This is a genomic window from Streptomyces lanatus (genome assembly GCF_014655715.1).
Lineage (GTDB): Bacteria > Actinomycetota > Actinomycetes > Streptomycetales > Streptomycetaceae > Streptomyces > Streptomyces lanatus.
Genome location: NZ_BNBM01000017.1, coordinates 56,339 through 112,977 on the forward strand (window position 1 = coordinate 56,339; position 56,639 = coordinate 112,977).

Below are 56,639 nucleotides of genomic sequence, written 5' to 3' on the forward strand. Positions count from 1 at the left end.
CCGGTGAGGGAGCCGGTGTTCTGGCCGACCAGGCGTACCCACACGGTGCTGTAGCCCTCGATGGCGATCGTCACCGTGCCACCGAGCGGGGCTGTGATGGTGGCGACATGCGTGGTCAGGTCTGGCGTGAACTCCGCGGTCGTGCCGACGTGGACTTGGACGAGGGAGAAGTCCGTGGGGGTGGTGTAGGCGTCATCCCATAGCCCGTCCCAGCCGACGAGGAGGCCGGCGAGTACGGCCTCGACAGTCGGGGCGGTCGGCGTCGGGGGCGGGGTGGTGTTAACCGGGACCAGAGCGACACCGCCATCGGGCTGCACGCCGACGCTGCCCTTGAGGACGCCCTCGTCGTCGTAGATGTCGAGGGAGCCGCCCTCGATGCTCGTGTAACTGGCCTGGGTGGTCCGCTCCAGCGCCTTTAGGCGCCGGTCGTAGTCATCGAGCAACTGCGCCAGGCGCTTCGCATCGGTCTGATCGTCGAGGAAGTTCGCCATGGCCGCGGATGGTGAACGGCGGCCATGACTAACGTCGCGTGCTCAGTAGTGGAAGGAGTCCGAGCGCCTCAAGGTGAGGGTGCAGCGGCCGTCCGCGCTGATCTCGTCGCCGATGATGCGGTGCCACACGTCGACGTCGCCGACCCATGGGACGTGCACCTGGACGCGGATGTCGTCGCCCAGGGACCACGAGCCGAAGCGGGCGTTCGGGTGGTTCCAAATCTGGATGGCGGGGATCTGCAGGTTCGCGGTCCGGCCGGCGAGCTCCTTCTCCCCGCGGGTGCGCAGCGATTTGTCGGACGCCAGGGTCTTGTCGGTGACCGTGGCTACCCGGCGCAGGCGCCCGTCCGTCCTCGGGCGGTAGACCTGCGCCCGCTTCATCTTCTTGCCCTCGCCCTTGCCCAGGACGATGGCTTCGTTGGCGTAGTCGTCGCCCATCCCCTCGGGCTTGGCGATGGCGGCGATGTTCTCGCCGTCCATGAACCGCAAGTCGGTGCGCTTGCGGCCGAGGCGGGGCTTCCCCAGCCGGATGCGGTGGGTGATGGTGTTGCTCGTCGAGTTCGCCCACTCGTGGGTCTCGATCCAGTCGAACGGGGTCTGCGCAGTCAGGTTGTCGAGGACCTGGCCACAGTCGGGGTTGTCCCACCAGGCGAGTTCCCACGGGTCTTCGCCGTCAGAGGTGCCGAGCAGCTCGCCGAGGTCGTGGCTGTCGATGACGAGGCCGATGTCGCCGCCGGGTTTGCTCTGGACGTGGTTCCAGACGTGCCGGAAGCCGTCGAACATGTCGATCCGGGGCCCGCCGTACGGCTTTGGCGGGGGTGGGACCTTCTTCTTGCCCTTCTGCCCGTCGACCCAGCCGTCGTGATTCTTGTCCTTGCCTGCGTACGGATCCTTGGGGGTGATCTTCTTCCCCGAGATGATGTAGCTCTCGTACGGGATGCCGTGTGGGTAGCTGCTGAATCCCTCGCAGGCCACGGTGAATTGGGGCCCGTCGAACGACGTTTTCGTGACGATGCCACCCCATCGGATGTGCCCGTCGATCTCCAGATAGAGCTTGGTGCCCCACTCCTGCAGGATCGGCAGCCCGTCCGAGCCGATCATGCGTGAATACTCGGGGGTGATGGTCCCCGTCATGGCGCCCGGCCCGGAAAGATCCCGCTTGGGATTCGACGTCAGGGCAAACGGAACCTCCCAGTCGACGATGTCCTCGCTGAGGGCACGCTGAGCGATGAACCGCCACCCCTCCATCAGATCGCGTCCTCCGTCGGGTCCTCGACGAACTCGATGTCCGCGAAGACCGAGGCGCCGCCGTCTGCCTCAAGTACGCCGGTGCCAAGGCTGGTGTCCTGAGCGCCGCAGCCCTGGAGCACAAGGTCGTACACGTTGCCGCGCATGGAGGACGGGATGCTGATGTCGCCTCCGCCGATGAACGTGAACCGCTGGGCGCTGCCGACCCAGTCACAGTTGAAGTTCGTGATGGCCGTGGCTTGGGACCCCAGAACGGCCCGGAGGTGGCCGTACGAGTCCTTGGCGTTGCGCTGGTCGAGTCCTGCCCAGGTCGCAATGATCGTCGCCCTGGTGGCCCACTCGGGCACCTCGATGTCCCAGCGGGCGCCGTTGGGGAACTCCTCCCAGCTCGGGTACCTGGTGTTGCCCACTTCGTCGGGGGTTTCCCAGGTGCCTCGGAGTGCGCGAACAACCCGCCGCCGGCGGGGGTTCGCCATCTCCCGGAGGTCCTTGATCATGCTCTGGGTGATCGTGGACGTGTTCGCGGGAATGTCGATCCGGGCCAGGGTGATCGCCGAGTCCCCAGGGCGGACCTGCTTGACCCGCTTGGTGGTGTTCGGGACGCCGGAGACGATCCGAGTGAAGACGTACGGCCCGACCGCCGGGTCTGCCGGCTGATTCCACGTCTCGCCGAAGCTGTAGGGGTTCTCGATGCGAGCGATGACCAGGTCACTGCGCCCGCTGGCCCCGGTGGCGGCGACGTTCACCGTGTCGGCGCTGGGGAGCCGCGCGGCGTAAGCCTGATACGCGGCGCCCGCGGCCCGGTTGAGGATGGCGCAGGCCCCGGTTGTGACCTGGACAGAGGAGCCCGGGGTACTCAGGGCCCTCACCTGCAGATCAGAGTTGCCGATGATGCCCTCGGCACCGGCGAACGCGGCGTACGCCAGGAGCCGGGCCACCTCGGAGCTGTGCTCGGCGCCGCCTTCGGTGAACCAGGGCACGGAATCCCACGGCATGACTGTCTTCCCTCCGCTGCTGTTACTGGGGTGCGGAGGCTGGATCCAGGCAGGGCTTAACGTCGCGTCCTGCCGGGGCCCCGGTCACAAGTAGGGGTAGGCGTCGCGCCAGGCCACCGTCATGTAGGACAGGCCGGTTGTGTCCGTGCCGCGTAGGACGAAGTCATGTCGGCCGACCGGCAGGAGCATGTCCGCCAGCCGCGGTGACGACCTGGTTAGGGTCCCCGCCGCGGAGGCGCCGCTGTTGCGGAGCACAGTTCGCACCCACGGCCGAGGGTCGATGGTCACGTACTGCCCCGCGGCGAGCGTCAGGTCGGTGAACGCGGCCTTCCAGCTCCCGACCACCTCGCATGCCGGATTGCTGATCGGCCCATAGATCCGGATCACGGGCCAGGTGGGTCGCTGGCCTCCGATGACGACCTCTCCGGGGATCTTGGTTGCTCCCGCGCCGGTCATCGTCAGAGGCGTCGTCAATGGTCCTACGAGCCCGCGGTGCGGGGGCGGGTTGAGGTGGACAGGGATGGTCTGCTCGGTGTCGTCGTACGCCGTGGAGTCGACGCAGGCGAAGGTGCACGCGACGGGTGTGTAGCCCTGCCTGGTGAGCTTGGACGAGGCAGGCGCGAACTTGCGGGGGCGCCCGTAGAAGCGGCGCGGCCGGCCACCCTGCGTGGTCCGCAGCACCGCGGGCGTCGCCATCCTCTTGCGGACCGCCTTGCCGTCCCATGCCTGGCCCATCACGGAAACGGCGTCGAGGTTGGCGTCATGGCGGCCGAGCAGCGTTGGGGCATCGTCCACCGTGTCGACGCCGACCTCGAACGTGATCGTGGCCTGGCCGCGGAAGTCCTCACCGAACCGAGCCCCATCCTCGTGGGGCATGGGAGTGTCCCCGGCGTCGACGTCGGCATAGGTGATCTCGTACGGCTCCAGCAGGTAGTAGCCGGACGCGACCGTGCCGAAGGTGAAGTTCGCGCCCGGGTGAACCCCGTTGGCGCTGTAGGAGAGGTTCCATTCGCCCTCACGGAGTGGCATGCGCGCCTCCTCGTCGGATACGGCGCAGTTCGAACAGGGCGTCGTTCAGGGCGTCGCCCGGCGACATTGGCGCACCGGTCATGGTCAGGTTCAGGTCTCCGCCGACGAGCGCGCCGGCCGCGGCCGGCGCGATGCTCGACCTGGTGCGGGCAGTGGCTTGGGTCGAGGTGCGGACGGCACCGGACGCGTACTGGCGGAGGGCGCCCTGGGCGAAGTACACGACCTGGCCACCGAACATCTCCGCGACCTTCTCGAGGATTGCCTTGCTGCGCTTGCGCTTGCTGGGCGCCAAAGGGAGGTAAGCCTCCCCTTGAGTCTCCGGCTCATTCCATATGCGTATTTCACCCGGCTTTCCGATCTGTGCGATGTGCCGTTCGGCACCGGCCGTGAACGCCTTGATCCGGTTGGTGGCCGCGCGGATGCCGCCGTTGGCGTAGTGGACGATCCCGCCGTCGGCATGTGTGCGGACCACGGACGGCTTTCCGGATTCGCTGTACTGGACGGTGACATGAACGGTCCGCCCAGTGAGACCGTTGATCTTGTCCTGGATCCGCTGGACTTGGGCGAGCGGCGTGGCGTTCGGCGCGGTGATCTTTACCGTCTTGCCGCCCTTGTCGACGTTCTCGATCTTGTATCCGAGATCCTTCAACGCCTGCTGGGCGGTCTTCGTCGGGGCCTTGACGTCGATGGACTTGCCCTTGGGTAGACCCGCGACCTTGTCCTGCACGCTCTTGAGGTCGCCGGCTGCCTTCTGGATGATCGCCTGGACGGTGACCTTCTTCTTGTCCGGCGCGTTGGCGATGTCCTCGGCCAGGGCGGCGATGTTCACCCGCGCGCCGCCGGTCGGAGCGGTGACCGTGACCTTCTTGCTCCCGGGGACGCGCTGCACGGTGAAGCCGAGGGCCTCGAGCTGCTGACGGGCCGCCGTGGTAGGAGCCGTGATCGTGATCGACTTGCCCGGCTTGATGCTCTCGAGTTTGCTGCGCAGGCTGAGGATCTCGGCCGTCGCCTCTGGGATGCCCTGGGCGGTGACGAGGGTGGTGATGGTGTCCGGGACGAACCCCATCTGATCGGCGAGAGCCTTGGCCTCCGCCTTCGGAATGCCCATGTCCGTAGCGAGTTGGATGGCCTTCGCGCGGGCCTTCTCCATCGCTTCCTGGCCCTGGTCCATCGCGTCGGACATGGGCATCAGACCCTGTTCCCCGGCTTCCTTCGCTCGGGTGGCCACGGCCAGCATGCCGTCGCGCAGTTCCGTGAGCTGGGTGTTGAGGGTCTGGCCGTTCCTCGTCGAGGTCTTGACCAGGTGGTCGTTTCCGACGAGGGCCTTGCCCCAGCCATCGGCCCGCTGGATGTTCCCCTTCATCGTGTCGTCGATCTGGAGCATCACCGCGTTGAGTTGGGCTTCTGCGTCGTGGAACGACTGCGTGTTCCCGTTGAGGGCGTCCAGTGCCCGCTTGAGGGCGTCGACCCGCTCGTCCGCGGACTTCGTCTTGTCGCCGAACGTCTGCACGGCGGCGCCGAGACGGTCGTACGCGGAGTTACCGGTGGTGCCGGAGTTGTTGATGGCGTTGGCGAGTTCCTTGTGCTTCTTCGCCGCGTCGTCGAGCTCGCCCTTCACGGTGCCGAGGGCGTCCTTCGCGCGGATCGCTGCGAGGCCCTCGTCGTCCCATCCCTTTGCCGCGCCCTGCGCAGTGGTGATCCACTTCTCGTGATCGTCGGCGGTCTGCTGGAGCTGCTTCTGCAGCTCCCCGAGGGTGGTGCCCTGCCCGAGGTAGGCGTTCGTCAGATCCCCGAGGCTGACTCCCGCCTTGCGCATCATGTCGACCAACTTGCCCTTGCCGTCGGCGAGCTCCGTGTCCTGCAGGAGCTGCGCGGCCTGAGCCCGGACGTTGGCATCGATCGCACCGCCGGAGGCGACCAGGGCGTCCGTCAGGGACTGCACCCGATCCTTGTGAGCCTGGGTGGCGCGGGCCGCCTCCTCCTGCCGGGAGGCGAGCAGGCCGAGACCGATGGTGACGCCAGCAAGCGCAATACCGAGAGGGCCGCCCAAGGCCGAGGTGATACCGCCGATCGCGCGGGAGGCGACCCGGTTGGCCGCGCCAATCCCGCGCATGGCGCCGGTGAAGCGGTTCCCTTGTGCCGCAGCACCCGAGTAGGCGAGTCCCATCCGCTGCCACATGGTGATCTGCGGGCCGATGACGCCGGGACCAAGACTGCCGCGCATCGTGGTTCCGAGCCCGCGCACGGAGGTCCCCGCGGCCGAGACGGAGGTACCGAAGCCCCGCAGCATTCCAGCGACGCCGCTGATCACCTTGAGGGCGAGCATCGTGCCCAGGAACGTGGCCAGAACGGTGTTCGCACCCGGGATGATGCCCATCAGCGTGTTGAAGACCTCCAGGAGACCGGAGAAGGCCACCAGCAGTACACCGAGCCCACTACCGGCCGCGGCCAAGTTCCCGATCGCCGTGGCGATGTTCGAGATGACGCTGATGATCGCTGGACCGACGGTCTGGCCGAGGGCATTGAAGAACGTTCCCAGCGCGGGCATCAGTTCGGTGCGGATCTGCCGTACGAGGTCGGTGATCCCGCCGTCCTTCATGGACCTGCCCAGTCCGCGCATCAGGTCGCCGAACAGCAGGTTGACCTCGTGGAAGGCGGGAGCAGCGTCTGAGAAAAACTGCTTCATCGCCTTCTGGCCGGCGCCGGAGTTGGTCCAGCGCTGGAACCGGAGCATGCTGCCCTCGAGGCCGTCGAGCAGCGCGTTGCCGGTGTCCATCGCGGCCTTGCCGACACCGCCGAGGCCCTTGATCAGGCTGACGGTGGTTCGGCCGAGCTGCGAGGCCTTGTCCCCTGCATGGTCGAGGAACTTGGCGAGGCTGCCGGTCTCCCGGCCAGCCTTCACGCTCGCGCGGAACCACTGGGTCATCCGCTCGCCGCCCTGGGCGACGCGCTCGACGAACGGGCCGCTGGCCACGAGGAAGTCCTTGGTGGCCGAACCCATGTTGGCCAGGCCGTCCGTCAGGTGCCCGATGACGGTGCGGTTCGTGGCCGCGATCGTCTTGAAGTCCTTGCGGAACGGGCCGGTCTGCATGGCCTTGGCGCCGCGCTGCGCCAGGTCGCCCATCTGCTCGGCGGAGTCGCCGAGGGCGTCCTCCAGGAGCGGGAAGACCGTTTTTGCCAGGGGCTTGATGTCGTCGGCGACCTTGGAGAAAAGCCGGTCGCTGACCGACATGCGGACCTTGCTCCACGCCCCTTGCAGGGAGCCGACGGCCTTGACCGCGTCGCGGGCCGACGGCGAGAGCTTGTCCAGTGCCGCCTTGAGCTTCTTCTGCTGCGCCTCGGTGACCTTGCCGTCCGCGGCGAGCATCTTCTGGGCGGCGCTCTGCTGCTTGAGCGCCTCCCCGAACCCGGAGAACGCGATCTTCGTACCGATCGCGGCAGTGCCCGCCGCGGCGATCAGGCCCGGGATCGCACCGAGGACACCGACGGCGGGCGCGGCCGCGGAGACGAGCGCGGTCAGACCGGCGCCGTACTGGCCGATGAGTGCGACCGCGGGCTGGAGTAGGGAGACGATGGCGCCGATGCCGAGCATCCGCAGCCTGCGGCCGCCGCCCGGCATCCGCATGTTGACGGGGACGTTGACCGGGTTGCGGTCAGCCTCGCCCTGGGCGCCGGCGATGAGTCCGCGGAGACGGGCGAGGAGACCGCCGCCGCGGCCGCTGTCGCCGTCCCCGTCTGGGCGGACGGGGATGTTCAGGTCGGTGTCGTCGATGCGGCGCCGGATGCCGTCGAGGGTGGTGCGGAACCGCTCCTCGTCGATCTCGATGCGGATCTTCGCGGTGACGCCCTTGGACGCCTCCTTGACCGCTTCCTTGAGCCGTCGTTTCAGGCCCTTGGAGTCGACCTCGACCTTGATCTTGGCGGCCAGCCCTTCGGCGGCCGTCTCGACGGCCGTGCGCAGCCGTTCAGCGAACCCCGAAAGGTCGGCGACGACCGGCACGTCGAGGCGGCCGGCCTGCAGGCCCTCAGCCACGTCGGACCATTCCTCTCTGCGTGGCGGCGGCGAGCATCTGGCGGTGGCCGCTCATGCGGGGTGCCTGCGGTTCCGGGACGGAGTGCTGCGGCCGGGGCGGTGTGCCGGGGCTGCTGCGCGTCGTGGTGCCGGAGCGCGGCGGGCGAACGATGGTGGTCGGCTCCTCACGCCGCTTGTCTGCGGCCAGGAGCCCGATCTCCTCGACAGCGAGCGCCAGGAGCTCGAGGACCTTGGTCCAGCCACCGAGTGGGGCTGAACGGACCCGGGAGTCGTCTGGCAGACCGTCGACGAGGGAGATCAGCCGGCGGAGTCCGAGGAATCCGGGTTGTCCGGGACGAAGCCAGACGCGTCGGGCGTCGATTCCGTGGTAGCGGGAGAGGTCGGCTTCGAGGTCTGAGAATCGCTCTCGGAGGAGTCGGCCGACCGAAAGAGCTTTCCCAACTCGACCCCGTAGACGCGGGCCAGGCCGGTCGTCAGCCGGACGTAGTCGGGTACGGACGGCTTCGCGTTGAGGAACTCCTGGTGCTGGTCCTCGAGGAGGATCGCGTACGTCTCACGGATCGCCTCGAGGAACTTCCGCGGCAGGCTCGGGCGGCGGAACAGGGCGTTGACGACTTCCTTGATCCCAGCGTCGCCGTCGCTGGAGTTGATGACGTCGGCCAGGAGCCCGACCAGGTCCAGCTCGTCGGACAGGATCGGGTCGAGCGCCGCCGCGGGCAACTCGGCGGGGAACACGACCTCGTGGTGGTCGGTGAGCTTGACCGGAATCCCGTGAGGGAACTGAACCTCGCGCCGTTCGGCGGTCAGGTCGATGACGTGCGACGACATGTGCGTGACCTCTTCGTGAGTGCGTAGCTGGGTGCCGGTTTCGGCAGCGCGCGGACAGTGGCAGCGCTGCGCGGCTTGTGTCGCGGCGTGCGGCCCCCCTGCCTCGTGAGGGCGGAGAGGGGCGGCCGCAGGCCTGGGTCACGCGTAGGTGAAGCCGCCGGTCTTGGTGATGCTGCCGCCCGCGGTCGTGACGACGACGTCCTTGGCTCCGCTGGTGCTGGCCGGGGTGGTGACGGTCAGCTCGGTGTCGCTCTCCACCGTCAGCTCGGTGCCGTTGGTACCGCCGAAGGACACGGTGGTCGCACTGTCGAGGTCGGTACCGACGATCGTGACGACGGTGCCTCCAGCGATCGGGCCGGTGCTCGGCGTCACGGTGCTGATGGTGGGCGCCGGGGGCTGGAACGCCGGGTCGTCCGTCAGCACGTACCAGGGATCCGTGTCGTCGCCGCCTTGGACGGCTAGGCGCAGCGGCAGCACCGATTCCTTGGTCTTGGCGAGGTCCTTGGAGACGCCTTCCATCTGCATCGTGCGGGGGATGATGTACCGGTAGTGCTTGCCGCCGTCGATGACCTCGATGCACCCGGCGATTTCAGTACGGCCCCCGATGCGGGGCGGGGCGAACTTGAAATGCTTCGGACCGCCCCCGGAAGGCGTCACGGCCGTGATTCGGCCGCCGCCGTACACCGCCCGGAAGTTCCGGCCGGACCACTGCTGCAGGTCCACCTCGACGGTCGCCGCGTCGGTCGTTTGGAAAGTTCGGGTGGGGTACGAGGACTGGGCGGAACGGACCTGTTCGAAGTTCGGCTCAGAGTTGAACTTCAGGCTGTCCTCGGTGAACAGGCCGACCGTGTACCACCCTGCGGGCATGGCCACCGTGGCGTCGGCCGGGGCGACGGTCCCGACCGGGGCCAGCCACAGGCGGCTGAGCTGAGGGATGAGAATCTCGTTGTTGTTCGTGGTCTCGCCAGCCATGGCGGGCTTCTCCTTGGTGTCCGGTACTAGGGCGCGGACACCTTGGAGAGCCGGGGTGGTTAACGTCGCGTCGTCACGGATGCAGGGTGACGGAGAGGTTCATGACCCACCTGGGTTGGCCGTCGACGAGCGGTGACCACACGAGCAGCCCGGACGGCTTGATGCCGCTGATGACCGGTCGGCCGGGAACGTGGGGTGCCTCCACGAGCTCCTGGGCGGCCGTGGCGCAGCGGAGCAGGATCCGCCGTAGTTCGGCCTTGCCCGGCCATCCGCCCGGGTCGCCGTACGCCTCGAGCGTCACCTCCGGGGCGATGGCCCAGTTCAGGTCCCGCAGGTCCCCGCCGGGGCCGTGGTCGATGCGCAGGTGCGGCCAGGGCGCCTCTTGGATTCCGGACACACGGCCCGGGCCGCCGAGCGCGTCGGCGACCTCGGGGTGTGCCTGTAGCCAGGCGAGGATCGCGGAGACCGGATCCGCGTCCGCCAGGGTGAGCTCGCTCATCAGACCTGGTTGGCGTAGCCCTGGCCGCGAAGCCGGTGGGCGTAGTCCGGGGAGACGAGGAGCTTGGCGCCCGGCGGGTAGTCGGTGCCGTCGATGGTGTGGTGGTGCGCCAGAGTGACGGCGACCGGGTCGACGCCGGCGGGCAGTGCGGGGCCGACGACGTCCGGATCCGGGGCTGCCGCCTTGCGGGTGGGGCGGGCCGGGGCGGTCTCGGTGACGGCCTCGGTGGTTTCCTCCGCCGCGGTGTCCGCAGCGGGCTTCTTGGTGGTGGAGTTCGTAGCCATGGCGCGCACTGTGCGGGCGTGGGCCGCTTGTGTCGCGCCCTCAGCGGCGAGCGGCGACGATGGCGGCCGCGCGGGACATGAAGTGTGTGCCGTCGGCGCGCAGGTTGCCCGGGTAGACGGTGCCCACCTCGGCCTCGACGACCATGGGGGCCTGGACCGAGACGGTGACCGTGACCCGCTTCCCGGCGACCACCGGCTGACCGGTGTTGATGTGCCGGGCGATGCCCTCCGGGTCCTTGTGCGCGCGGCAGCGGCAGTTTTTGAGGTTGGCGACGGCCCGGGAGCTCTCGTCGAGCGGCTCGAGCATGTACGTCGTGGGGCCTACGCCGCGGTGTTCCATATCCCACTGCATGGAGTCGATCGCGAAGCGCAGATTCCCGGGGACTTCCTGCCCGTTGGCGGCGACGTGGGTGGGGCGGACCTTGTGGTCGCCCATGGTCACCCATCGCTTGGTGGGCGGGGCCAAGAGCTTCGCCTCGATCTCGACCTGGCGGGCGATGCGCTGCACCGCGGGGGCCAGCATGCGGGCGAGCTGCGCCTCCAGGCCCTGCGCTGGGGTGAACTTCGCACTGGCCATCACGGCACCTCGGGCGGGTTGAGCGTGGCGGTGGCCTGGACGTAGTCGACATCCGGGACGCCGGGGACCGCATGCTCGCGAGTGCTCGACAACGTCCAGGACCGGCCGGTCTCGTCGGAGATGGTGTCGCCCTCCTTGACCGGCCAGGCCTGCGGATCGAGCCGTACCGACCACGAGCCGTCGGGCTGCTCGAGGACCGACCCGGGCCAGGTGCCGCGCGGGGCTGGCTTCTGGTTCGGGTTCGGCGGAACGGGCACGCCGTTAGCGTCGCGCGCCCACGGGTGGGCGAGCGCGTACACCGTGAGCATGGCGTTCGGCAGCACAACGGCCATCGTCGGCAGCTCCCTTCGTCAGCGGCGGCCGCGGGTGGAGGAGTACGGCCACGGCGGGCGTGCGGGCCGGTTGAGGGGCTGGAACAGGCGGCGCTTCCACCGCGAGAGGCTGCTGAGCTCGGGCAGGGCGCCGGCCTGGCCGGTGGTCGGTGCCGACTCGTAGGAGATCGACTGTCCCTCCGCGCTGACGGAGGACACGCGGCGGCCCTGGGAGCCGACGCCGCCGGGGCGGAGCCGCTCGGACTCCGCGGCGTGCGTGGTCACGTACCGGACGACCGGGTCGTTGGCGGCGCCGTCGAATCCGACGAGGAAGTCGACGTCGTAGGTGCCATCTCCGCGGTCGCGGTAGGCGGAGACCTGGACCAGGTCGTCGGCCTCGAACGGCCACGAGTCGGGGTCCTCGAGGTCCTCGTGGTGGCGCCAGTACGGGGTGAGGGCGGTACGGGTGACGAGCTGGGGGATGACGGGCTGGCCGAGGTAGGAGACGACGTCGGCCTGTGCCTTGCGGATGGCGGTGAGCAGGTCGTCGCGCTGCTCGGCATTGAGCGGGAGGGCAACGCCGAGTTCCTTGGCGACTGCTTCGGGGGAACTGACGAGGCCCAGCCCGAGAGGCAAGTCCAGGCGTACGGACTCGTCCTTGACGGGCTGGGCTCCCTCGCTCGGGGTGAAGGAGACGGTGGCCCAGTAGCGGCCGGGAGGCACGTCCGGCAACGTGAACCGGTAGACGCCGGCACGCAGCCGGGTGGCCGGTCCAGCGCCCGAAACGAAGGTGGTGCGATCCGGACCGTCGTAGAGGGACACGCTGGTGACCTGCCCTCCGGCCGGTTCGGGGTCGTATTGCGCCCCGCCGTACATGGGCCTGTAGTCGAACACCCCGAGCTCCTTACTTCTCGGACTGGCTGGCGAGCCGCGCGGCCTGGTCCTGCAGGCGCTCCTTGATGCGCGCGGCGACGCCCTCGGAGAGGCGGGCGCCCGCGGGCTGCAGCAGGCGGTGGACAGGGTTGCGGTGCGGCCCGAGGAACGTCTTCTCGACCAGGCGCACGGTGCACACGAGGGTGGAGCCGTATGGGGTGAGAGGGACGAACACGGAGTCCACGTCGGCCGGAGGCTCCTTTGTGGCGTCGTCGACGATGACCTCGGCGAGGTTCTCCTCGTCGGGGATGACCTCGGTCGGGGTGGCGTACACGGGCGCGGCGGGGGCCGCCGGGGGCTCCTGGACGGCCGGGGGCTCGAGCGGCGCAGCCTCGGGCGCCTTCGGAGTGCTGTCGGTGGCTGCGGCCGGATCCTCGACGACGGGGGCCGTCTCCTCGGCGGCCACCGTGGTGTTGGTGTCTCCAGCGGTCGCGGGCTCGTCCGCCGCCGCGGTGCTGGCTGTGGAATCCGCGGCCTCGGTGGTGGCGTCGGTGGCCTCCGCGGGCTTCGCAGCCGCGGTCTTACGGGTACGGGTGGTGGCTGCCATGGGTGGCTCCCTCTCGGGGGTTCTTGTCCGGACGGCGCGCACCCTGCACACCGGACGCTGCTTGTGTCGCGCCCTGCCTCGAGCGGGTGGGAGCGAAGTGACCCGGGCGGCCCCTGGTTGGTGCGGAGGGGCGCCCGGGGCAGGTGGATCAGGCGTAGGTGAAGCCGCCGGTCTTGGTGACGTTGCCGGCGTCGTCGACCAGGACGACGTCCTTCGCCCCGGCAGTACCGGCCGGAGAGGTCACGGTCAGCTTCGTGGCGGAAACGATGGTCAGGGCCGTGCCTGCCGTGCCGCCGAACGTGACCGACGACACCCCGTCCAGGTTGGTGCCGGTGATGGTGACGGCCGTGCCGCCCGCCGTCGGCCCCGTGGCCGGGCTCACCGTGGCGATGGTCGCGGCCGGGAACAGCTTGTCGATCTCGGACTGACGCAGTACGGCACCCGCCTTGTAGGCGAGGGTTTTGATCGATCCCTCGGGCTGCTTGTCGCCGTTCTCGGTGTACGGGCGGGTGTTGTAGATGTCCTGAGTGACGACCTTCTCGGGATCGGTGACGGCGTTCGCCGGGAACGCGGCCTTAGTGACCCGGGTGCCGTCTGCCTTGTAGAGGCCCATGGTTGCGGTTGTCCTTCCTAGGGATAACGGTCGACGCAGGATGAGGAACAGAGAGGCCTTGGGTCGCGCGCTGCCGGGAGAAGGGGGCACTTGCCCAATTGGGCAAGAATGATCTTGGTTCTCCCTCGTGGCGGCTACGGCCGTCCGCTCCGGAACTGCTTGCCGGGACCGCGGCGACGCTCATCCTGGGCGCGCTGCAGCTCGCTGAACCGCTTGTCGCCCTGCTTCTTCTGGAGGTGCTTGATGTTGTTCGCTGGGATGCCGACCTTCTGTGGGCCCAGTACCGACACCAGGCACCCCTCCTCGGCGCGGGATGCGTATCCGGCCTCGGCGAGGGACTCCGCGTCGGGGAAGATGTCGACGTGCCGCTCGATCGTCACGTTGACCAGGTGGTCCTCGCGGCCGCCGAGTGAGTACACCCACTTGAAGTTCTCCGGCGGATCCGGTTCCACAACCTCACGGAACAGGGACACGCTCTTGGTGTACGCGTAGAAGCGGACGCCCGGCGAGGCTCGCATGATGCGCAGCCAGGCCTCGGTGTACTCCCGGGAGAAGAAGTCGCCGGCGTCGTGGCACCGGATCCAGCGACCTTGGTACCGCTTGTGCTGGAGCTCGGCGGTCATCTGCGCTTCCCAGCCGGGCAGGTCGTCCAGAATCATCATCAGGTTCGCCTCGTGGCGGGCCTTGACGTTCGGGAACCGGTAGCTGCCCTGGCGCGCGTAACACAAGGGGGCGCAGACCCCAGCCGAGGGACAGGTGTTGTATTTCCGGCCGTCGGGCAGAGTCCCGGCCCACGCCGGGATTGACCAGTTGTAGATGCCTTGCCTGCGGAGATCGCTGTTCTGGGTGAGTAGCCACCGTGGTTTGTCAGTCATGCCCGGACCGTGGAGTTCCGGGCTGGCTTGCGTCGCGCTCAGCCCCTCCTTCCAGGCGCGGCACTGGCTCCGCTCATCGAGTGATGCCATCGCGCGGGATGCCGCCCTGCGGTAGCCCCCGCCTCGCATGCGCCAAGATCCTCACGCGAAGGGCAGGACGGAGGAGGGCATCATGCTGAGCAAACACGCCTGGATCACAGGCAGGCCCCGAAGGCGTCTGGGCGACGCCATAGGGCGAGCGTATGTCCAGGGAGTCCCCATCCGGACTCTGGCGGACATCTCCGGACGCAGCTTCGGCTCGGTCCGCCAACTACTCATCGAGGCCGACGTAGTCTTGTCGCCACGCGGCGGTCGGACAGGTCGGGCAGGCCAGTCTCCTCAGCAGATCGTCGCTGCCCGCCACTTCGAACGGGAACTCGCTAACCTCTGCCAAGAGTCCTGGGAACTCGGGATCCTCTGCCAAGAATCCAACGACGTATTCAGAGGATCCGCAGGTCGTCCCAGCCGTCCGGGTCGACGGTGAACACGAGCAGGCCGGAGGACGAGACCTCGCCCGAGCGGACGGCATACCAGTCGCTGCCGTTGTCCAGGGTCGGGGCCTGGATCCAGAGCCTGCCGTTGCCCATCTGCTGGGCGCGGAAGTGATGGAAGTGGCCCGTGATGAGGATGTCGGCGTCGGCAACGGGCTGACGGCCGAAGGTCTGCCCGCGCCACCAGTCACTCGCCTTGTCCGGGCGCGGGTACTGGTGGCCATGGCCCAGGCCCACGACCTTCCCGGCGACGTCGAGCGACACAGTGTCCCGCCACCGTTCCGGCAGGACGAACGAGACGTGCCCATACGCGTCCGCGTTGCGGGCGTAGGCGTCGGCGACCTGGGACATGACCTCGATGCCCCAGTCGTCGATGGGCGGGCCCACAGCGTCCTTTCCGCGGCGCACGCGGCCGTGGTTGCTGCCGCAGGTCGCGGCAACGACGCGGCCAAACTTCCCGGCGAGGCGGTCCAGGCCCTCAAAGGTGATGCGCCGGTGGACGCGGACCATCTCAGTCAGGGTCAGGTCGTTGGTGAACGCCTGCTGCGTGGTGTTCTCAAAGCCCTCGACGCAGTCTCCGGCGTCGGCCCAGTAGGCGACGGACGGGGCCCGCCCGACGGCCTTGAGGTCGCGGATGTGGTCGTCGAGCCGGTCGAACCGGTCGGCGACCCGGGCGATGAGCTCCGGTGTGCCTCCGTCGCGGCCCACCTTCCCGGCCTGGGCATCGGCGTAGACCACGACCAGGGCGCGCTCCACAGTATCGACGGCCGTGCGGGGCTTGCGGCGGCGGCGCATCGCGTCGCGGACGAGGGCGTCGACGTCGCCGGCGGACAGCCACTCGGGGGCGGCCGGCTCGATGACGTACCGACAGCGCCACACCGCGCGGGTGACGGCGTCGTCACCCTGGGCGTGGCGGTGCCATGCCGCCGGGTCGTGCTTTGCCTCGACGAGCCGGACGCGGAAGCCCTCCGGGATAGCGAGGCCCATCTCCTCAACGCGCTCACGCCAGTCGGCCTCTCCCGCGGGCGGCTTGTCGGCGGGCGGGGCGGTGACGACCATCGTGCCGCCGGGCTCGTAGCGCACGCCGGACTCCCAACCGCGCGGCGCGGCCGGGTAGACGCGCTGCGCCTGGGTGGGGCTGCTCTGGTCGTGGGAGGCAGGCTCGAGGAGGGCCTGCAGGTCGTTGTTCAGGGTCATCGCTCGCACCGGCATCCGTTGGGCTTCCCGCGCCGCCGGTGCCGATTGACGGTGTAGGCCGTAACGGCGTCGCCGTATCGACTGAGGGTCTCGGCGATGGCTGTGGCGGAGACGCTGGTCGTGTCCAGCACCGTGCGGAGGGATGCGGCTACGTCAGCATCGGCGGCTTCCAGGAGGGCACCGACGCTGCAGCGGGGGCCCCGGTGAGCGGCGGGGGCGCCCGTGAGGGCGTCCAACTCCTGGGCGAGGCCTATGGGTTGTTTCTCGATCACCAGCGTCCTCCGTCGTCTTGATGGTGGTACGTGGGAGGGGGCGCACCCGTGGCCCGGGTGCACCCCCTCACTCCGGCCCGGATCAGGCGGTCGGCTGGGTCCAGGTGCCGATGACGAAGGACTCCGGCCGCGGGACCTCGAGCGCCAGGCGCTCGTCGGCACGGAAGGTGATCAGGCCCTTCTCGTAGTTGTCCGCGTTCTCCGAGGAGACGGTGACGGAGACGTTCTCGCGGTCGTGGAGCTGCGCGCCGAGACCGAACGCACCGATGAGGAAGTCGCTGTCGGCCATCGCGGTCGTCTCGACCACGTTCAGGCGCCACACCTTCTTCTCGGCGCCGATGGCGACGGCGATGGCGACGCGGAAGGCGCCGTTCTTGTCCTCCTCGACCTCGACGTGCTCCCACATCGTGGGCGACAGGACGATGCCGGTCGGGTCGTACTCGGCGAGCAGGGCCTTCGTGATGCTGCGCCGAATCTGGACGCTGTACTGGTCGGTCTCGAGACCGGTGTACTGCTGGACGCCTGGCGTGTTGTAGATGCCGGTCAGGGACTGGCCGTCGCCGACGCTGTGCAGGAGGTCCCAGTCCTCCGCGTACTTGACGCCCTCCACCATGCGCGTGTTGATGAAGGTCTTGAGCCGCGGCTCGTCGCTGAGAATGTTCTTGTGCGCGTCGAGCAGGTGCGCGACCTCAGCCACCGGGTACATCACCGGGGTCAGCGTCAGCTTCGACCGCGGGGCCCGGCCCCAGGTGTCGGTGTCCGCGCCGGTCGCCGGGGAGACGCCGTCGGCGGCGTACCGCTCCTTGACCTGGCGAGCGGCGTTCGTCCAGCCGGTCTCACGCGCGCCGTACAGGACGGCGTTCTTGGTGGTCGACTTCGGGAACAGGTCCCGGATGTGGAACTTCCGGAACGGCCTCTCCGCGATGCCCAGGTTCTGCGCGGAGCCGAGGACCTGGTGGGTCACCGTGCCGGCCGAGAGGGAAAAGATGCTCTTGCCCTCGATGTCGGCGCGGATGTACGGCTTGTCACGGAACTGCTGAGCGGTGGCGCTCTGGAAGGAACCGGACTCGACGAACAGGTCGCCGAGCGACTTCTCCTCGATGCCCATGGGGCGCTGGCCGTAGTGGCTGGCCGCGGCCGGCGTCGACTCCGGAGCCTCGAGGTACTGCTTGATCTCGGTGAGGCCCTGTTCGGCGTCGATGAGGGCCTTGATCTCCTGCGCCTCGCTGGACACCTTGCGGAAGGCCTTCGCCTGCTCGGTGGAGACGACGAACTGGCCGCCGTCCTCGACCTTGAAGGACTGGCTGATCTGCTCGGCCTCGGCGGACTTGAGCTGGAGCGCCTTCTGCAGCTCCTCAATACGGCTGGTGGTGACGGTGGGCATTTGGGGTGCTCTCCCTGTGCTGGGTGCGGCTGACGTGCGTCGCTCGCCCGGCCAGCACCGGGACGCCTCAACGCGAGGCGTGATGAAAGAGAGGGAGAGGGGTTAACGTCGCGTGCTGTCCGCTCGGGACGTCAAGAGTGGGCAGCACAAGGGGTTTGACCTGCTGTTTTGTTGTCGACGGTGTGCGGGGGCGCGGGAAGCGCGCGGGGGCGGGGGTGTAACTCAGCTCCGCATCAGGGCGAGTGTGGCCTTCACCTCGTCGGGGTCCAGGCGGACGGTGTCCTCCGGCTCCGCGGCCGGTTCGTTGTCCTCGGCGTTCTCCTCGTCGTCGTCTTCGGGTTCGGTGCCCTCGTCGCCGAAGGTGTCGTTGTCCCAGAGGTCCAGTCCGGGGGCTCTGTCCGTCGGTCGGTTCGCGGCCGGGGGCTCCTCGTCCTCGATGTCGAGGCCCTTCGCAGACAGTGCGGCGATGAGCTCCTGGACCTTGTCGCGGACGTCCTCGAGCTGCTCCGGGCTGGCGGTGCTGCTGCTGACGCGGGCGGTGGCGTCGGCGAGCGCCCCGACGGTGGGCTGTACGACGCGTGCGTCGACGTCCTCGTCCTCGGTGGCGGCACGGGAGGCACTGGTTCCCTCCGGCACGACGATGGTGGCGAGCTCCACGGGCTGCGGCTTGTCGAGCGTGATCTCACCGGCCGTGACCGTGTACGGGATGGCGTAGTGGCTGCTGCGCCGCTCGTCCTCACTGTGCACGGAAACGATGACGCGGTCGGGGTAGGTGCCCTCTATGCACGTCCAGGTGCCGCCGTCCTGGTCGAGGAGCTCGCGGACGGCGTCGGCAAGGCGGGCACGGAACTGTTCCTGCGACTCGGGCAGCGGCTTCGGCGACATCTCGGGGGCCTCCAGCGGGGCGGAAATTCGGCTCTTGGCCTCGGCGACCATGGAGCGGGCGGACTTGTGCTCGATGCGCGGCAGGGCGCGGGCGGCCTTCACTGCGGCGCGCGCGGACTTCTTCTCGGTGGAGGTCACGCCGTCCCGGGTGGCGTTGATGATGCCCTCGAGGACGTTCTCGGAGACGGGGCGGATCGGCTTCGGCGCCAGGCCTTGCGGGAGGGCGGCGCCGGCCAGGAGCTCCCACGGAGTCTCGCGGCACTCAGGCCGCAGAAGCGCCATGTCGGGGAGAACGGTGATCGGCCACCAGGCGGTGACCTCGGTTGCGTCGCCCTTGGGGTCGTCCGGGTTGGCGACGCGGCGCTCGTCGTGAGGCGCGTTGATCCGTACGGAGTCCTCGGTCGGGACCACGGCCACGTAGCCGCGATAGATGCCGTTCGGAGCGGTCCAGGAGCCGACGACGCTGGTCGTGGCGGGCAGGGTCGAGCCGGTTTCCTCGGACCACTCGCGCAGGGCGGCCGCGAGGGGTTCCTCGCCGTCCTCGAGGCGTCCGCCGGGGATCTCCCACATGCCCGCCGCGGGATCGTCCTCGTCGAGGGTCCGCTGGATCATCAGCACGCGGCCGGTGTCGGCGGCCTTCACCGCCAGGCCCGCGACCTTGATGGCGTCGTCCTTCGGAACGGCGACGACGTCTATCTCGACGTGGGAGGAGGTGGTCTTGTACTCGAGCCCGTCGTGACCGCCGGTCGTGGACTTCACCTCGAGGCTGCGCGTCAGGGGGTGCGCGCCGTGCAGAACGGGCGAGACCTCGAAAAGGTCCAAGTCGTGGATGATGCGGACGCCGTCACCGCGCTTGCTCGCGCCCGTGTCAGGGACGCGGTAGCCGATGGAGAACGCGGCCTGCTTGTGCTCATGCCACTGCTTGACCTGCTCGTAGCAGTCGCGGCCTTGCTGGGTGCGCAGGTTGTAGATGACGGTGGCGACGAGGGCGCCGGCCTCGGGGGGCCACTCGGGGATGCTCCGGAAGCGGGAGTCGCCGGGTAGCCACTCCTCGCACTCGACGACGACACCGACGGGGTTCTTCCACCCGTGGTGCCACACGGTTTTGACGGACCGTGAGGCGAGGGTGCGAGCGAAGGCGCCGGGCATGATGAGGTCGTTGACCTCGTCGACCACGCCGGTGACGGCGTAGATTGCCCGGCTGGTGCCTCGCTGGGTGGTGCTGGGACGTGCGGGTCTGGCGGGTGGAGCAGCGGTCGGCACGGCGGGGAACCTCCGGCGGTGGACAGTGGGCCGCCGGGCACCGTGCCGTTCGCGTAGAGCTACTGTCCTGCGGTGGCCTCTACGGGCTGTCGAGGCTGCGTTTCAGCCTGGGATCGGGCCATGGACCACCCCTTGGTCCAGTAGCGGTATCCGAACCGCTCCTCGACGCTGCCGTACATGTTGTACGGGCAGGTGTCGGAGGGGTCTCCGTTGGCATACGCGGCCTTGCCCTCGTTGAGCCGGTCCTGGAAGGTCTGACGGTCGAGCTGGATCGGCACGGTCGGATCTCCTTACTGGCCCGCGAACATCGAGTCCTGGACGCCGCGGTCGCTGGGCTGGGGCGGGCCGCTCGGGGCCGCGCCTCCTGCCGCATTCGCTCGGTCCTCGCCGTTGTGGTGCGTCTGCGTCATCTGCGCGCCGTCAACGTCGGTCGACCACGCGTCTGGGTCGGTGTAGCGCCACACTTGGCCGTCGCTGTCCCGCACCCATCCGGTCAGTGTGCCGTCCGGGGCCTTGTCGAGCCAAGCCTGTTCGCCGCCGCTACCGGTGTAGGCGCACCAGGCTTCGGGGCCGTCGGGGTCGGTCTCGTCGCCCTCGTTGTACTCGTCCCCTGCCCAGGGGCGGGAGTCGTCGTCAGGTTGCTCCGGGGCCGTGTTGGGGTCGCCGCCGCCTTCTCCTTCTGGTGGAGCGTTCGGGGTCGGAGGCGCCGGAGGGTCCTCCCCGAGGGGCTCCTCCGGCGTGGCGGGATCCTCCTCGGGTGCGGCCGGGGCCGCCGTGGGGTCCTGGGGCAGTTCGTCCTCCGGATCCTCGGTCAGTTCGTCGGAGACGCCGGGGCCGGCTTTGTCGAGCGGGGCCTCCTCGGTGCCCTCGGTCTCCTCGTTCTCGTCGTCTTCCTCCCCGAAAGGCTTGCCGCCCTTGGGGAGAGCCTTGATGGCGAATCCGTATCTGGTCACGGACGGAGGATGGACGGCAGCTACTGCTTGTGTCCCCCAGTGCTACCGCAACCAGCTAGTGGGGGCGCAGCGTCTCGGTGGGAAAGCTCCGGCCTGAGAGGTGAAGTTGAGTCGCTCACGTCCTCCACGCCTGCGGATTCACCAGATCCCAAGACGCCCTCCTGTACGGCAGCGCGTGCCAGAGCCCGAGAGCAGTCAACCGCCGCCGGATCAACCTGTTCGGCCGGCAATTTTGCAGTGGGTAACGGCACCTTTTCGTCTTGTCGTTCGGTGGTACCGCCGGGTGGACTGGGTGAAGCACACCGCTGTGGTTGCTGCTGTCGTAGCTGCTGGTGGTCTGGCTGTCACAGCGTGGGGGACGATGAAGTCCGCACAGGTGGCTGACGACCAACTCGCCCAGTCCGAGGCGCAGAAGGACGACGCGGCACGTAAGTTGACGTCTCGCGTCACGATGTGGGAGGAGCGCCAGAGTGGTTGGAATGGACCTCCGCACCGGATAGTCGCCAACCGCAACGTTGAGCCCGTGTATGTCTTCTACAAGATCTCCGCTGCGGAACTTCATCGATCGGGGACCGGTGATCGTTGGGTCCATCCCCATATGGGGATGGTGCCGTTGGGGACAATCCCGCCATGCACTCGACAGGACTTCAGCTGGAAGGCCATCTCGTATCAGGTGGATGCGCGCTGGAATATCGGCTTCTGGGAAGTCACCTCCCTCGTCGTCGTTGAGCCCTCTGGAGTCCAGTGGCAACGCCTGCCAGGAGGAGAGATCAAGGGCCTTACTAAGAGCGACCGTCGAGACCTGGCTCTCGCCCGGAAAAACTCTTATGTCCCTCTGCCTGTCGACCATGGGAAGCCAAATACGAGCGATCTCGAACAGTGCGGTTCTGTCGACTGAGCAACCAAGATCATTTTTGCCCAGTTGGGCAAGCGGCCCGAATCAGCTCCCGGGCACGCGCGGCCGCCGCGGAACGGGCCCGCTCTCCTCGACGACGTTGGTGTATTCGCGCAGCACCGCGAGGACGGACGCGTCGTCGTCCCCGGCAACGGCCACCAGGGGGCCGGTCGGTGACAGGGCGATGGTCTCGCCATGGTGGAGCTCCACGAGGGCCGCGGCCCGGTACGACCCGATCACCGGGCGGTCTGCCCGCATGGTGATCTGCACGGTGTAGGTCGCACCGTCGTCGAACGAGCCGGTGACGGTGAACACTTCCTGCCTCCTTACCTGGTGGCCATCAGGCCCAGGAGGAACGCGCGCAAGTCGTCGTCCTGGTACCAATCGCCGCTAAACATCGCCTGAACGGACCGCGCGAGGGTGTCACCGGTCTCCGGTTGCGTCTGCTGCCGCCGCAGGAGCCGGTCCAGGGCGCTAGGCCGCACACGGCGGGCGCCAGACCTGCCGGTGTGCGTCCTGCTGAACCAGAACGCCCTCTGCGCGGCATCCAGGTCACCGAGGTGCCGGGCGAAGTGCTGTGCCAGGGCATACCCGGCGGTGCCCATTCCCTCGTCGGCCAGGTCGGCAACCGTGATCCGCTGCCCCTCTGGCTCGTAACGGCCCTGGTCGCCGTCCACGGCCGTCAGGCGGCGCGCCTCCGGCGTGCTGAGCCACGCGCGCGGGATGAGGCGCTGTACGCCCCGTACGGCGCGCTCGGCGTCCGGGTTGGTGTCCGGGCCGAACACGATCGCGTTGTTGCCCTCCGGTCCCATGTCGCGGACGTCGGCCAGGGCCGCGGCCACAGCGTCCGGCACCGCGGCGGCGTACCGGGTCCGCAGGTCCCCGTACTCCCGGCGCGCGGCCGCGAGTTCCGCACGAGCCGCAGTGATCTCGACCTCGAGGTCCTCGTCGTCCGGGATGGTCGCGCCGCTGCGGGCCGCCTGCAGGTTGACCAGGCGCCGCTCGCTGCTGGCCACGTAGTCGTCCGCATGCTGCAACGTGGCGTGCGGGTCGTCGCCGAAGTCGTCGCCGAGAGCAGCGGACAGACGACGGGTCACGTTCTGGTCGACGTCGTTGCCGGCCGCCCGCAGCGCCGCCATGTGGCGCAGCGCGGTCAGGCCGGGGCCGCCGTCGGCCGCCCGGTCCGGCGTCCACTGGATGCGGTCCGACCGGTCCGGGAGACGGCCCGCGGCGAGCTGCCCCCACGTCGTCGGGCGCCAGAAGGTGACGCGTCGCTGCGACTGCCCGAACCGCCCCGGCTCCGGCATGAGTCCGGCCCAGTGGGAGATCCGCGCGGCCAGCGAGTCGCCGTCCGCGTCGGGCAGGTTCACCGCACCATGCAGGCGCGCCAGGCGGCGGGACTCCGGCCACTGCCGGACACGGCGGACCATGCGGCCCAGGAAGGCCCGCAGGCGGCGCAGGCGCTCGCGCGAGCTCCGGTACTTCTCGGCAATCTTCCGGGCGCCCGCCTTCACCAGCTCCGCAAGGCGCTTGGCCATGCGGATCAGGAGAGCGACGATCCGGGCGAGGAGTCCCGGCTGGCGGCCGGCGTCCGGGTTCGCCGCAGCGACCCGGGCCGCGATCCGGCGGGCGGTTGCCTGCCGGGTCCCGACCATCTGCTGGGTGAGGATGCGGGCGATCCGCTCGGCATCGCCCGGGTCGACGCCCGCGGCCTGGAGCTGCTGGAGAAGCGCGTTCACCGCGTCATCCGCGTGCCCCGTGACGGCGTTGGTGACGTCCGGGTCGGCGTCCGGGGACGTCGACGGTCGGCCTGCGACCTGGTCCGGGATGAGGCGCAGCAGGTCCCGCGCGCGGGCCGCCAGGTCCTCATCGCTCTCGTCCGGGAGCGGCTCGAGGTCGTTGATGGTGCGCAGGGCCGCCCGCACGGTGTCCGTGTGGGCCTGGTCGCGGGTGTCGCGGAGGCGGCGCTGGGTGGCCGCACGGTCCCGGCCGGTGATGCCCGCGGCGTCGAGCGCGGCGGACCCGTCGCGGCGCGCGGTCTGGCGGGCGTCTCGCAGGGCATCGGCGGTGAGGCGCTGGGCGATCTGCTCGCGCAGGGCGTGGATGTCGCCGGGCGGCTCCGTGCCCGCGACGGCTTCGTCGATGATGCGCGCGGCGACGGTGCGGGCGTGGTCGCTGACGATCCGGTCGACGTCGGCCTGCGCCACCTGGTTGGGGTCGCGGGGTGTGCCGGCCGGCGGCAGCGCCGGGGTGGGCCGGTTCCGGTTGTACACGTTCACGGCACGGCCGTTGTGCAGCCCGAAGTCGTGCACGTTGCCGTCCTCGTCGAACCCGGTGAGCTGCATCCACCAGCCGTTGCGCTGCGGCTCGGTGATGATGGTCAGTCTCCGGTGCCCGTTGAACTGGTAGCCGGTCCGGCTGACGGGCGCGTCGATGACGTCGCCGACGCGCAGGCTTCCCGGGCGGACCCGCGCGACGGGTGCGGTGGGCTCGTCCGGCGTGGCCGGAGTGGTTGAGGCGTCCGGAGTGTCGCCGACGCGACGCATCGGACCGCCGGGGATACCGAATCCGGTGTCGCCCGAGGCGTCCGAGGCGTCGGTGTCGTCGACGTCGGGCGGGGTGACGGCGTCCGGCTCGGCCTCGGGGAGCTGCCACACGGGCATGGCCCCGTGGACGACTCGGCGGCGCCACTGCTGGTTCTCGTCCTCCAGAAGGAAGCTGCGCACGCCTCCGGGGCCGTCCTCGGCGTCGATGACGCGGAAGATGCGCACCTGGTCGCCCTGGCGTTCGTCGGGCATAGCCACCAGGTCGCCCTCGCCGATCTGAGCAGCGTTCGACGGGCGGGGCCGGTCGAGGCCTGCGGGCGGGGTGCGGCCTGCGGCGCGGTCGAGGTGGTCCGCGGCCCGCAGCGCAGCGCGGCCCTCGAGCGTCGACGGGTCCGCGGCCGCGCGCAGTTGCGTGGCCAGGGCCGAGGCCTGCTCCGGAGTGACGGGCAGGTCGGCGGTGATCCGTACGGCGGCCTGGTGGGCGTTGGGATCGTCGTCCGGGCCGTCGGCGTGGTCGCCGATGACGTTCCGGTCGCTCGAGTCGAGGTCCGGGTCGACGGTCGGGCCGGTCACCGGGTCCACGGTGTGCGGGGTGGGGTGCACGGTCAGGTCGTCGTCCGGCTCGGGGGCGTCGTCAGGGCCGAGGTCCGGGGCGCCTCCGTCCGGGCCCTGGGCGCGCGGGAGGACCGCGCGGGCGTCGACGTCGATCTCGCCCATCTCGCCGGTGGTGGTGTCGGCGTACTGCAGGGTGACGCGGTCTCCGTCCCGGCTGGGCGTGCTGGTGATCGCGACGGTGGCGAGGTGGCCGTCGAGGTCCAGGACCACGACGTCGCCGTCCTTGAGGTCCGCGGCCGCGGGCTCGTCGATGCCGGTCACCGGTGCGGTGTCGGGGGTGTCGTCGCGTACCTCGCCGGTGACGCGGAGGTCTCCGGCGCTGCGGGTGATGGTGCCGTCCGCCGTGGTGATGGTGACGCTGTCGCCGTCGACGTCGTCGACGGGGCCGAGAAGCGCGCCGTCCGTGTCGCTGACAACGTTCTGGGTCGTCACGCGGTGCCCGTCGGCGGTCCAGCCGTCGGGGCGCTGTCCGTCAGTGACGGTGACCGTCGTCGGGGAGAGCGCGGTGTCGTCATTGCCGTCGGACCAGTTCACCGAAACGGTGGTGTCGGTGGCGCCCGTAACGGTGCCCTCGCGGTCGTCGGTGCCGGTGACAGTGCTGCCGGGGAACAGGCCGCGGCCGTCGTGGTCGGCCGGGATCTGGTTGGGCAAGTCGCCGGAGCGGAGCGCGGCCTGGGCGCCGCTGGCCGGAGATCCGGGCACGACGTCGTCCGGTGCTTCCGCGCGTGCCGCGGTGGCGTTGATGGATGTGTAGATGTTCCCGGCCGCGCCGGTACCGTCCGGGTTCTGGGTGACCCACGTACGCCACGCACGTTCGGCGCGGCCGCGACGGGTGACCTCCACCCGCACGGGCGCGGTGTAGACGTATCCGGCGCGCTGAGCGGAGCGGCCCCGTTTGGTGGTGCCGTTGATCCGGACCATGTCGCCGGGCACCAGGTCCTCAACGCGGGCCCAGTGCGCGGGCTGGCCACCGATCGGCTCGGGCTCGCCCTGGTCGTTGCGGTCATCGCTCTGGGCTGGGGCCTCCTCGGGACGCGGCTTGCGTCGCACCACCCCGAAGGTGAGGCGCGCTTCACGGGAATCCCGACTCTGACCATCCGGGCCGGTCATAGTCCCTTGAGCTGGGTAGCCGTAGTGCTGCTGTGAGCCCAGTGCCTGAACGCCCCCCGAGTCGTAGGAGAGACGGTCGCCTTCGCGGACAGTTGCGCGGTTGGTGCTCACCGGCGACGGCCCAGAGCGCATGCCGCGCGGGGCTATCGTCGGGTGGCTGACCTCGTCGCCGGGCTGTAGGTCATCGGGGTCGGCCAGGACCGTGTAGCCGTCGGCCTCCTGCTGCCGGTGCCACTCGTCGGCCTGCTGCCGCCACGCTGCCCGTTCCTGAGCGCGGTCCCGATCGAGCTGCCAACGGTCGCCGTCTTGGTTGGCGTGCTCACTGAGCACGCGAGTGATCGCGTCCGCGAGGGTTTCTCCATCCGGCCCGCGGAATGTGCGGGCGCGCTGTGCGGCGTCTGGGGCGTCCCAGGGGAAGGGCTGTCCCTCAGCGTCACGGACGTGCTCCTCGAGGACGTTCGCTGCGTGTAGGGCCTCCTTCTGGGTGCGGAACCCGTTCAGGTCGTCGTGGACGATCGGCAGCATGGTGCCGGGTGTGGCGATGCGGAACCGGGCGTTGAACGCGTCGTTCTCCCGCGCGGCCTGGTTGCCGTACACGAGGATGCGACCGCCCTTGGAAAGCCGAGTGTTCTTGTCGTCGGCGATCTCCCGGAGTTCCTCCGGGTCTTGCTGACCCTGCCCAGCGTCATCCGCCGTACGCTGCTGTTCTTCTTCGTACTGCTGCCGCTCAGCACGGTCGTTGTCACGGCGCGACTGCTTGAACATGCCGAACGTCTGGCGACCGCCGTTGTTGTCGAACCACTCCTGCAGTTCCTCGCTGGCGTACTGCTGCCACCGGTCGCGTGCGGACAGGCTGCCGCCAGAGAACAGTTCCCGCTCGTCGAAGGGCAGGGCACCGAACTTGTACTCCCGCTTGAAGAAGTAGCCGTTCGTGAAGTCGACGGCCTGGCGGTAGCGGGCCTCGTCCCAGTCGGCGAACTCTGCGCGAAGGGCACGGTCGGTCTCCCGCTGCCGGTACTGCGGGTACGTGAGCCGGCCGTTTCCGGGGGTCTCGTCGTCGCCGTCGATCCAGTGGTTCAGCTCCGGCGAGGCCAGTTCCTTCGCGCGCCTGTTGCTGTACTTGCCGCCGGAGAACACGGCGCGCGGGTCGATGCCCTGGGCCTCAGCGTCCGGGCTGAGCATGCGCCCGCCGGTGGCCTGCATGGCGTCCTGAAAGCGCTCCTCATCAAGGGCGTCGAACTCGCGACGCAGGCGTCCGGGGGCGGCCGGGGCGGGCTGCGTAACGTCCGTGTCGCCGAAGCCGAGAGCCTCATCCATGAGGCGGCCCTCGCGTTCCGCCTCCTCGGCGTTCGCCGGAGGCGTCTCCGGCACCGCGGCGCGAACCCGCTGGTCAACGTAGCCGTCGCGGCTGTCCATCTCCGCCATGACGCGGAGCTCGTTCTCCGGGCCCAAGCCCTGCCGGTAGGCGGCCTCAAGCTCGGAGTCGTCCAGGCCGGAGAGGTCCTCGGGCAGAGTGAAGGCGCCGGCCCGCTCCTGCTCGTAGTCGTCCTGCACCGCGCGAAGCGCCTGCGGAAGGTTGCGGCCTTCCCCGTCACGCCAGGCGGCGACGCTGGCCGGGCCCCACGCCGCGTGCCAGTCGAAGGGGTCGCCGTTGCCGTCGCTGATCTCCTCGAACCGTCCGGCGAGCGCCCGCGCCTCCTCGGGGTCGTTGGAGGGCAGGGTGATGCCGGGCAGGTTCGTGCCGTTGCGGGCCTGGGCGAAGCGCCACACGGTGGTGCCGTCGGCCTGCGGCTCCGGGTACGTCGTCAGGCCGCCCTCGGGCGACAGCGCGAGCCCTTCCCGGTCCGCCAGGGCGGACAGCAGGGCGCGACGCTCGGGGGTGTCCTCGGCCGAGGTCAGTCCGTCGCCCGTACGCCAGGCGTTCCGCAGGGAGTCCACGTCGCGGTGACGGGGCCGACGGGATCGGTCGCCGTCGCGACCGCCGGAACGGCCGTTGCTGCCATCGTCACCGTCGCCGGTCGCGGTTGGGACGTTGAAGTCCGGCAGGCGCAGGTGAGGCAGGCCGGGGCCGCCCGGCCCGGCCCCGTCGGGGCCGCCGTTGCCGCCTCCACGGTCGCGGCGGCGCCGACGCCGGCGGCGGCGCTCCTCGTCGTTCTCGTCTTCCTCGGCGTCGCCCTCCGGGGCGTCCTGGTCGTCGTCCTCGTTGTCCGGGCCGTCGCCGTCGCTCGAGTCGCCAGCGTCGTCGGGCGAATCGGGCGTGCCCGCGCCCCCACCGTCGGGGTCGGCCGCCCCTCCGTCGGGGTCGGCGTCGCTGCGCTGCCGACGGTTCTCCTCGTCGTCCTGGCGCTGTTCGTCCTCGTCCTGGTCGTTCTGTTGCTCGCCGACCTCGCTCTCCGGGGTGCCGTCGCCGGTCGTACCGTTCTGGTCGTTGGACTCGCCGTCGGTGCTGCGGTAGTCGTCGGCCTGGCCGTCGTCGCCGCGGCGTTCGTCCTGCTCGCCGCGGGCGATGCGAGCAGCGCGACGGAACCGGTCGGCAGCGAGTTCGCCCTGCGGCCCGGCGAGTTCGTACTGCTCGGCGAGCGCGTCCATGCGGTCGGCGACGTCGCGGAGTTCCGCGTCCTTGTCGTCGGCCGAGTCGGCGGCAGACAGGCGGTCGTCCAACTCCTGCATCTCCGGCAGCGACTCGCCGCCCACCGCGTTCATGCCTTCGCCAAACAGAGCCCGCGCACGAGTGGTGCGGTCGTCGACGTCCGGCGCGTCCGCATCCGTGCCGTCGCTCGGCGCGTCGGCGCCATCGGGAACGGCCACGATGTCGCTCGGCCGGAAGCTCAACGGTTGGCCCTTGACGCGCCAGTAGCCCTCTCGCTCGGCCGGCCTCTCCACCGTGACGTTCATGTGCTCGCGGTCAGTGAGCCCTCCCCGGCCGCGCAGGGCGATCCGGAAACGGTCCCCGGGTTGGGGCTGGATATGAGAGCCGTCAACGGCCCGCCAGCCCTCCGGCACGCGAACCTTGGCCGCAAGGCGCTGCCCGTTCGCGCCCTCGATCCGGCGCGTCAAGTCGGAGGAGTCCTCTCGCCCCGGGTTGCCCTCCGGCAGCCGTTCCACCAGGTCAGCGCCCCGGAACAATGCGAACTCGGTTCGGACGGTCTGCTTGCCGTTGATCGTGACGTCCGACTCGACCTCGATGCGGACCTGGCCGTTGCTGAGTGGGGTGGCGTGAATAACGCGTCCCACCATGTGCATCGGCTCGTTGTAGGCGGGGTCTGCGGAAACGGTGTGGACCCAGTCACCGACCTGGATCTCGGCGGCGGAAACCATGTCGCCGCCGTACCGCTGCCGCACCGTTGCGAAGTCGTCAACCTGCCCCGGGGCCGCGCTTTCGGGGGTGCCCCCGTCCGTCGTACCGCCCTGCTGGAAGTCCGGATACCGAAGGTCGCGTTCGGCCTTCATGCGGGCTGCGGTGGCCCACGACCTGGACCTGCGCGTGTCGTACGGCAGCTCAAGGTTCGGGTCGTCGAACTGGCTCTCCAGCCATGCGGCCTCGTCACGGATCTGGCGGATGTCGCCCTGGAGATCGTCCGTCTCGCCCCGGCTGACACGCTGGATGAGGTCCTGCAGACGCTGGATGCGCTCCGGGTCCTGCAGGCCTTCCCTGTTCTGGAGGGTGGCGATGTCGTCGCCGATGTCGGCCATGCGGGCACGGAGTTCGTGCCGCCACGCCGGAGTCGGCTCCGGCCGAGTACGGTCGCTGGCCCACGCGAAGGTGTCGTCGGGGTGGCTCAGGAAGACGGGGCTGATGTCCGAACGAGAGCCGTCGAGGTTGGAGACGGACAGGACCATCGTCCCGTTTTCGTTCCGGCTCACGCTGTTCACGCGGACCGGCTGCCTCCAGCCCACGGGGTACGGGCGGCCGTTCCCGTCCCGCTGCGTGATCGGCACGCGGATGATGTCGTTCTCGGCGACGTCGTCGCGGTCGCCGAGGGCCCACCCCTCGGGTGCCTCACTGCGGGCCTGCTCCCGCCGGGCGTCCTCGTCGGCGTTCTCACGGCGGATGTTGCGGTTGCGGACGAGTGCGGCCACGGCCTCGGCGCGGCTCGGGTAATCGTCAGGGGAGGTCTGCCCGTCAGCGTTGGTGTACCGCCATTTGTGGGCGAGCTGGCGGACGGTGCCGGCGTCCTCGCCGTCGACGGCCACCGGGTACGAGCCGTCATCGTTGCGCTTGCCGATCTCGGCCCGCGCGAGCGCTTCGGCCCGCTCCTGCTTCTTCTTCTCCTTCTTCTCCTGGTCCCGGCGGGCGTTGTCGCGATTGCGCTGCTCCTCGTGCAGCGCGCCGCGGCGGCTGGCGACAGGAGAGAGAGCGAGCATGGCACTGCCCTGAACTCGCGGGCCTTCCCCGTTGCTCGCGACGTGCCGGTTCTGCCACGCCTGCAGCTCCTCGAGCTCGGCCTGGATTTCGGCGTCGTCCATATCCGCCGGCGACGTGTCCCGGATCGGTGCATCGGGCGCCGTGGCGTTGTCGACCGTGTCCGTGTCGTCGGACCGTCCCGGGCGCTGCCAGGCGTCCCACTGCTCGGGGGTGAACCGCTCAACCAGGCCACCCGACGGCATGGTGACGGTGTGCTGGCCCCCACTCCAATCGTTCTCCCACTGCTGCCGGTCGTCGTTCCAGCGCCGCCTCTCGTACGTAACCCGGGTGCGGCCCTGGTCACCGGAGGCTGCGGACGCGCGGCCGCGAAAGGTGCCGAAGTACGAGGCGAGGCTCCGGTCACGATCAGCGGGGTTCTCCGCGTCGAACCGGACCAGGTCGCCATCCTGGATGTCCCACGGGTGGAACAGCGTGCCGCCGTTGGGGCCGTCGCCCTGGGTCTCCGGCTCCCGCTCAGGCAGCGCAGTGAGCGCACGGTCGAGGTCCTGGCCCAGCTCGAGCAGGCTGGCCAGTACAGACTGGGCCGCCTCGGCGTCGGGCAGGTGGTCCCCGCGCAGTCGCCCGGCGACGTAGTCGAGTTGCTCGCGAACGCGCCGCAGGTCCTCGCGGGCGTCGCCGGTCGGGGGTTCACCGGCAAGGATGCCGTCGAGGGACTCCCGGATCTTGGCGTAGTCGCCGCGGATACGGCGGACGTCGTCCTTGTCCTGCCGGGACAGGCCGGTGAGGTTCGGCAGGGGCGGCAGGTCCGGCAGCCCGTCGAGGACCGCGCGGGCGGTCTCCGTCTCGTCCTCGGGCGAGAGGGGCGCGACGCTCACCTCGGGCCCGGTGGTGCTCTTCGGGTTGTTGCTGGTGCCATCGGAAGACGACGGGCGAGTGAGGCGAATCACCGGAACGCGACGCATCACCATGGGCTTGCGGTGATCCCAGCGGTACTCAACATCCGCAACCCGGCGGGTTTCGACGCCCATGCCGATCGCTTCGTCGTACACCCGCTTGATGACGCCGGAATCCCCGTTCTGAATGTTTGTGACCCATTCCCCCTCAGCCAACGGCTTGTCGTCCGTGCTGGCCGATTCCTTCTCGTCGTCGGGAGCGCCCGCCGGGACGTAGGCGTCGCCCCGCGCGTCTGAAGCGTCCGAGGCCGGGGCCTCTGTCTCCGGCGGCGCCGAGTCGGGGGCGCCGGCCGCTGGCGTCTCGGTCTCCGGGGCGTCCTCGGACCGGGCGTCGCCCTCCGACCCTTCTGCGGCGGGGGTATTGGCCTCGGAGCCGTCCGTCTCCGGTACCTCGGGGGTCTCCTCGTCCGGGTGCAGCACGCGCAGTTCCCTGTCGGGGGCGAGGACGTGCTCCTTGCCGTCCTCGTCGACGACGCGGATACGGCCGCGCGGTGTCCGCACGGGCTCCTCCGCCACGGTGTGCGTGCGCCCGCCGGAGTCGACGAACCGGTCCCCCTCCTTGAAGTCGGCAGGCTTGCGGGACTGCGGGGGACGCAGTCGGCTGGTGTCGCGTCCCTCGGCGGCGGCGAACATGTCCGGAGTGCCGAAGACGTCGTCGGCCAGGTCGTCGGGGTTGTCCGGGTCGGCCACGAACCGCTGCTGCTGCTCCGGCTCGACGTCGAACAGGCCGCCGGGCTCCTCCGCGGGCGCCTTGGGCTTCGGCTTCGGCTCCTCCGGCGGCTTCCGGCCGGCGCGGCGGGCTTCCTCCGCCTCGAGGACCCGCAGGCGGGTGCGATCGGTGCCCTCCAGCTCGCCGCCATTGGCCATCTCCCGCTCCATCAGGGAGACGATCTCGTCGCGGATTTCGCCGTCTTCCATCGCGGACGGGGCCTTGGAGGCGCGGGCGGCCGCTGCGGGCGCGTTGACCTCGTCAGGGCTCAAGATGACCCCTACCGGGTCGTCGGCTGACGACTGGTCCGCGTCGCCGCTGGCGGCGTCGGGAGCATCCGTGTTCGGGGCGTCGGCGTGCCCCTGCTCGCGCTTGGCCTGCAGCTTGGCCTCGGCCTCGTCGACGCGCTTGGTGTAGGCCTTGTGGGCGCGGATCTCCTTCCGGTCGGAGTCCAGTCCTTCGCCGCCCGCCAGGGTCCACGCCCACTCGAGGAGTGCACGGTGCGTTTCGATCGGCGCGGTCACCTTGAGGCTGCCGTTACGGTTCTTCGTGGCCTCGGTGAGGGCCTTCCGGGTGTCCGGGTCCTCCATGGCCGCGGTCTCTTCGACGTTCAGGAAGTCGGCGAGGGCCTCCGGCAACGTCAAGGTGACGAGGTTCTCGGGGTTGTCCCAGCCGTGCCGCAGCGGTTCAGGGGCAGGCTCACGGGCCGTACGCTTGCGCTTGTTCTCCCGGATCGCTTGGGCGTCGGCCGCGAACCGGTCGGCGTTGTCGTCCAGGCGCTCCTCCAGGCGGTGCAGCGCCCGCTGCATGCCGTCGCCCAGGCTGTCGGTGTCCAGCTCGTGGAGGGAGGCAAGGGCGCCGCGCATGGCCTCGCCGTTCTGGTGGTATCCCTCGGCCCCCTTGGGCTCGTCCGTGACGTTCTGCAGGTGCTGGACCAGGGCGCGGTACTCCTCGGGCGCCCCGTCCGGCCACTGTTTCTCGGCGAGCTCGTTGACTGCGGCCCAGTCCTTGAGGATGGCCGCGGCCGCGCGCTTGGCATCGCCGCTGTTGGGGTGCTGCTGCATGCTCGAGGTGTCGCGCTGCGCGTCTTCCGGGCGGCGGCGGGCCCTCGGGATGACGTTCATCGTGTCGCCGCTGTCCGCACCGAACTGGTGGGTCTCACGGCGGCCGCCGAGGTGGCGGGTGGTGAAGGTGCGGCCCCCCGGGTACCGGCGTACGGCCGTGACGACGTGGCCGAATTCGCCGCCCGCGACGACGTCGCCGACACGGACGCGGTCGGCGCGGACCTTCTCGGGGATGTGTCCGTCGGTGTGGCCGGACACTGCCACCTGGTTCGGCATCCGCATGAGGCGCACGCTGTCGCCGGACGTCATCACCGTGCCGTCCGGGGCGGTCAGGGTGGCGTCGAGCAGGGGCACCCACCTGGTCCTGTCGAAGGTGGGGGCGAGGGTGCCCTCGACGGTGACGGTCTCCGGCTTGTCCTGGTCCCGGGTGCTGGACGGCCACTCGATGTCGCTGCCGCTCACGGTGGCCTTGATGCGGTCGCCGGGCCTGAGCTCTCCACGGCTGACCGTCGCCGCGGTGTTGCTGTCGGCGGGTGGGGCGGCCGGGGTGGTCCGGGAGCTGTCGAACTCCTGGCGGGTCCGCTTGATGGCGGCCTGGATGTTCTCGCCCTGGGCGGAGCGCCAGGTGCTGGCGGCCTGATCGAGGTCCGGGTCAGAGAAGTCGAACCCGCCACGGCCCATCGAGTTCTGTCCGGCTGGGGCCGTGCGGTCGAGGTGCCGTGCGAACTCGATGGCTTCCTTCGGGGTGGCGAACTCACCGGCTGCGTCCATGCGCTGCCCGGTGCCAGTCGCGGTCAGGTACCAGCGTCCGGTGGAGTCATCGCGGAGGGCGACCACCTTGCCGTTGAGGGAGGTCTGCAGGGGGTCGTCGTCACCCGCGACGGATCGCAGGAACTGCGCCATCTCCGGCTTCTGGCCCGGCCGCTCGGCGAGGTCGAGGAAGTGCTGCCGCACGGCTGCGGTGTCCCGGAACCGGGCGCCGGCCCCGTGCAGCCGGTTGGGCAGGGCCTGCACGTGAACGGGCACCTTGCCATCGGCGGGCTCGTCCTGGTCGTCGTTCTCGCGAGGGCCGACGGGGTCGTCATCGTCGCCGATGGGACGGCCGCGGTCGTCGACGTCGTGGGGGTCATTCGGAGTGTCGGGGTCGCCGTCGTCGTCCCGGGCCACACCGTTGCCGCGGCGCGGGTCCGTGTACCGCTTCTCGTCTTCCGCGGCGACCTTGTCCTCGTTGTCGGTGGGCGCGGAGCCGTCCGGGCGGGCGACCATGGACACCCACTTGGCGCTGGTGGTGTGCCTGCGGCCAGCGAACTCGTTCGGGCCGGTCTGGTCCTGGACGAGGATGCGGTCGTTGGGGAGGGCGCGGACGACTCGCGCGAGCTTGCCGCCCCAGAGCCTGACGGTTCCGCCCGTCTCGATAAACCGCCCCTTGCTGTCCCGCGGGTGCAGGGCGGGGTTCCACTTCCGGCGGGCGGCCTTGACCTCGAGATCGGCGCTCGGGTCCTGCAACTCAGCGTGCTCAGCGGCGGGGCGATTCAGCATGCCGCGGACCATGCACACCGCGGCTGGTTAACGTCGCGCCCTACCGCGCGGGCGCGACACGGGGGCCGGGGCCTACATGGTTTCGGTGAGGACGTGGATGGCGAACCAGCCGGAGAATCCGAACCAGCCGACGGCGAATATCGCTCTGCCGACCTTGCTGGTGCGGGTGCGGAACAGTCGGCGGAAGTTCTCGGAGAGCGTGTCGTTCTCCCGCTTGTTGGCCAGGGCGATTCCCTCGGCGACAGCGAAGAAGGCGGTCCAGGCGATCCAGATGGTGGGCCACATGACGGGCTACTCCTTGGGGTCGGTGTCGTAGTGCAGGCGGCAACGGCAGTTGATCGTGAGGGCGAGCGGCGCGAACGGATCGCCGGGGTACCGGAGCTGGGCACCGTCGATCTCGTACGGGGTGCCGACGGGCAGGGGCGTGCCGTGCAGCGCCTTGTGCGCGGGCCGTACGCGGTCGTCCTGGCGTGTGATCCACGTCCGGACGACTCCGGGCCCGGCACTCTCGGCCGCAGCGTCTGCGGCCCCGTTGATGGTCGAAACCGCGCACGTCTCCGCGATCCGTGCGACCCACCCGAGGCCAGCACGCTCGTAGAACCTGCCGACTGTCCGCTCCAGGTCCTCGAGTTTGAGCTCCGCTTCCGGGATGGTCTGGAGGCTGCGCAGCTCCTCGGCCAGGTCACCGAGCAGCGCGGCCACGGCCTGCCCGGCGTACATCGCGGTGACGAGAGCCGCAGCGACAGCAGCCGGGGGAACCGTGTCGGTGTCGGCGATGGACTGGCCGAGTCTGCGGGCTGTGGTGGTCGCGGCCTGCTGCAGGACCGGTGCGAGGGTGTTCGTCGTCTCCTCTTCCCAGCGGGCCGGGGTAACGACGCGGTCCTCGTCGATGTTCGCGTCGCCGACCCGGGTGTCGTTGTCGTTCTCCGGCTCCCAGAACCGCGTGTGCTTGCGGATCTTCGGGGCACGAAGCCGGGCGACGATGACGCCCTGCTGGCGTGCCAGAAGCGCGGTGAGGGCTGCCTGGAGGGCCATGGACAGGGCGTCGAAGTCGGCGTCGGTGACCTCGAACCCTTCGCCAGACAGGGACTTGGTCTCGAGTTGGGCGCGCGCCGCGGCGACGTCCTCGGCGGCTGGTCCGTCCTCGGGCTGCGTGACGGTGGCGCGGGCGCGGGCGACGTCGTCAGCGGCGGCTCCTGGGGCGGCCGCGGTGGTCTGAGCGCGGGCCGCGGCGACCTCGTCGGCCGCGGTGCCTCCCGCTCCGGAGGGCAGCTCGAGGGGCGCCTCCCCGAGGGCTAGGGCGACGTCGGCGGCAGCGGTCGGGGCCGCCTCGAGCTCGCGGGCGTCGGCGACCGCCACGGCGGCGGACTGGTCTCCGGCCGGGGGCAGTGCCGCGTTCGGGTCGGTGCCGGCTGCGTCGAGGGAGCCCGGTTCGGGGGCCAGGCCGAGCGCGGCCGCGTCCTGGTCGTTGGCCGGCACGGGCGCCTTCTGGGGGCTGATCCACAGGGCGCGGGACTGCGGCGTGTTGAAGGGCTTCCTGTTGGCGATCTTCCGGTACTCGTCGATCGTGATCAGGCCCGCCTCGAACTCCTTGCGCGCCTCTTCTCGGGCCTGGCGGCGGGGGAACTCGAGCGCTTGGACACGGGAGGTGTCGAACCGGATCACCCAGTCGTCGGACAGGTCCGGGTCGAAGGCCGACGCGATCAGGTTGAGGTGGGGGAGCTCCGTGTGCGACCAGAAGTTCCACTCTTCCCGGTCGGCGTTGTTGAACGTCCGCTCCGAGGCGTTGCCGATGACGCTCTCGTACACGCCGAATGCGGAGAGGATCTCGTTCTTCGCCGTGCTGGAGAGGGTCTCGTAGGCCATCTCCCGGGGGCGGGCGGAGGTGTCCACGTAGGTGACGCCGCCGGGGCCTGTCCCGACGAGGGTGAGCTGTCCGGCGTTGTGCGTGCCCGGGGCGAGACGCTTCTGGATCCGGGCAACCTCGGCAGGGTCGACGCCGTCCAGGTCGATACCGACAATTCCGCCCGGTCTGCCGTCATTGTCAATAAAACTGATGTTGTAGGTGCGGGCCTTCACGTCCAGGTCGACCGAGAGGCCCGCGGCCTCGAGCGGCGTCACCCCGCAGAACGGGTCCGTGGGGTGGGGGTCGCGCAGCCAGATGACGTACTTCGGCTTGAGCTCGCGGATGCGCCCTGCGTAGTCCGTGAACTCGAAGTGCTTGACGTAGCTGGCGTTCTCATCGTCCGGAATGATCTGGACGCGGTCCGGCGGCAGCAGGTCGATCCTGGTCAGGACTCCGCCGCGGCTGTACGTCTTCTCGATGAACACGCCCCTTTTGCTGAGGAGCAACTGGGCGCTCAGGCGCTTCTTAAAGACGTCGCCCGTCTCGAGCGGGTTGGCCTGCTTGTTCAGCAGCCGCAGGAGCGGGTGGTCCTCAAGGGTCTCCGCGAACTCCCGCTCGTCGCCGCCGCGGCCGATCTGCACCGGGAGGGTGGAGGCGTGTTTGCTGATGGCCTCGATGCTCTTGAAGGTCCAGATGCTGCGTTCGTAGCCCTCGACGATGACGCGCTCGAGGTCCCAGCCGTCCGCGCGGCCCGGGGTGCCCCACACGTTCGTGACGCCAGCGAGCGTCACCGACGTGTAGACGCCTCCGGCCAGGAGGTCCTTCGTTTCGGTGGGTGGTGGCGCCGGTTCTGCGGCCCCTCGGGGTACCAGGAGGCCGCGGAGGGCGGGGAAGAGTTGGCGGGGCATCAGGCCCCCTCAGCGCTGGACAGCCACAGGCCGGTGGCGGCCACGAGGGCGCTGACTGCCAGCCATCCCAGTGGGGGCAGCAGGTAGAACAGGACGGCGGTCTGTCCTGCGTAGCCGCTGAATGCGGCGATAGCCCCGGCGTCTTGCTGCCATCGGCGCGTGGAGTTACGGCGGACGAGGACGCCGCTGGCGCACAGGCCGATGAGCGCGGCGGACAGGCCGGCGGTCCAGTGCAGGGCGCCCAGCGCACCAAGTCCGCCGAGCACGCCGAACGAGAGCAGGAAAAGCCCGAGAGCCTCCCGGCCGACCTTGTCGGAGAGCACCGACCCAGTGATGTCGGTGGTGGCGACAACGGGGTCGTCGTTCGACGGCTGAGTTCGCTGAGTAGTCACGCCGCGCACCATGAACAGTGGGCGGCGTTAACGTCGCGTGCTCAGCGCGGGGGCCGGGACACCCCAGACATGTAGGCGCTGATACCGCGCCGATTGATGGTCCCGCCGGAGATGATTCGCGCGTTCGGGGGCGGGGTGGGGACCTTCCGCTTGGCCCGCTTGGTCTGGTCGCCGCCGATCAAGTGCGTGTTGTCGACCTTGGCCGCGCAGTCGTCGCCCTTGACCTCGTCGTACGGGCGGCGGCAGCCGCGGCAATACACCTCGAGCGCGTCGACACGCTGGCCCTCGGTGGCCTTGAAGCTGCCGCGGTAGTCGGCCACGCTCGCGATCTTCGGCGTGACCTCGACCTCGGCGGCCACGACCCAAATGTGGGAGAGGTCCGGCGCCTCAACTTCTGCGGCCGGGAGCTCCTGCGGGGGAGTGGTCTTCTGCTCAGGCTCGGCTGTGGGGGTGGGTGCCGATTGTGTGTCTGGCTCGGGCTCCAACCAAGCGAAAAGGCTCTCCTGCAGGTGGGAGATGCCGGTCTCGGGCGAGAGGGGGGCTGTCGCGGTCGTCACCGTTCCTCCGGATCACTGCGGGGTTGACGTAAAGTGCAACCCCCTTCACTGCCGGAACGCCAACGACCGCGTTCTGTTACACCCAACATCGGTGGGGCCCTTGGTACATGGGCCCCACCGATGACTGCCCGTGTGGTCAGGGTGTGTTGTGTGGCCGGGCGGTAATCTTGCGCCTAGATCACCGACAGACACGGAAAGTGACGAACTGTGACCACTGCTGTTGTGGCCCCCGCGAAGGTCTCGGACTTCTACTGCCACCAGGCCATTCCCGGCCTCGTGGAGATCGAGCGGGTGATGGAGACTGACCGGGTGCTGGCGTTTCACCACACCAAGCCGTCACACCCGGTACACATCGTGGTGGTGCCCAAGGAGCACATTCCGTCGCTCGTGGACCTGGGGGACGGTGGCCCGGAGCTGCTGGCGGAGATCATGGACGTGGTGGCCAAGGTCGCGGACCAGGTCCGTGAGAAGCACGGCGCCGCTTCCGTGACCACGAACTTGGGCCTGTACCAGGAGTCCAAGCACCTGCACTGGCACGTCTACCACCGCGGCGAGACCGACGAGCAGATCCGCGAGATGTACGGCCATGGTGACAACTGACGCCTAGCGAACTCGGCGGCGCCGCGGCCGGGCAGCGGACAAGGTCTCGCTGGCGATGCGACTGGCCGCCTGGTGGATCACGGCGGGATCCGGCCTGCTGAAACTCGCGTGGGCGCCAGCCAGGCGAAGGCAGGCTTCGACGAGCGTGCCGCCGCCAGCGAGGGCGTCGTCGTCCTGGATGACGCGGCAGCGCCCCTCATGGCGACGCGCGTACGCCTCGGCGTTGACCAGTTGGTCACCGCGGCTGACGCTGGCCGGCAGCGGGACGAGGACGGCGCGCTTGCCGAGTGCCTCCAGCTCAGCCAAGGTCGTCGCCCCGGCCCTGCCGATGACCAGGTCGGCCAGCCACAGTGCGTCGGTCATCTCCTGGTGCAGGTACTCGTACTGCCAGTAGCCGGGTGTTCCGTCGAGGGACGGTTCGAGGTTGCCCTTGCCGCACACATGGACGACCGCATACCGGCCGCAGAGATTGTCCAGTTGGCTGCGTACCGCGTCGTTGATGCGGGCAGAGCCGCTGCTGCCGCAGAAGATCAGCAGGACCTCGGCGCCGGGCTTGATGCCGAGCTGGCTGCGCAGCCGGTCCGGGTTGCCCTCGCCGAGGTCGTGCCGCAGGGGCAGGCCGGTGACGACCGTCTTCCGGGCGAGCCAGCGCGGAGACTTGGACCGGGCCGGTTCGGAGAGGCAGACGCGGGTCGCCATCCGGGCGAGTATCCGGTTCGCGAGGCCGAGGGAGTGGTCGGACTCGTGGATGACGACCGGAACCCGGCACAACCAGGCGGCGATTCCGACGGGGACGGTGACGTAGCCGCCCTTGCTGAACACGGCGTCGGGGCGCTCACGGCGCATGGCCCGCCAGGCTGCGATGATGCCGCGCCCCACGGTGAAAGGCATCCGCAGGTTGCTCCACGAGCCGTATCGCTTCAGGCCGGCGGACGGTACGGAGCAGAAACGGATATCGGCTTTCGCGGCGTACTCGTGCTCGATGCTTCCGTCCCGCCCGAAGAACACGAGCTCGTTTCCGCTCTGCGTGAGCTGGGAGGCGACAGAAAGAGCAGGAACGACATGCCCTGCGCTGCCGCCGCCAGTGATCGCAATTTTCATCAGTACCGTTTCCGGATTCGCATGACCTTATGTACGGGTGATCGAAATTACTTCAGCAGTACTCCGTGCCTGTTACGGTCGTTGACCGAATCTGGCACGGAGTACTGACTGAGCTGGTCGGGTCGGCCGGACTTGAACCAGGCTCCTCGGCAACGCTTTTGCCGTGCTCCACCGTTGAGCTACGACCCGTTTGCTGTGACGGGCATCAAGCTAGGGGCCGCCGCATCCGGGCGTCAATAGAATCGACGGAATACTGATTGAATTTTCGCCATCGCTCACTCGCACGAATAGCTGGCTCTTTATCGGAGTCTAGGAATGTCGAATAGCGTCGCCGTGACGGGGTATTGCGGCGACGCTGTTTCAGTCCGACTTGGGGGTATCTCCCGGGGTCATCCGCCAGTGGCGAGCTGGGGAATGTGACCGGATTGGGTGAGGGTGGTGCGTCCAGTCCAGCGGCTGATGACTTCGATCTCCTCGGCGGGGCGGTCGGGAGAGAGCACGGCGGCGTGCGGCAGGCCCAGCAGGCGGGCGTAGCGGAGCTTCTCCCCGGCGGGCAGGGGCCGGTCGTCGACGAAGAGGCACAGCCCGCGGGAGGTGAGGTCCTGCACGAGCCGGTCGGTGCGCTCTTGCATCTCCGGCTGATCGGAGCGCAGTACGGCGAGGTGGACGTCGGCTGGCCCGGTGCCGGGCTTCCAGCGCAGGCCCTGGTGGTCGCGGTGGAGGTCGGCGGCGGTCTGCATGCAGCGGGTGACGCCGATGCCGGAGCAGGCCATCCAGGGAACGGCCTGGCGTCCGGCGTGGTCGGTGAAGGCGAGTTTCATCGGCTGGGAATACTGGGTTCCGAGTTCGAAGACGTGAGCGACTTCGACGGCGCGGACGGCGCGGTGGGTCCCAGGGCACAGGGTGCACCGGCTGCCGTCCGAGGCCTCGGCGAGGTCGAGGCCGCTTACTTTCAGGGCACCCAGGTCTGGGTCCCCGTTCCAGGTCACACCGCTGCGCAGCCCGCCGGCGCCGTCCGAGATCGCGAATTCGTCCAGAGCGGCGACGGAGGTGTCGAACAACAGGAGGGTGTCGGGGCTGTCGGCAGCATCCCACGGGGTGAGGGTCCCGGCCTCCTTGCCGAGGATGCCGGGTAGATCCTGGGGCTCGATGAGGGCGACGCGCAGTGCGCCCGTGGCGGCGGCGACTTTGCGGGCGCTGACCTTGAGCTCGGAGCGGACGGCCACGGCGGCCGGCTGGATGTTGCCGTCGGGATGGGTGAGGACGAAGGCGATCACGTTGACGACGGGCGCGGCGGGTGGCGGCGCGGGGTGTGTGGGTGTGACGGCTCCGTCGCCGCGGTTGCCGCAGTGGTCGCAGGCCACGATGGTGCTCTGCCCGGCGTCGGACAGCACCAGGTGCTCGGTGCTGGGGCCGGCGGAGATGGCGCCGCCGTCCGCCGGTGCCTGGAAGACGCCGGGCAGTCCCATGCCGGTCAGGGCGGCGGTGCAGGCCTCGTTCAGGAAGGCCGTTGACTCGCGCATGCCGTCGGGCGATGTGTCGAAGGTGTACGCGTCGGCCATGGTGAACTCGCGTCCGCGCATCAGCCCGCCGCGCGGGGAGAGTTCGTCGCGGAACTTGCTCGTGGACAAGAAGAGCCGCACGGGCAGGTCCCTGAAGGAGCGCAGGTGCTCGCGGACCGTGGCGGCCGTGATCTCCTCCGAGGTCGGCGCGAGGCACATCTCATCTCCGCTGGAGCTGCGCACAGTCAGCAGAGCGCCTTCGCGCTGATAGGAGCGCCATCGGCCGGTCTCCTCCCAGAGCCGTCGGCTTTGCAGGGTGGGGGCGGCGAAGGCGAGCGCGCCGCGCTCCTCGAACGCGGTCCGGGCGATGGCCGCCATCCGGTCGTGGACGCGCAGGCCGAGCGGCAGGAGGGTGTGGACGCCGGTCGCGTCGGTGCGGCCCACCAGGCCCAGGTGGTAGAGCAGGTCGAGGGCGGGATCGGTGGCTTCCCCGGCCCCACGGCGGACCGGCGGCCACATCCGGCTGGCATACAGGGCGGTGGTGGTCATCGGCGCCCCTCGATCACGGAAGTGGACAGGCGGGTCACCTGTGCGACGGTGTTGGCGATGTGGTGTCGGTGGGCGTTGGCCGCAGCCGCGCCGTGCAGGTCCTGGCGGAGCGCCGCGTCGGCGGAGACGCGGTCGATGAGCCCGGCGAGCGCCGGTGCGTCGCCGGGCTGGTAGGACATGCCGCCGTCGCCGAGGGTGTAGTCCAGGCCGGGCAGGTTGCCGTAGAGGACGGGTAGTCCGTGGGCCTGGGCTTCGACGGCGACCAGACCGAAGGCCTCCAGCTGGCGAGTGGTGAACACCAACGCGTCGAATCCGGCGAACCGCGCCCACAGTTCCTCGCGCGGCAGGAACGGCTCGAAGGTGACCCGCTCGCCCAGGCCGAGACGTTGGGTGCGCTCCTTGAGCAGCGGGAGTTCGCTGCCGCTGCCGATCACCGTGAGTTGGTGCTTGTCCTGGGTGAGGGCGAGGGCTTCGATCGCCGTCACGGTGCACTTGTTGGCATCGAGGCGGCCAGCGTGCAGCAGGTTCAGCCGGTGCAAGGGCCGGGGCATGGCGGTCGGTTGGGGTGGGAGCGGGACGCCCCAGGGGACGGTTGTCAGCCGGTCGGTGTAGGCGTGTTTGGTGAGCCGGTCGACCTCGAAGCCCATGGCCGTGTTCGGGACGACCACCTTGGTGCTGGCGGCCACGATCTCGGTGAGGACGAGGAGGGCCTGCTCGCTTTCGGCGGCGGCGATGACGTCGGTGCCGTGCGCGACGGACATCAGGGGGGTGGTGCCCGCCGCGCGGGCGAAGGCGAGTGCGAGCCCGAACCCGAGGTGCTGGGCGTGGATGAGGCTAGGCCGGTGGGCACCGATCAGGTCGGCGACCTCGTCGGTCAGTTGTGCGGCGTAGGCGTCGAAGCGCGGGCCGTAGGGCTGTTTGTCGGCGGCGAGCAGGGTGGTCTCGGGGAAGTGGTGCTTCCAGGTGCCGCTGCCGGGCAGGCCCAGGTAGAGCACCCTGAAGTCGTCGGTGAGCCGTTGGTAGACGTCGCTGCACCAGATGGTCGACCCGCACGAGGGCTCCATCGGCAGGTCGATCCCGGTCAGGATCAGCGGACGGTTCATGCCGCGCTCCCCTTCTCGGCGTGCGGGAGGTAGGTCTCGAACGAAGTACGCAGCAGCGCGGCGGTGCCTGCCCATCCCAGGGCGCAGACCGCGTCGATGACGGACAAGCCAGGCGTGAACTCCTGGCGGGGCCATGCCTGGAGGTACTGCGGGTGCCGGTCGGTGAACTCGTTCCACCGCACCGACACCTGGTGGTGTTCCAGCTGGCTGGGGTCGAGGTACTCGCGGGTGCCGGATCCGGCCCACAGCTCCCGTTCCCCGGCGGACGCGCAGATCTGGGCAAGCCGCTCGGTCTTGTCGGTCGCGGTGATCTTCATCTGAGAGGTGCGCAGCAGCCGGGCCCGGGAGCCGAGGGCGGTGGCGAGGGCGGTGATCAAGTCGATGTTGAGATCGGCCAGGTGCTCGTGGCCGGCCGTCAGCGCCGGACGCAGCACGTTCAGAGCCTCGTCGACGTAGAGGGTACGGGCGTAGGCGAGTCGGATCTGGCGCAGGAGCCGGTCGGGGTCGAAGGCGGAAGCGATCCGGGTGTCCTTGATGAGCTGGCCGGTGTTCCGGACGACCGGCACGGTCAGCCAGGTGATCCCGTCCGCGGTCTTGACGCGGTTGCGGTTCTGCCAGCCGCCCTGGGTGTACTGCACGTCGTCGTAGAAGGCGACCGTATCGCAGCCGAGCAGGGCCTCGCAGAACCCCAGCCACGGGGCGAAGGGCGGCTGTTCGATGTACATCAAAGTCGGGCGTCCTCTCGCGAGAGAGCGAAGGTGAGGGTGAGCAGGGTGGTCTCGAATGCCTCGAAGGCCCGCCCGGTGGACGTGGCCGTGGGGCGCAGGGACCATCCGGCCTGGGCGGCGCGGTGGCGGGTGTACTGCGAGCTCAGGTACCAGCGCCCGCCCTGGCTGTGGTGCGCGTTCAGGGCGCGGACCTTGTCGTCGACGAAGTCGGTGACGTCGACGAGGACGGTCGGGCTGAAGCCGGAGCGGGGGGCGTGGGGTTCGCCGTGGAGCACGGTGTGGCAGGTTGGCACGCGGGTGGCGGCGTTCGCGGCGGCCGTGGCGACCGCCAGGTGGTCCTGGTGGTCATTGGCCGCTCGCGTGCTGTGGGTGATGAGCAGTGTGCACTGGAGCCGGTTCAACTCGGCCTCCAGCAGGGAGATCAGGTGGAGGTCGGCCACCAGCGCGCCGTCGGTCAGGTGGAGGAAGGCCACGTCGATGCCGGTGTCGTGCCAGGCGGCGGTTACCTCCTTCTCCCGCTCGTCCTCGGAGAGTTGACGTCCGGCGTCGGCGTCGGCGATGGATACGCCGTTCGCGCCGTGGGTGACGACGACGACCGACACCACCGCACCGGCCTCGCGGGCCTTGCGCAGAGTGCCGTAGCACAGCAGCTCGGCGTCGTCCGGGTGGGCGACCACGGCGACCACTTGCTCCACCGAGCTGCTGACGGCGGTGCCGGTCACGGGCGTCACCGGGCCTCGAAGTCGCGGTGGACCAGTGACGGCCGTGGCCCCTCGGACCCCTGGTACTTCCCCTCGTAGAGGACGATCTCCCCATGAGGGACCCAGAAGGTCACCTGCCCGACGAGCAGTCCCGGATAGATCCGTACGCGCTGCACGGCGTGCAGTTGAAGGGTGAGCTGGCCGAAGGAGCCGATGTCGATGAGGTCGGCGGTGCAGTGCACGAACAGGCCAAGACGTGCGATCGACGAGCGGGCGCGGATGATCGGCACGTAGAAGTCGCTGCCGATCTTCTCGCGGGTGGAGGCCAGGTAGATGCGGTCCGGCTCCAGCACCATGCCCTCGCTGGGGATGGCGTGTTCCTCGAACGGGTTCTCGCGGGCGCAGTCGAGGACCTTGTTGGTGTACCAGCCGATGCGCTCGCCCAGGTGGAAGTCGTAGGAGTTCGGCTGGATTCGCTGCTCGTCGTACGGGGCGATCTGGATCGCCCCTGTCTTGACTTGTGCTGCGATCGCGGGGCCGGTGAGGATCACGCGGCTGCCTCCTGCCGTACGGGGCCCGCGCCGAGGCCGGCTGCTGCGCGCGGGGAGCACGCGGTGGGCTCGCTGATTCCGCCGTAGAGGCCGCCGTAGGGCATACGGGCACCAGTCGGTTTCCAGAAGCTCACCTGGCCGACCTTCATGTTCGGGTAGACCCGCAGGGGCTGGACGACCTTGATCTCCAGGGTCCACTGGTGGGCGGAGCCGAGATTGCCGAGGTCGGCCGAGATCTGAAGGAACATGCCCAGCCGGCCGAGCGAGGACCGGCCGATCAGGCTCGTCACGTACTCGTCGCCGCCGACGGTCTCCACCGTTGCGCCCAGGTACACGATGCCCGGACGCAGGACATACCCCTCGTCGGGCAGCTCGATGACGGCCGTCTCGGCCGGGCGCGTCGGGTCGGTCGGATCGCTGATGATCTGCCTCAGCGTCCTGCCGAGGCGGTAGTTGTAGCTGTTGGGGTTCAGCAGGTCCGCGTCGAACGGGGCGATGGTGATCTGCCCGGCCTCGACCGACTCGTGGATCGCGGGGCCCGTGAGGATCATCGTGTTCCTCCGAACGCTCCCGCACCGACGTACGTCTGCCGCAGCAGCCGCCGCTCGTCGGCGCCGTAGCTGTTCTGGCCGTCGCCGAGCGGCATCCGGCCGTGGGCGTAGCGGTGCTGGTCGAAGACGAGCAGGTCGCCCGGCCGCAGGCGGGTGGTCGAACGGTAGGCGAAGACGGCGTCCACGAACCGGCCGAACGCGGCAGCGATCACCTGGGGCTCCTCGGCGTCGAGGAGTTCGCCGCGCTCAAGGTGTGGGCCCATCTTGGCGGTGAACCGGATCGGCGTGCTGCCGTCGATCCGCTCCGGCAGGACGGGGAACCTTTTCAGGCTCTCGCCGACGCCGTGCACGCCCTGGTCGGCGAAGTAGGAGAAGACCGGCTCGGCCAGGACCGTGCGGTCGGTGTCCGAGAGCATGTCGGCGGCCTGCCAGAGGTCAGCGAGCGCCGACGCCCCGCCGCCCAGCGGGTCTTCGCGGATGCAGTACAGGGCGATGTAGCGGGGGAGCCGGTCGCGGTCGACCAGGTCGACGTGCAGCCGGTTCTCCCCGACGCCGTGCGTGCGTCCGGGGTCGGCGGCCAGGCTGACCGTCAGGTCGCTCCAGCAGCCCTCGCCCGGATACACGGACAAGACGGGGCCAAGGCTGGAGAGCAGACTCAGGCTGAGCTCCAGGTTCAGCGGGTGGTCCTGCCCCTCGAACTGGACCAGGGCTCGGCCCGGGCCGGTGACTGCGTCGGCGAACTGGCCAGGAGCGTGCGGGCCGCTGGTCAGTTCGCGCCCATTCAGGGTCAGCACATCACTCATGAGGACTCCGAACAAGATCGGTGAGGGTGTCGCGCAGGGTGCACGGCGGGACGGCGGGACGAGCGGCAAGACCCAGCCGCTCGGCGAGGTAGCTCGTGGTTGCGATAGCGCACGCGGACGTACCGGACGCGGTTTGGGTGCTGGCGATGGGCGCCTCACCGAGCTGGCGGGCCCCCGCCAACACCGTCTCCACGGGGTGTGTGCTGTCCACAAGGACGAGGTCGGCGTCGAACGGGACGCAGTCCATGAGCGATTGGCGCGTAACGGTCTGCGGCAGCCCGGCCCGCAGGGACCCCAGGTTGAGGACGAACCCATCGGCGTTGGCGGCGGTCCGGGCGCACTCGGCCAACACCCGGGCGACGTCCTCTCTCGTGTCGAGACGGGCTGACAACGTTCCGAGCCGCTCACCGCCCCAGACCGCGTACTCGGTGAGCACTTCCTCCAAGCCGTCCAGCCCGGGCGGGACGTTCGCGGAGGGGGTGAAGGTTTCGTTGCTGAAGGTGTGGTCGCCTGTGGGGTCGAGCCCGATCCTCAGCAGACCCGCTCCCACCTCCGGGGCCTTGACCACATGTCGGCCTGCGGAAGCCCAGTGGTACGAGGGACTGTGACAGTGGCCCGCGACGACCAACTTGAGCGGCCAGCCATGCTCTTGGTCGGTAACGTCGTGGGCGAAACCGGTGTGGCTCACTCCTATGACGACGTCGGCCCCCTCGGACAGAAGCCGGTCCCGCTCCGTCGCGATCAGGTCCGCCGTCGGCGGCACGAACCGGAACCCGGCCCGCTCAGTCGGCGGAATCGTCTCGAACGCCTGTTGGCCGAGATAGCCGACGATGCCCACCCTTGGCTCTCGCTCCGGGAGGAGGAGACTGCTCACCCAGCGCCCGCCGAATTCGTCCGGCGGGCGCAGATTCGCGCACACCACCGGGGGAAAGCGTCCGGGATCAGCCAGTCGCATCAGGTCAGCGAGGTCGTGGTTGCCCGGTACGAGCGCGTCGTACAGTTCTGCCAGGAGCCGTTCCTCCACGCGTCCGTCGGAGAACTCGTGGAATGCGTTGCCACCGAAGAAGTCGCCAGCGTCCACGACCAAGGCGCCGCGCGCACGCCACTGCCTCACCGCGGCAAGCATGGCCCGACCGCCAGGAACCGCGGAGTGGAAGTCGGTCGTTACGACCAGCATCGTCGTGTCCATCAGCGCCTCTCGATAGACACGACGCGCAGCGGTGCCGGCGCCTGCGGCCAGAACTCCCGCCGGGAGATCCCGTCCACCTCTTCCAGCCGAAGACCTCGGCCCTCTCCCTCGGCGGCTCGGTACTGGTCCAGGGTGCGGCTCGGTATGACAACCAGCCCCCGCACCACGTTGTGGGTGGAGGCGAAGATGTGCTCGGTGAGGGCTGACGACAGCTCCCAGTCGAACGGCAGGATCGCCAGCAGGACGCTGCCCCGCTCCAGCCCGCCGTCGAGGTCGACCGAGCGGACGTCCGCGATGGTCACCCGCGCCCGCGGCCCGAACGGCCGGAGCTTGTCCAGCAGCAGGGTGCCGAGCCGTACGTCCTTCTCTACCGCCCAGATCCGGCACCCTGCCTGTACCACCGCGCAGGACAGCGTCCCCAGCCCTGCCCCTACCTCAAGCACCTGGGCGCCAGTGGGGAGTGCGGCGCACTCCAGTAGGCGCCGCGCTACCTCCGGCGAGCGCAGGAAGTGCTGGCCCAGATCGGCTCGGGTGGCAAACCCTGTTCGCGCGAGTACGTCAGCATCGGCGGGAGCATCAGGCACCGCAAGCGGAACACCCGCTTGCCCATGGGCGTATGGCAACTGCATCGGAGCAGGTGTCCCTTCAACGAGGCTGTGAGATAAAGCGGTCACTGGGTACGCTCCCGTCGGGCGAGAGGACAGCGGCCATGCGACCGCTGACCTGGGGCTGCGCAGTACAGGCATCGGCTCCGCGCCGCCACCAGGGGCAGCTGCGGGGTTCGCTCTCGGCTGTTGCGACGAGCTGTTGCTCGTACGAGCGATCACGACCCGTAGACATCGTCACGCTCTGGTGACGCCCAGTCATTGCCAGTTCCGCACACCCGCATTGCGGGCAACCCGCAATGGTGTAGCCGAGGCGACCAGGCGCTCTCCCTCGCGGCCCCCTCCTCGGATACCGTGGCGCACAGTCCGCCTCATCACCGGGGGTGTGCACATGATCACGGTAAGTCGCTCGCGCCGGGCGGCGATCCAGACGGCCGCGGCTGCGATCCGGGCGAGCTGCCGAAACGGCGGGCGCAGCATCGAGCAGACCGCGCTCACGATCTGCGCCACACTGCCCGAGGTGCGGTCGCTGGAAGCGTGGCGCCTGGCACTCGGCTGGCCACGCTCCCGCACTATCGCGCGAATCGGCGACCTTTACCGCTCCCGCGGGCTTATGCCGCCCGGCCTGTCGCAGTCGATGTTGTGCCGATGGGAGCATCAGGCCAATGAATGGCCAGGGCCGGAGTACGCCGAGGCGCTGTGCACGGTCTACCGGGCCCAGCCGGCGCAACTCGGCCTCGACCGCGCCACTGACCGCGATCGAGCCAGATGGGGCCACACCGCTGGATACAGTGAGTCCGGCCCTGATGCGTGCGTTCTTCCCGCACCGGAAAGCATGGTGACCATGACCACCTCCGCCGGACTGCCAGCCGTACGCGACTCCCTGCACCTCGCGCTGCTTGCCGATCCGGTGGGAAGTCCGACAGTCGTGGACCTGGCCGAGGCGGCGATCGAGCACTACGCCCTCGGATACAGCAAGCACCCTCCGCACGTCCTGTTCACCGAGGTCCACGGCGCGCGCGGCTTGCTGTCTCGGGCCCTCACCAGCGGACAGACGCACGAACCGATCGCGGTCGATCTGAGGCGCGGCATCGGCTGGCTTTCCGCCCTCCTGGGCAACCTTGCCTTCCACCTCGGCGACCACACCGGCGCACGAGCACACCTTGCCACCGCAGCCACCTACGGAGATCGCAGCGGCGACACACGGCTCACCGCATGGGCGTGGGGAGCCCAGGCCATGGTCGCCCGCGCCACCGGCCAGCACATCCGCGCCGTGGCCCACGCCGAACGCGGCCTGGCCAGCGTGCCGTCTGGGCTTCCCCGCGCCCAGTTGCACGCCTGGGCACTGCTTCCGTCCCTGGCCGAACTGGGCCGAGAGCAGGAGGCCGACGCCGCGCTTGCCACCGCGACACGGGAACTGGAAGCGGACCCGACAGGATGGGCGCCGGGACGCTTCGGATACGACGTCGCCGAACACTCCTTGCACGAGGCCGAGGCACAACGCGCCTTGGGCCGCATGGATCGTGCAGCAACTACCGCAGAGGCGTCCATGAACGCCTGTACGACGGGAACCCCAGGTTGGGCAGCCGCCGCTCTGGTCCTGGCCCAGGCCGAGGCCCCAACCCAGCCGGCTGACGCCGCCCAACGCGCCCTGGACGTTCTGACTCGCGTGCCGGCCGTGCGACTCCGCTCCACCTCCCGCTCCCGCCTCGCCCAGCTCCAGATCACCCTTGAGCCGACTCGCGCACACGGCGTCGAGGATCTGCGCGACCGCGTGCACGCTCTCCCTCCGGCGATCGACGCGCACGGTGTCGCTACGACGGCGTGACGCCCCGGCTCCGTACTGCCGCCGCACGGTCCTGATGCAGGGCACAGCGACCGCTGCGGCGCGGCGATCCGAGCGTTCGCAGAAGCCGACGTGCTCCTGCACCGCGATTCCGCCGGATTTCACGCGCCCGATACCGTTTTCTTCCCACCCCGTGCCCCGCCACGAGAGCGGAAGGTGACTTTTGATTCACTCAGGATTCGGTGCACGAGCCCGTAGGAACGGCCAATTTCTTCGGCCAGTTCTCTGATACTCGCGCCCGAGTCGTACTTCTTCTTGAGGTCTTCCGCGAGTTTCTGGCGGGCGGCGCCTATCACCGGGCTGCCTGATTTTACTTCCGGCTTCTGCATCGGCTTAAGGTCTCTCCGTTGCTAATTCTGGTGGGATCTACGGGGAGCGGACTGCGCTGCGGATATCGGCCCTATCAGCGGGTGGTGCTCAGGAAGCGATCGACCGCGGCAAGGTCGTAGCGGGCGATGGTGAGGGCGTGGTCGGTCCACCGCCGTACGTCGGCGGTGTCGATGATCTCGAAGCTGACCAGAGTTGATGCCAGGGCAAGGGTGCTGAGCTGCCAATCGATGCGCCGCGGGGGGCCTTGGTCGGTTCGGTGGAGGCTGGCAACGCCACGGATTCTCATGCCTGCCCTCCGCGTATGAAGGGGGCGAACCCGTCGGCGTCGTAGACGACGAGTGATGCCCAGGGGTTGGTGGCGGAACCGAACTGGACGGCGTGCTGGGTGAGTTCGTACGGATCGTGGACGGTGAGGGATCTCCACGGGTCGAGGCCGACGGCGAACCGCGCGGTCTGCTGGGTCAGTTCGAACAGCAGGTCCAGCACGATGTCGGTGATGCGGTCCATGCGGCTTGAGCCGTTGAACTCGGTGAGACGGAGGTGGAGTTCAGACACCGAGATTCCCCCGCTCGATGCGGCGGACCCAGGCGTCGGGATCGGCGATCTCTTCCTCGGTGGGCAGGAAGGCCGCGTCCTTCCAGACTTGGTTGACCAGGTCGGTGCCCCCTGCGGCCACGGTGCGCGCGATGAGGCGGGAGCCTTGCTCGTAAGCTGCACGGCTGGGGCCCAGGCGTCGGATGCCGGGGAGTGCGTTGTGGGTGCGGTAGCGCCAGGACTTCGGCGATTGCCGGTGGTCGGCCGGGGCACCGAACAGGCGGGTGGTGACTTGATGGTCGGCCCAGTCGGCGTGTCCCTCAAGGACAGTCGAGGCGCCGCGGCCGGTGATCCCCCGCTTCTGTGGGAAGAAGGTGGTCCACACCGCACCGCTTCGCGCATCGGCCTGCACTTGGTGGACGAGTTCATGGGCGACTACCTGGTGAAGGGCCGGTTCGTCGACCAGCAGTCCGCCATGGTGGAGGGCACGGGGAGCGATGATCGTCTCGCGGCGGCCGTCGGCAGCTACCAGAGTGCTGCCGAGCACGAGGGGCCAGACCAGGACGGGAACGAATCCCATGATCCTCAGCCCGGCTCGAACGGCGTCGATCTCCCGCGAGGTCAGCTCCAGATCGGCGATGTCACGGGCCAGGGTGCGGTGGTGGCTCTTGCGGGTCTCCTCCCGCCATGCCTTGGGGGTCAGCAGGCGGAAGCGGACCTCCTCCGGGAGGGGGAGGTCGGTTATCTCCTTCACCGTCGGCGCAACCCGGTGGAGTATCCGGTCGACCTGCTCGGCTAGGTCTGGATGGCGTTGAGTTGCGTCAAGCACGGCGAAGCGGGTCTGGGTCACTGGTGGTCCTGTCCAGAAGGGATCGGTCTGGTTGTTGACTCCGGCGCGCCCCGGCTTTCGGGACCGCCGTGATGCTTCCGACCCTGTGCCGCGGGTCCCCACGCGCGGCGAGCACAGGACCGGAAGCTGTCCCTTCGCCCCTGGACCGCCGACAGCCCGGGGAACGAAGGGGCTTGGCCCCCTGTCGCCGAGCGGGAGTCAGGACAACTCTCGGCGACAGGGGGTAACCCATGCGCAGCAGTGGAGGTCAACGGGGCTGCCGCGCATGGGGGTTCATGCGGGGGTGGGGTCTGGGCTGGCCCAGGCGCGTTCGGCCGCCAGGCGTTCGGACCACTCGATACCGCTTTCGCCGAGAGCGGTCTTGGCAAGGTGGATGCGCTGGAACTCGCCGGTCCCGGCGGGCGCGTAGGTGTGCTGGATGTCGCGGAAGAGGCGTTGAAGCAGGTAGTCGCCGTCCAGGCCATCGGCGGCGTGCAGTTCCATCGCGTCCCGCGCGGAGTCGGCGGCCAGTTCGTGGCCGGTGTTCTTCGCGCCGATCAGCTGGGCATCGCAAGGTAGACCCTGGTCGAGGAGGTGAACAGCCTGGTAGGCGGCACCCTGGGCGGTTTGGAGACGGTCGTACATGCCTCCGAGTCGGTATCGCACGACCGGGTGGTCGGAGAGGTACGCGCCGTAGCGGGGGCGGGTGCTCAGCCAGTCGGCGGTGGTGGCGACGATGGCTTCGTGGATGCCGAGGCTGAGGGCGGTGAGGTTGGGGCGGCCGAAAAGGATGCTGGCGCTCTGCGCGACGAACAGGCCTTGGCCGACCTCCCCGAGCACATTCGCCGCGGGTATGCGGACACGGCCCAGGCGCAGTCGGCCGGCGGTGAAGCCGTGCAGGCCCAGCCGGGTCCGGTGCGGCTCCACGACCAGCCCCGTGCGGTCGCGCTCGACCAGAAAGGCGGTCAGCGCCTGGGACGCGGGAACCCCTGGCGGCGCGGTGCGGGCGATGATCACGTGGAGGCCGGCCAGGTGGGAGTTGCCGATGTGTGCCTTGCTGCCGGTGATCACCCACTCGTCGCCGTCCTGCTCGGCGACCGTCTCCATCCCGCCGATGTGTCCGCCCGTCTGCGGCTCGGTGACCGCGATCGACAGCAGCACCCTCCCGGCCGCCGCCCGTGGCAGCCACCACGCCTTCTGCTCGGCGGTGCCCCACAACTGGAGGGCGCCCGTCGGGATCAGGCTGGCCTGAAGGATCGCGGCCGCGGCCGCGGAGACGACGGCAGTGCGGTGGATGAGGACCGTCTTGGCGACGTGCCCGGCCGCCATCCCGCGGTACTCGCTCGGGATCGTCACTCCGAACCAGCCGTTATCGGCCATGAGTTGGGCCGTCCTGCGCTCGACCTTGTGGGGTGCGACCTCCATCGGCCGTACCCGGGGCGCGATGTGCTGGGCGGCGAAGGCGTCGGCCTCGTGCCACAGCCGGTGGTGGTCGGGGGTGAGGTAGGGGGCCAGTGCGGCAGGCGGGGTGGTGGGCATGGTCGTCTCCGTCTCCCTGTGCGGGGTCGCAAGGCGGGTGCGGCCGGGTCGCCGGTGGGGCTGCCGGGTGGGGGGCAGGGGGATCTCAGCGGGCCGGAGCCCGACTGGTCAGGGCGTCCAGGACCAGGGCGCCGCCGTCCTTGACAGCGTCGAGGTGGCGTCGGGCGTCGGAGCGGGGGCGGGCCTCGGGATCGATCGCGCACGCCGTGCCCAGCACGACCCCCTCGTAGATCAGCGGGACGCCGAAATAGGAGCGGATCCCCACCATGTCCACCACGACGTTGCCGGAGAAGGTCGAGCTGGCGTGGACGTCCCACAGCGGCAGGCCCTTCTTGCGTCTGACGACGGCCGGGCACCAGCCGTGCTCCAGGCTCATGGTGCGGCCGAGGATCAGGTGGCCGGAGTCGGGCGGAGGGTTGTGCAGGCCGACGAAGGTCTGCTCGGCGTAGAAGATGTTCACGAAGCCGTAGAGCATGCCCGTGGTCTCCGCGATGTGGTCCGCGAACTGGTCCATCCGGTCGTCCGGACCGGTGGGCACGCCCAGACGCTGAAGGAGTGCCTCGCGTTCCTGCCGCTCGGCCAGCTCGCGGGCCTGGGCCGCGCTGACCACTTCCTGGCCCAAGCTGACCGCACCCGGCCGCGGGACGATCACGTCCTGGCCGGGCGCGGCGAGTAAGGGGGCCGAGGTCCTCTGGCCGAGCGCGGGCCGGCGGAAGGCGTCGAAATCGGTCATGGGGCATCCAAGGAGTTGAGAACGGTCGTCATGAGGGACAGGGCGTGGTCGACGAGGTGGAGCAGGACTCGGGCGACCGAGGTGGGGTCGCGGGAGTCGCAGGTCACCACCGGTACATGGAAGGCGAGTGCGAGGGCCTGGCGGACCTCGGCGAGCGGGTAGCGGTAGGCGCCGTCGAATTCGTTGACGGCGACCACGAACGGCAGGCCTTTGTGCTCGCAGAAGGCGACGGCCTCGAAGCTGGAGTTGAGCCGGCGGGTGTCGGCGAGCACCACGGCGCCCACCGCACCGCGGGCCAGGTCGTCCCATAGGTCACTGAAGCGGTCCTGCCCGGGGGTGCCGAACAGCATCAGCTCGATCGGCATGGGAAGGTCGAAGCTGACGCGCCCGAAGTCGAAGGCCACAGTGGTCTGCCGCTTGCTCTCCACTCCGGTGAGACTGTCGGTGGCGTTACTGGCCTGGGTCAGGAGTTCCTCGGTGGAGATCGGCTCGATCTCGCTGACCGCGCCGACTGCGGTCGTCTTGCCGACCCCGAAGCCCCCGGTGATCAGGATCTTCAGTACGGCCGGGCCACCGACCGCAGGGACCACGCCCTCGTGGCGGTGGGCGTCAGCAGGCTTTGGCTTCGGCATCGGACCATTTGCGTGTGATACCGGCACGCAGTGCCTCCAGGAGCTGTTGGCGGGAGGGCCGGTTCCCGGCCGGGGAGTCGGTGGATGTATGGGAGGCGGTGAGGGACACCCGCAGGACCTGGGCATCGACGAGGTCCGAGATCAGCACGCGGGCCGTGGAGAGGGGGAGACGGACGGTGCCCGCCAGTTCCGCAACCGACCGGTGCCGCTCGCGGCACAGTTGCGTCATCTGCTGGTACTCGCCCTCGGCCAGTCCCGGACCGCCGCGGCCGGGCCCGGCCTCCAGGAGGGTCTCGGGGCTGAGCCAGTGGCGGGCGTGCACTCGCCCCCGCGTCACGACGAAACGCCGTACGAAGGCGCCGCCCGTGCCCTCGGAGGGTGGTGGTGTGTGCCCGCTGGGCCCGGTCATCCGTCGCTGCGAACGGCCGCGACCATGTATGGGGCGAACAGGTCCACGAGCTGGCCCATCTCGAAGCCCACGGTGCCCGCGTCTGCGGTCGGTTCGGCGACCACGGCCAGCACCGTGTCAACCTTGCCGTCCTCGTCGCACGGCTGGCTGGGGAAGAGGACGCTGCTCCCGGCGATCGACACGAAGAGCAGACCGTCCTCGCGCTCGACCATGGACAGTTTCAGACCGCCCTTGTCACCGTGCGGGCCCGGGATGTTCTCGCACAAAGAGGCCAGCGTGCCGAACGTGGCCGCCCACTTGTCAGCCCGGTTCCTGGAAATTCCGCTGTCCACGAGCTTGAGCCCGTCACGGGAAACCACCAGTGCGTGAGTGACACGGGGCACGTCCCTGACGAACGCCTCCAGCATTCCGGCCATCTGCTCTCGGACCTGGTCCTCGGACAGGGTGGCCGCCACGGTGTTGACACCGGTGTCGTCGGTCATCGGAAAACGCTCCTGCGGATTGGGTCGACCCCGCTCACGGGGTCAGTTCTTGGGTGGGGGAGGGAGCTACGGCTGGGTGGTCGGCGGGACAGCCCCGGAGGGCCTGTGCTCGGCTGAGGGCAGGGCCTCCGGGGCGCGGCTGGCGCCGATGCCGCTCCGGAACGCGCCGGCCATGCCGTAGCGCGGCCGGGTCGCTGCCGGCCTGGGCCGGGTCGGGGCCGGTGCTGCTGCCCGCTCGGACACCACCCGCTGCGGCAGAGGCGGGGCGGCATCCGCCGCGCCAGCCACGGGGGTTGACGTCTGCCTGTGTGACGCAGGCGTGGGCTGTACGGGGTGGGAGTGAGGCTGTGCCGCAGCCCGCGTCGGCGGCTGGGCAGGCGGCGCCGGAGGGGCGGCGGGAGGTGTCAAGGACACCAGCAGCCTGCCCGGGACCACCACCAAAGCGGTGGTCCCGCCGGTGGGATTCTCCGTCAAATGGATGGATATGCCGTGGCGGTGGGCGATCGTCGCCGCGGTGAGCAGGCCGATCCGTCCCTCTTTGACCAGACTAGTAACGTCGACCTGATCGGGATCGGCCAGCAGTCGGTTCCACCGCGCCCGGTCCTCGGGGCGCATCGGGATGGCGACGCGGTCCTCGATCTCGATGGCCAAGCCCTTGGCGACCTGGTAGGCGCGCACCTGCACCTTGGTGGCGGGATCGGAGAACTTGGTGGCGTTCTCGACGAGTTCGGCCAGCAGATGCGTCAGATCGGGTCCCACGTGTCGGGGCAGGCCCAGCTCAGCGCCGACCGTGCCGGCGGCGACGGTCACCCGGGCGTAGTACAGGATCTCCTGGTTCGCGCCCCGCAGCACCTGCATCACGCTCACCGGTTCACGGGCAGCACGCAGCGACTCCCCGGCGACGACGGCCTTGCTCTCCACCCAGCGCCGCAACCCCGTCACCAGATGATCCAGGGTGAAGATCACCTCCAGCAGGTCGGGGTCATCGGTCCTCTCCTGCAGCAGATCCAGCTTCTCCAACGCACGGGAGACCAAGGCGTGTTCACGCCTGGCGAACTGGTGCAACATCGACAGCAGGACCGCCGACTGCGACTCGTCGCGCA

General features: G+C 69.6%; 51 protein-coding genes and 1 tRNA gene (2 of these 52 running past the window's edge). 4 read left to right on the forward strand and 48 right to left on the reverse strand.

The genetic code is table 11. The features are described 5' to 3' along the window. The 15 genes from IE325_RS34640 to IE325_RS34710 form a co-directional block, all read right to left on the reverse strand. Positions 1-491 carry the beginning of a hypothetical protein gene (locus tag IE325_RS34640; protein ID WP_190074091.1) on the reverse strand. Its footprint begins 2,437 nt before the window's first position, so only the first 491 of its 2,928 coding nucleotides appear in the window; its start codon is at positions 489-491; its stop codon lies beyond the left edge, outside the window. 42 nt (positions 492-533) lie between these two features. Next, the gene (locus tag IE325_RS34645; RefSeq protein WP_190074092.1) at positions 534-1,739 is read right to left on the reverse strand and encodes a hypothetical protein; all 1,206 of its coding nucleotides are present in this window, start codon (positions 1,737-1,739) and stop codon (positions 534-536) included. Then, the gene (locus IE325_RS34650) at positions 1,739-2,734 is read right to left on the reverse strand and encodes a hypothetical protein (RefSeq protein ID WP_190074093.1); all 996 of its coding nucleotides are present in this window, start codon (positions 2,732-2,734) and stop codon (positions 1,739-1,741) included. Before IE325_RS34650 ends, IE325_RS34645 begins: the two co-directional genes overlap by 1 nt. 84 nt (positions 2,735-2,818) lie before the next feature. Then, a complete protein-coding gene (locus tag IE325_RS34655; RefSeq protein WP_190074094.1) occupies positions 2,819-3,763 on the reverse strand; it encodes a hypothetical protein in 945 nt (314 codons plus the stop codon). Then, positions 3,750-7,796: a hypothetical protein gene (locus IE325_RS34660; RefSeq protein WP_190074095.1), complete on the reverse strand. Its 4,047-nt coding sequence runs from the start codon at positions 7,794-7,796 to the stop codon at positions 3,750-3,752. The genes IE325_RS34655 and IE325_RS34660 overlap by 14 nt, the downstream gene beginning before the upstream one ends. A 297-nt stretch (positions 7,797-8,093) precedes the next feature. Next, complete coding sequence (locus IE325_RS34665) at positions 8,094-8,624, reverse strand: hypothetical protein (protein ID WP_190074096.1); 531 nt, start codon at positions 8,622-8,624, stop codon at positions 8,094-8,096. 138 nt (positions 8,625-8,762) lie between these two features. Next, positions 8,763-9,596: an IPT/TIG domain-containing protein gene (locus IE325_RS34670; protein WP_190074097.1), complete on the reverse strand. Its 834-nt coding sequence runs from the start codon at positions 9,594-9,596 to the stop codon at positions 8,763-8,765. Positions 9,597-9,669: 73 nt separating this feature from the next. After that, positions 9,670-10,095: a hypothetical protein gene (locus IE325_RS34675; RefSeq protein WP_190074098.1), complete on the reverse strand. Its 426-nt coding sequence runs from the start codon at positions 10,093-10,095 to the stop codon at positions 9,670-9,672. Further along, entirely contained in the window at positions 10,095-10,379 is a 285-nt protein-coding gene (locus IE325_RS34680; RefSeq protein WP_190074099.1) for a DUF7210 family protein, read from the reverse strand. The genes IE325_RS34675 and IE325_RS34680 overlap by 1 nt, the downstream gene beginning before the upstream one ends. Positions 10,380-10,419: 40 nt before the next feature. Next, entirely contained in the window at positions 10,420-10,956 is a 537-nt protein-coding gene (locus IE325_RS34685; protein ID WP_190074100.1) for a putative phage head morphogenesis protein, read from the reverse strand. Continuing rightward, entirely contained in the window at positions 10,956-11,288 is a 333-nt protein-coding gene (locus tag IE325_RS34690; protein WP_190074101.1) for a hypothetical protein, read from the reverse strand. Before IE325_RS34690 ends, IE325_RS34685 begins: the two co-directional genes overlap by 1 nt. Positions 11,289-11,306: 18 nt before the next feature. After that, positions 11,307-12,161, reverse strand: a complete 855-nt coding sequence (locus IE325_RS34695) for a hypothetical protein (protein ID WP_190074102.1) — start codon at positions 12,159-12,161, stop codon at positions 11,307-11,309. Between the two features lie 10 nt (positions 12,162-12,171). After that, entirely contained in the window at positions 12,172-12,747 is a 576-nt protein-coding gene (locus tag IE325_RS34700) for a hypothetical protein (RefSeq protein ID WP_190074103.1), read from the reverse strand. A gap of 148 nt (positions 12,748-12,895) precedes the next feature. Then, positions 12,896-13,360, reverse strand: coding sequence for an IPT/TIG domain-containing protein (locus tag IE325_RS34705; RefSeq protein WP_190074104.1), 465 nt, complete (start codon positions 13,358-13,360; stop codon positions 12,896-12,898). Between the two features lie 134 nt (positions 13,361-13,494). Next, positions 13,495-14,235, reverse strand: a complete 741-nt coding sequence (locus IE325_RS34710; protein ID WP_190074105.1) for a GP88 family protein — start codon at positions 14,233-14,235, stop codon at positions 13,495-13,497. 172 nt (positions 14,236-14,407) lie between these two features. Here IE325_RS34710 and IE325_RS47130 point away from each other — a divergent pair, with 172 nt between their 5' ends. Further along, positions 14,408-14,758 carry a helix-turn-helix domain-containing protein gene (locus IE325_RS47130; RefSeq protein ID WP_373315270.1) on the forward strand — a complete coding sequence of 117 codons (351 nt, stop codon included), beginning with the start codon at positions 14,408-14,410 and terminating at the stop codon, positions 14,756-14,758. Here the strand turns inward: IE325_RS47130 and IE325_RS34715 are convergent. The 6 genes from IE325_RS34715 to IE325_RS34740 all read right to left on the reverse strand — a co-directional run bounded on the left by IE325_RS34715 (position 14,715) and on the right by IE325_RS34740 (position 20,719). After that, a complete protein-coding gene (locus IE325_RS34715; RefSeq protein WP_229912206.1) occupies positions 14,715-15,962 on the reverse strand; it encodes a metallophosphoesterase family protein in 1,248 nt (415 codons plus the stop codon). The two genes, IE325_RS47130 and IE325_RS34715, sit on opposite strands and share 44 nt — an antisense overlap. After that, a complete protein-coding gene (locus IE325_RS34720; protein ID WP_190074107.1) occupies positions 15,959-16,234 on the reverse strand; it encodes a hypothetical protein in 276 nt (91 codons plus the stop codon). Before IE325_RS34720 ends, IE325_RS34715 begins: the two co-directional genes overlap by 4 nt. 82 nt (positions 16,235-16,316) lie before the next feature. After that, positions 16,317-17,618: a phage major capsid protein gene (locus IE325_RS34725; RefSeq protein WP_190074108.1), complete on the reverse strand. Its 1,302-nt coding sequence runs from the start codon at positions 17,616-17,618 to the stop codon at positions 16,317-16,319. 222 nt (positions 17,619-17,840) lie between these two features. Next, positions 17,841-19,766 carry an NUDIX domain-containing protein gene (locus tag IE325_RS34730; protein ID WP_190074109.1) on the reverse strand — a complete coding sequence of 642 codons (1,926 nt, stop codon included), beginning with the start codon at positions 19,764-19,766 and terminating at the stop codon, positions 17,841-17,843. A gap of 59 nt (positions 19,767-19,825) precedes the next feature. After that, positions 19,826-20,044 carry a hypothetical protein gene (locus IE325_RS34735; RefSeq protein WP_190074110.1) on the reverse strand — a complete coding sequence of 73 codons (219 nt, stop codon included), beginning with the start codon at positions 20,042-20,044 and terminating at the stop codon, positions 19,826-19,828. 12 nt (positions 20,045-20,056) lie between these two features. Beyond that, complete coding sequence (locus IE325_RS34740; RefSeq protein ID WP_190074111.1) at positions 20,057-20,719, reverse strand: hypothetical protein; 663 nt, start codon at positions 20,717-20,719, stop codon at positions 20,057-20,059. Positions 20,720-21,011: 292 nt separating this feature from the next. Here IE325_RS34740 and IE325_RS34745 point away from each other — a divergent pair, with 292 nt between their 5' ends. Further along, positions 21,012-21,617 carry a hypothetical protein gene (locus IE325_RS34745; RefSeq protein ID WP_190074112.1) on the forward strand — a complete coding sequence of 202 codons (606 nt, stop codon included), beginning with the start codon at positions 21,012-21,014 and terminating at the stop codon, positions 21,615-21,617. Between the two features lie 42 nt (positions 21,618-21,659). Here IE325_RS34745 and IE325_RS34750 read toward each other — a convergent pair whose 3' ends face one another. The 6 genes from IE325_RS34750 to IE325_RS34775 all read right to left on the reverse strand — a co-directional run bounded on the left by IE325_RS34750 (position 21,660) and on the right by IE325_RS34775 (position 38,021). After that, positions 21,660-21,929 (reverse strand): hypothetical protein, encoded by a 270-nt coding sequence (locus tag IE325_RS34750; protein ID WP_190074113.1) that lies wholly within the window; start codon positions 21,927-21,929, stop codon positions 21,660-21,662. An 11-nt stretch (positions 21,930-21,940) separates the two neighbouring features. Then, positions 21,941-34,516, reverse strand: a complete 12,576-nt coding sequence (locus IE325_RS34755; protein WP_190074114.1) for an RHS repeat domain-containing protein — start codon at positions 34,514-34,516, stop codon at positions 21,941-21,943. A gap of 72 nt (positions 34,517-34,588) precedes the next feature. Continuing rightward, positions 34,589-34,801 carry a hypothetical protein gene (locus IE325_RS34760; protein ID WP_190074115.1) on the reverse strand — a complete coding sequence of 71 codons (213 nt, stop codon included), beginning with the start codon at positions 34,799-34,801 and terminating at the stop codon, positions 34,589-34,591. Between the two features lie 6 nt (positions 34,802-34,807). Then, complete coding sequence (locus IE325_RS34765) at positions 34,808-37,270, reverse strand: phage portal protein (protein ID WP_190074116.1); 2,463 nt, start codon at positions 37,268-37,270, stop codon at positions 34,808-34,810. Then, a complete protein-coding gene (locus tag IE325_RS34770) occupies positions 37,270-37,662 on the reverse strand; it encodes a hypothetical protein (protein ID WP_190074117.1) in 393 nt (130 codons plus the stop codon). The genes IE325_RS34765 and IE325_RS34770 overlap by 1 nt, the downstream gene beginning before the upstream one ends. Positions 37,663-37,703: 41 nt before the next feature. Next, positions 37,704-38,021: a hypothetical protein gene (locus tag IE325_RS34775; RefSeq protein ID WP_229912211.1), complete on the reverse strand. Its 318-nt coding sequence runs from the start codon at positions 38,019-38,021 to the stop codon at positions 37,704-37,706. A gap of 405 nt (positions 38,022-38,426) precedes the next feature. Between IE325_RS34775 and IE325_RS34780 the strand changes: the two genes are divergently transcribed. Beyond that, positions 38,427-38,819: an HIT family protein gene (locus IE325_RS34780; protein WP_190074118.1), complete on the forward strand. Its 393-nt coding sequence runs from the start codon at positions 38,427-38,429 to the stop codon at positions 38,817-38,819. A gap of 3 nt (positions 38,820-38,822) precedes the next feature. Here the strand turns inward: IE325_RS34780 and IE325_RS34785 are convergent, their stop codons facing one another. From IE325_RS34785 to IE325_RS34835, 11 genes are all read right to left on the reverse strand, one after another. Continuing rightward, the gene (locus IE325_RS34785; protein WP_190074119.1) at positions 38,823-39,920 is read right to left on the reverse strand and encodes a UDP-N-acetylglucosamine--N-acetylmuramyl-(pentapeptide) pyrophosphoryl-undecaprenol N-acetylglucosamine transferase; all 1,098 of its coding nucleotides are present in this window, start codon (positions 39,918-39,920) and stop codon (positions 38,823-38,825) included. A gap of 114 nt (positions 39,921-40,034) precedes the next feature. Continuing rightward, a tRNA-Ala gene (locus IE325_RS34790) sits at positions 40,035-40,109 on the reverse strand. A gap of 200 nt (positions 40,110-40,309) precedes the next feature. Beyond that, positions 40,310-41,971 (reverse strand): proline--tRNA ligase, encoded by a 1,662-nt coding sequence (locus tag IE325_RS34795; protein ID WP_190074120.1) that lies wholly within the window; start codon positions 41,969-41,971, stop codon positions 40,310-40,312. Next, positions 41,968-43,074 carry a glycosyltransferase family 4 protein gene (locus IE325_RS34800; protein WP_190074121.1) on the reverse strand — a complete coding sequence of 369 codons (1,107 nt, stop codon included), beginning with the start codon at positions 43,072-43,074 and terminating at the stop codon, positions 41,968-41,970. The genes IE325_RS34795 and IE325_RS34800 overlap by 4 nt, the downstream gene beginning before the upstream one ends. Then, positions 43,071-43,799 (reverse strand): WbqC family protein, encoded by a 729-nt coding sequence (locus IE325_RS34805; RefSeq protein WP_229912213.1) that lies wholly within the window; start codon positions 43,797-43,799, stop codon positions 43,071-43,073. Before IE325_RS34805 ends, IE325_RS34800 begins: the two co-directional genes overlap by 4 nt. Continuing rightward, positions 43,799-44,524, reverse strand: a complete 726-nt coding sequence (locus tag IE325_RS34810; protein ID WP_229912216.1) for a PIG-L deacetylase family protein — start codon at positions 44,522-44,524, stop codon at positions 43,799-43,801. Before IE325_RS34810 ends, IE325_RS34805 begins: the two co-directional genes overlap by 1 nt. A gap of 5 nt (positions 44,525-44,529) precedes the next feature. Beyond that, positions 44,530-45,054: a dCTP deaminase gene (gene dcd / locus IE325_RS34815; RefSeq protein ID WP_190074123.1), complete on the reverse strand. Its 525-nt coding sequence runs from the start codon at positions 45,052-45,054 to the stop codon at positions 44,530-44,532. Continuing rightward, positions 45,051-45,605 (reverse strand): dCTP deaminase, encoded by a 555-nt coding sequence (locus IE325_RS34820; RefSeq protein WP_190074124.1) that lies wholly within the window; start codon positions 45,603-45,605, stop codon positions 45,051-45,053. The genes dcd and IE325_RS34820 overlap by 4 nt, the downstream gene beginning before the upstream one ends. Next, entirely contained in the window at positions 45,602-46,408 is an 807-nt protein-coding gene (locus tag IE325_RS34825) for a TauD/TfdA family dioxygenase (RefSeq protein WP_229912218.1), read from the reverse strand. The genes IE325_RS34820 and IE325_RS34825 overlap by 4 nt, the downstream gene beginning before the upstream one ends. Then, positions 46,401-47,597, reverse strand: a complete 1,197-nt coding sequence (locus tag IE325_RS34830; RefSeq protein WP_268256378.1) for a metallophosphoesterase — start codon at positions 47,595-47,597, stop codon at positions 46,401-46,403. Before IE325_RS34830 ends, IE325_RS34825 begins: the two co-directional genes overlap by 8 nt. Beyond that, entirely contained in the window at positions 47,597-48,343 is a 747-nt protein-coding gene (locus IE325_RS34835) for an rRNA adenine N-6-methyltransferase family protein (RefSeq protein ID WP_308437697.1), read from the reverse strand. Before IE325_RS34835 ends, IE325_RS34830 begins: the two co-directional genes overlap by 1 nt. A gap of 250 nt (positions 48,344-48,593) precedes the next feature. Between IE325_RS34835 and IE325_RS34840 the strand changes: the two genes are divergently transcribed. Beyond that, positions 48,594-50,030, forward strand: coding sequence for an NsdA family TPR-like regulatory protein (locus IE325_RS34840; RefSeq protein WP_491590974.1), 1,437 nt, complete (start codon positions 48,594-48,596; stop codon positions 50,028-50,030). Between the two features lie 119 nt (positions 50,031-50,149). Here the strand turns inward: IE325_RS34840 and IE325_RS34845 are convergent, their stop codons facing one another. The 10 genes from IE325_RS34845 to IE325_RS34890 all read right to left on the reverse strand — a co-directional run. Beyond that, the gene (locus IE325_RS34845; RefSeq protein WP_190074127.1) at positions 50,150-50,377 is read right to left on the reverse strand and encodes a helix-turn-helix domain-containing protein; all 228 of its coding nucleotides are present in this window, start codon (positions 50,375-50,377) and stop codon (positions 50,150-50,152) included. A 74-nt stretch (positions 50,378-50,451) separates the two neighbouring features. Beyond that, the gene (locus IE325_RS34850) at positions 50,452-50,664 is read right to left on the reverse strand and encodes a hypothetical protein (RefSeq protein ID WP_190074128.1); all 213 of its coding nucleotides are present in this window, start codon (positions 50,662-50,664) and stop codon (positions 50,452-50,454) included. Then, positions 50,661-50,933 carry a hypothetical protein gene (locus IE325_RS34855; protein ID WP_190074129.1) on the reverse strand — a complete coding sequence of 91 codons (273 nt, stop codon included), beginning with the start codon at positions 50,931-50,933 and terminating at the stop codon, positions 50,661-50,663. The genes IE325_RS34850 and IE325_RS34855 overlap by 4 nt, the downstream gene beginning before the upstream one ends. Then, entirely contained in the window at positions 50,926-51,666 is a 741-nt protein-coding gene (locus IE325_RS34860; protein ID WP_190074130.1) for a zinc-dependent metalloprotease, read from the reverse strand. The genes IE325_RS34855 and IE325_RS34860 overlap by 8 nt, the downstream gene beginning before the upstream one ends. 369 nt (positions 51,667-52,035) lie before the next feature. Beyond that, positions 52,036-53,280 (reverse strand): acyl-CoA dehydrogenase family protein, encoded by a 1,245-nt coding sequence (locus tag IE325_RS34865; RefSeq protein WP_190074131.1) that lies wholly within the window; start codon positions 53,278-53,280, stop codon positions 52,036-52,038. Between the two features lie 85 nt (positions 53,281-53,365). Beyond that, complete coding sequence (locus tag IE325_RS34870; RefSeq protein ID WP_229912223.1) at positions 53,366-54,013, reverse strand: GAF domain-containing protein; 648 nt, start codon at positions 54,011-54,013, stop codon at positions 53,366-53,368. Next, positions 54,010-54,645 carry a GTP-binding protein gene (locus IE325_RS34875; protein ID WP_190074132.1) on the reverse strand — a complete coding sequence of 212 codons (636 nt, stop codon included), beginning with the start codon at positions 54,643-54,645 and terminating at the stop codon, positions 54,010-54,012. Before IE325_RS34875 ends, IE325_RS34870 begins: the two co-directional genes overlap by 4 nt. Further along, the gene (locus IE325_RS34880; protein WP_190074133.1) at positions 54,623-55,054 is read right to left on the reverse strand and encodes a DUF742 domain-containing protein; all 432 of its coding nucleotides are present in this window, start codon (positions 55,052-55,054) and stop codon (positions 54,623-54,625) included. Before IE325_RS34880 ends, IE325_RS34875 begins: the two co-directional genes overlap by 23 nt. Then, on the reverse strand, positions 55,051-55,536 hold the full coding sequence (locus IE325_RS34885) for a roadblock/LC7 domain-containing protein (RefSeq protein ID WP_229912225.1): 486 nt from the start codon (positions 55,534-55,536) through the stop codon (positions 55,051-55,053). The genes IE325_RS34880 and IE325_RS34885 overlap by 4 nt, the downstream gene beginning before the upstream one ends. A gap of 66 nt (positions 55,537-55,602) precedes the next feature. Then, positions 55,603-56,639: the 3' portion of a sensor histidine kinase gene (locus tag IE325_RS34890; RefSeq protein WP_229912227.1), read on the reverse strand. Its footprint extends 412 nt past the window's final position; 1,037 of the gene's 1,449 nt are visible here — the last part of the coding sequence; its start codon lies beyond the right edge, outside the window — the gene reads right to left on this strand; it ends in the stop codon at positions 55,603-55,605.

What these genes read in the sequence shown, in the direction of transcription:
- IE325_RS34645 (WP_190074092.1), bottom strand. Translation starts at nt 1,739, where the DNA reads ATGGAGGGGTGGCGGTTCATCGCTCAGCGTGCCCTCAGCGAGGACATC.
- IE325_RS34650 (WP_190074093.1), bottom strand. Translation starts at nt 2,734, where the DNA reads ATGCCGTGGGATTCCGTGCCCTGGTTCACCGAAGGCGGCGCCGAGCAC.
- IE325_RS34655 (WP_190074094.1), bottom strand. Translation starts at nt 3,763, where the DNA reads ATGCCACTCCGTGAGGGCGAATGGAACCTCTCCTACAGCGCCAACGGG.
- IE325_RS34665 (WP_190074096.1), bottom strand. Translation starts at nt 8,624, where the DNA reads ATGTCGTCGCACGTCATCGACCTGACCGCCGAACGGCGCGAGGTTCAG.
- IE325_RS34670 (WP_190074097.1), bottom strand. Translation starts at nt 9,596, where the DNA reads ATGGCTGGCGAGACCACGAACAACAACGAGATTCTCATCCCTCAGCTC.
- IE325_RS34675 (WP_190074098.1), bottom strand. Translation starts at nt 10,095, where the DNA reads ATGAGCGAGCTCACCCTGGCGGACGCGGATCCGGTCTCCGCGATCCTC.
- IE325_RS34680 (WP_190074099.1), bottom strand. Translation starts at nt 10,379, where the DNA reads ATGGCTACGAACTCCACCACCAAGAAGCCCGCTGCGGACACCGCGGCG.
- IE325_RS34685 (WP_190074100.1), bottom strand. Translation starts at nt 10,956, where the DNA reads ATGGCCAGTGCGAAGTTCACCCCAGCGCAGGGCCTGGAGGCGCAGCTC.
- IE325_RS34690 (WP_190074101.1), bottom strand. Translation starts at nt 11,288, where the DNA reads ATGGCCGTTGTGCTGCCGAACGCCATGCTCACGGTGTACGCGCTCGCC.
- IE325_RS34700 (WP_190074103.1), bottom strand. Translation starts at nt 12,747, where the DNA reads ATGGCAGCCACCACCCGTACCCGTAAGACCGCGGCTGCGAAGCCCGCG.
- IE325_RS34705 (WP_190074104.1), bottom strand. Translation starts at nt 13,360, where the DNA reads ATGGGCCTCTACAAGGCAGACGGCACCCGGGTCACTAAGGCCGCGTTC.
- IE325_RS34710 (WP_190074105.1), bottom strand. Translation starts at nt 14,235, where the DNA reads ATGACTGACAAACCACGGTGGCTACTCACCCAGAACAGCGATCTCCGC.
- IE325_RS47130 (WP_373315270.1), top strand. Translation starts at nt 14,408, where the DNA reads ATGCTGAGCAAACACGCCTGGATCACAGGCAGGCCCCGAAGGCGTCTG.
- IE325_RS34715 (WP_229912206.1), bottom strand. Translation starts at nt 15,962, where the DNA reads ATGACCCTGAACAACGACCTGCAGGCCCTCCTCGAGCCTGCCTCCCAC.
- IE325_RS34725 (WP_190074108.1), bottom strand. Translation starts at nt 17,618, where the DNA reads ATGCCCACCGTCACCACCAGCCGTATTGAGGAGCTGCAGAAGGCGCTC.
- IE325_RS34755 (WP_190074114.1), bottom strand. Translation starts at nt 34,516, where the DNA reads ATGCTGAATCGCCCCGCCGCTGAGCACGCTGAGTTGCAGGACCCGAGC.
- IE325_RS34760 (WP_190074115.1), bottom strand. Translation starts at nt 34,801, where the DNA reads ATGTGGCCCACCATCTGGATCGCCTGGACCGCCTTCTTCGCTGTCGCC.
- IE325_RS34765 (WP_190074116.1), bottom strand. Translation starts at nt 37,270, where the DNA reads ATGCCCCGCCAACTCTTCCCCGCCCTCCGCGGCCTCCTGGTACCCCGA.
- IE325_RS34785 (WP_190074119.1), bottom strand. Translation starts at nt 39,920, where the DNA reads ATGAAAATTGCGATCACTGGCGGCGGCAGCGCAGGGCATGTCGTTCCT.
- IE325_RS34795 (WP_190074120.1), bottom strand. Translation starts at nt 41,971, where the DNA reads ATGACCACCACCGCCCTGTATGCCAGCCGGATGTGGCCGCCGGTCCGC.
- IE325_RS34800 (WP_190074121.1), bottom strand. Translation starts at nt 43,074, where the DNA reads ATGAACCGTCCGCTGATCCTGACCGGGATCGACCTGCCGATGGAGCCC.
- IE325_RS34805 (WP_229912213.1), bottom strand. Translation starts at nt 43,799, where the DNA reads ATGTACATCGAACAGCCGCCCTTCGCCCCGTGGCTGGGGTTCTGCGAG.
- IE325_RS34820 (WP_190074124.1), bottom strand. Translation starts at nt 45,605, where the DNA reads ATGATCCTCACGGGCCCCGCGATCCACGAGTCGGTCGAGGCCGGGCAG.
- IE325_RS34825 (WP_229912218.1), bottom strand. Translation starts at nt 46,408, where the DNA reads ATGAGTGATGTGCTGACCCTGAATGGGCGCGAACTGACCAGCGGCCCG.
- IE325_RS34830 (WP_268256378.1), bottom strand. Translation starts at nt 47,597, where the DNA reads ATGGACACGACGATGCTGGTCGTAACGACCGACTTCCACTCCGCGGTT.
- IE325_RS34835 (WP_308437697.1), bottom strand. Translation starts at nt 48,343, where the DNA reads ATGCCTGTACTGCGCAGCCCCAGGTCAGCGGTCGCATGGCCGCTGTCC.
- IE325_RS34840 (WP_491590974.1), top strand. Translation starts at nt 48,594, where the DNA reads ATGATCACGGTAAGTCGCTCGCGCCGGGCGGCGATCCAGACGGCCGCG.
- IE325_RS34845 (WP_190074127.1), bottom strand. Translation starts at nt 50,377, where the DNA reads ATGCAGAAGCCGGAAGTAAAATCAGGCAGCCCGGTGATAGGCGCCGCC.
- IE325_RS34850 (WP_190074128.1), bottom strand. Translation starts at nt 50,664, where the DNA reads ATGAGAATCCGTGGCGTTGCCAGCCTCCACCGAACCGACCAAGGCCCC.
- IE325_RS34865 (WP_190074131.1), bottom strand. Translation starts at nt 53,280, where the DNA reads ATGCCCACCACCCCGCCTGCCGCACTGGCCCCCTACCTCACCCCCGAC.
- IE325_RS34870 (WP_229912223.1), bottom strand. Translation starts at nt 54,013, where the DNA reads ATGACCGATTTCGACGCCTTCCGCCGGCCCGCGCTCGGCCAGAGGACC.
- IE325_RS34875 (WP_190074132.1), bottom strand. Translation starts at nt 54,645, where the DNA reads ATGCCGAAGCCAAAGCCTGCTGACGCCCACCGCCACGAGGGCGTGGTC.
- IE325_RS34880 (WP_190074133.1), bottom strand. Translation starts at nt 55,054, where the DNA reads ATGACCGGGCCCAGCGGGCACACACCACCACCCTCCGAGGGCACGGGC.
- IE325_RS34885 (WP_229912225.1), bottom strand. Translation starts at nt 55,536, where the DNA reads ATGACCGACGACACCGGTGTCAACACCGTGGCGGCCACCCTGTCCGAG.